Annotated in this window: 60 protein-coding genes and 1 pseudogene (2 of these 61 only partly in view); 7 read left to right on the top strand and 54 right to left on the bottom strand. The window is 50.8% G+C overall.

Annotated features, from left to right (window positions below):
* Positions 1 to 106 carry the start of a GGDEF domain-containing protein gene (locus BA6348_RS05290; RefSeq protein ID WP_122952571.1) on the bottom strand. It extends 770 nt beyond the left edge of the window, so 106 of the gene's 876 nt are visible here — the first part of the coding sequence; the start codon lies at positions 104 to 106; its stop codon lies beyond the left edge, outside the window.
* Between the two features lie 34 nt (positions 107 to 140).
* Positions 141 to 1,241: a glycosyl hydrolase family 8 gene (locus BA6348_RS05285; RefSeq protein ID WP_122952570.1), complete on the bottom strand. Its 1,101-nt coding sequence runs from the start codon at positions 1,239 to 1,241 to the stop codon at positions 141 to 143.
* Positions 1,242 to 1,885: 644 nt separating this feature from the next.
* Between BA6348_RS05285 and BA6348_RS05275 the strand changes: the two are divergent.
* The 5 genes and pseudogenes from BA6348_RS05275 to istB all read left to right on the top strand — a co-directional run bounded on the left by BA6348_RS05275 (position 1,886) and on the right by istB (position 4,840).
* Positions 1,886 to 2,724: pseudogene (locus tag BA6348_RS05275) on the top strand (Rpn family recombination-promoting nuclease/putative transposase).
* A gap of 180 nt (positions 2,725 to 2,904) precedes the next feature.
* Positions 2,905 to 3,111, top strand: a complete 207-nt coding sequence (locus BA6348_RS05270; protein ID WP_003842539.1) for a hypothetical protein — start codon at positions 2,905 to 2,907, stop codon at positions 3,109 to 3,111.
* A gap of 37 nt (positions 3,112 to 3,148) precedes the next feature.
* Entirely contained in the window at positions 3,149 to 3,289 is a 141-nt protein-coding gene (locus BA6348_RS05265) for a site-specific integrase (protein ID WP_311133329.1), read from the top strand.
* Between the two features lie 142 nt (positions 3,290 to 3,431).
* Positions 3,432 to 3,944 carry a transposase gene (locus BA6348_RS26505; RefSeq protein WP_007784949.1) on the top strand — a complete coding sequence of 171 codons (513 nt, stop codon included), beginning with the start codon at positions 3,432 to 3,434 and terminating at the stop codon, positions 3,942 to 3,944.
* A 71-nt stretch (positions 3,945 to 4,015) separates the two neighbouring features.
* Positions 4,016 to 4,840 (top strand): IS21-like element helper ATPase IstB, encoded by an 825-nt coding sequence (gene istB / locus BA6348_RS26500; RefSeq protein WP_242507450.1) that lies wholly within the window; start codon positions 4,016 to 4,018, stop codon positions 4,838 to 4,840.
* On the opposite strand, the gene BA6348_RS05255 is transcribed toward istB, so the two are convergent.
* The 4 genes from BA6348_RS05255 to BA6348_RS05240 all read right to left on the bottom strand — a co-directional run bounded on the left by BA6348_RS05255 (position 4,798) and on the right by BA6348_RS05240 (position 6,212).
* Positions 4,798 to 5,193 carry a JAB domain-containing protein gene (locus BA6348_RS05255; protein WP_007784953.1) on the bottom strand — a complete coding sequence of 132 codons (396 nt, stop codon included), beginning with the start codon at positions 5,191 to 5,193 and terminating at the stop codon, positions 4,798 to 4,800. The two genes, istB and BA6348_RS05255, sit on opposite strands and share 43 nt — an antisense overlap.
* On the bottom strand, positions 5,190 to 5,594 hold the full coding sequence (locus BA6348_RS05250; RefSeq protein ID WP_007784956.1) for a hypothetical protein: 405 nt from the start codon (positions 5,592 to 5,594) through the stop codon (positions 5,190 to 5,192). Before BA6348_RS05250 ends, BA6348_RS05255 begins: the two co-directional genes overlap by 4 nt.
* A gap of 1 nt (position 5,595) precedes the next feature.
* Positions 5,596 to 5,856, bottom strand: a complete 261-nt coding sequence (locus tag BA6348_RS05245; protein ID WP_007784958.1) for a hypothetical protein — start codon at positions 5,854 to 5,856, stop codon at positions 5,596 to 5,598.
* A 98-nt stretch (positions 5,857 to 5,954) separates the two neighbouring features.
* Entirely contained in the window at positions 5,955 to 6,212 is a 258-nt protein-coding gene (locus tag BA6348_RS05240; RefSeq protein ID WP_122952870.1) for a hypothetical protein, read from the bottom strand.
* Positions 6,213 to 6,374: 162 nt separating this feature from the next.
* Here BA6348_RS05240 and BA6348_RS05235 point away from each other — a divergent pair, with 162 nt between their 5' ends.
* Positions 6,375 to 6,716, top strand: a complete 342-nt coding sequence (locus BA6348_RS05235) for a helix-turn-helix domain-containing protein (RefSeq protein ID WP_122952869.1) — start codon at positions 6,375 to 6,377, stop codon at positions 6,714 to 6,716.
* 6 nt (positions 6,717 to 6,722) lie between these two features.
* Here BA6348_RS05235 and BA6348_RS05230 read toward each other — a convergent pair whose 3' ends face one another.
* The 6 genes from BA6348_RS05230 to BA6348_RS05205 all read right to left on the bottom strand — a co-directional run bounded on the left by BA6348_RS05230 (position 6,723) and on the right by BA6348_RS05205 (position 17,590).
* On the bottom strand, positions 6,723 to 7,598 hold the full coding sequence (locus BA6348_RS05230) for a tyrosine-type recombinase/integrase (RefSeq protein WP_122952868.1): 876 nt from the start codon (positions 7,596 to 7,598) through the stop codon (positions 6,723 to 6,725).
* A 125-nt stretch (positions 7,599 to 7,723) separates the two neighbouring features.
* Positions 7,724 to 8,209: a hypothetical protein gene (locus BA6348_RS05225; RefSeq protein WP_122952867.1), complete on the bottom strand. Its 486-nt coding sequence runs from the start codon at positions 8,207 to 8,209 to the stop codon at positions 7,724 to 7,726.
* Positions 8,210 to 8,406: 197 nt separating this feature from the next.
* Positions 8,407 to 9,309 (bottom strand): Rpn family recombination-promoting nuclease/putative transposase, encoded by a 903-nt coding sequence (locus tag BA6348_RS05220; RefSeq protein WP_122952866.1) that lies wholly within the window; start codon positions 9,307 to 9,309, stop codon positions 8,407 to 8,409.
* 774 nt (positions 9,310 to 10,083) lie between these two features.
* A complete protein-coding gene (locus tag BA6348_RS05215; RefSeq protein ID WP_122952865.1) occupies positions 10,084 to 12,654 on the bottom strand; it encodes an Ig-like domain-containing domain in 2,571 nt (856 codons plus the stop codon).
* A gap of 127 nt (positions 12,655 to 12,781) precedes the next feature.
* On the bottom strand, positions 12,782 to 15,922 hold the full coding sequence (locus tag BA6348_RS05210) for an S-layer homology domain-containing protein (RefSeq protein WP_122952872.1): 3,141 nt from the start codon (positions 15,920 to 15,922) through the stop codon (positions 12,782 to 12,784).
* 456 nt (positions 15,923 to 16,378) lie between these two features.
* Positions 16,379 to 17,590: a TolC family protein gene (locus BA6348_RS05205; RefSeq protein ID WP_005831828.1), complete on the bottom strand. Its 1,212-nt coding sequence runs from the start codon at positions 17,588 to 17,590 to the stop codon at positions 16,379 to 16,381.
* Between the two features lie 286 nt (positions 17,591 to 17,876).
* Here BA6348_RS05205 and BA6348_RS05200 point away from each other — a divergent pair, with 286 nt between their 5' ends.
* A complete protein-coding gene (locus tag BA6348_RS05200) occupies positions 17,877 to 18,536 on the top strand; it encodes a YigZ family protein (protein WP_122952864.1) in 660 nt (219 codons plus the stop codon).
* A 106-nt stretch (positions 18,537 to 18,642) separates the two neighbouring features.
* On the opposite strand, the gene BA6348_RS05195 is transcribed toward BA6348_RS05200, so the two are convergent.
* The 42 genes from BA6348_RS05195 to bioB form a co-directional block, all read right to left on the bottom strand.
* Positions 18,643 to 22,656 (bottom strand): S-layer homology domain-containing protein, encoded by a 4,014-nt coding sequence (locus tag BA6348_RS05195; protein WP_122952863.1) that lies wholly within the window; start codon positions 22,654 to 22,656, stop codon positions 18,643 to 18,645.
* 149 nt (positions 22,657 to 22,805) lie between these two features.
* Positions 22,806 to 23,906, bottom strand: a complete 1,101-nt coding sequence (locus BA6348_RS05190; protein WP_122952862.1) for a glycosyltransferase family 4 protein — start codon at positions 23,904 to 23,906, stop codon at positions 22,806 to 22,808.
* Positions 23,907 to 23,933: 27 nt separating this feature from the next.
* Positions 23,934 to 24,671 (bottom strand): WecB/TagA/CpsF family glycosyltransferase, encoded by a 738-nt coding sequence (locus tag BA6348_RS05185; RefSeq protein ID WP_174768820.1) that lies wholly within the window; start codon positions 24,669 to 24,671, stop codon positions 23,934 to 23,936.
* Positions 24,672 to 24,741: 70 nt separating this feature from the next.
* Complete coding sequence (gene fabZ, locus BA6348_RS05180; RefSeq protein ID WP_005831818.1) at positions 24,742 to 25,200, bottom strand: 3-hydroxyacyl-ACP dehydratase FabZ; 459 nt, start codon at positions 25,198 to 25,200, stop codon at positions 24,742 to 24,744.
* Positions 25,201 to 25,364: 164 nt separating this feature from the next.
* The gene (locus BA6348_RS05175; RefSeq protein WP_035985901.1) at positions 25,365 to 25,886 is read right to left on the bottom strand and encodes a CDP-alcohol phosphatidyltransferase family protein; all 522 of its coding nucleotides are present in this window, start codon (positions 25,884 to 25,886) and stop codon (positions 25,365 to 25,367) included.
* Positions 25,887 to 26,034: 148 nt separating this feature from the next.
* Positions 26,035 to 26,289 carry a DNA-directed RNA polymerase subunit beta gene (locus BA6348_RS05170; protein WP_005831814.1) on the bottom strand — a complete coding sequence of 85 codons (255 nt, stop codon included), beginning with the start codon at positions 26,287 to 26,289 and terminating at the stop codon, positions 26,035 to 26,037.
* Between the two features lie 33 nt (positions 26,290 to 26,322).
* Entirely contained in the window at positions 26,323 to 27,156 is an 834-nt protein-coding gene (locus tag BA6348_RS05165; RefSeq protein ID WP_007778467.1) for a flagellar hook-basal body protein, read from the bottom strand.
* Between the two features lie 15 nt (positions 27,157 to 27,171).
* The gene (locus BA6348_RS05160; protein WP_007778464.1) at positions 27,172 to 28,140 is read right to left on the bottom strand and encodes a flagellar hook-basal body protein; all 969 of its coding nucleotides are present in this window, start codon (positions 28,138 to 28,140) and stop codon (positions 27,172 to 27,174) included.
* A 6-nt stretch (positions 28,141 to 28,146) separates the two neighbouring features.
* Positions 28,147 to 29,163, bottom strand: coding sequence for a rod shape-determining protein (mreB, locus tag BA6348_RS05155; protein ID WP_005831808.1), 1,017 nt, complete (start codon positions 29,161 to 29,163; stop codon positions 28,147 to 28,149).
* Positions 29,164 to 29,240: 77 nt separating this feature from the next.
* Positions 29,241 to 29,528 carry a sporulation transcriptional regulator SpoIIID gene (gene spoIIID / locus BA6348_RS05150; protein WP_005831806.1) on the bottom strand — a complete coding sequence of 96 codons (288 nt, stop codon included), beginning with the start codon at positions 29,526 to 29,528 and terminating at the stop codon, positions 29,241 to 29,243.
* 182 nt (positions 29,529 to 29,710) lie between these two features.
* Positions 29,711 to 30,436, bottom strand: a complete 726-nt coding sequence (locus BA6348_RS05145; RefSeq protein ID WP_005831802.1) for a M23 family metallopeptidase — start codon at positions 30,434 to 30,436, stop codon at positions 29,711 to 29,713.
* Between the two features lie 91 nt (positions 30,437 to 30,527).
* Positions 30,528 to 31,544, bottom strand: a complete 1,017-nt coding sequence (gene spoIID, locus BA6348_RS05140) for a stage II sporulation protein D (RefSeq protein ID WP_025843651.1) — start codon at positions 31,542 to 31,544, stop codon at positions 30,528 to 30,530.
* Between the two features lie 152 nt (positions 31,545 to 31,696).
* Positions 31,697 to 33,022, bottom strand: a complete 1,326-nt coding sequence (gene murA, locus BA6348_RS05135) for a UDP-N-acetylglucosamine 1-carboxyvinyltransferase (RefSeq protein ID WP_007778456.1) — start codon at positions 33,020 to 33,022, stop codon at positions 31,697 to 31,699.
* A gap of 18 nt (positions 33,023 to 33,040) precedes the next feature.
* Positions 33,041 to 33,787, bottom strand: a complete 747-nt coding sequence (locus BA6348_RS05130) for a YwmB family TATA-box binding protein (RefSeq protein ID WP_122952861.1) — start codon at positions 33,785 to 33,787, stop codon at positions 33,041 to 33,043.
* 100 nt (positions 33,788 to 33,887) lie between these two features.
* Positions 33,888 to 34,118: a DUF1146 family protein gene (locus tag BA6348_RS05125; RefSeq protein ID WP_005831793.1), complete on the bottom strand. Its 231-nt coding sequence runs from the start codon at positions 34,116 to 34,118 to the stop codon at positions 33,888 to 33,890.
* Positions 34,119 to 34,223: 105 nt separating this feature from the next.
* Positions 34,224 to 35,750 (bottom strand): NADH-quinone oxidoreductase subunit NuoN, encoded by a 1,527-nt coding sequence (nuoN, locus tag BA6348_RS05120; protein ID WP_005831791.1) that lies wholly within the window; start codon positions 35,748 to 35,750, stop codon positions 34,224 to 34,226.
* A 3-nt stretch (positions 35,751 to 35,753) separates the two neighbouring features.
* Positions 35,754 to 37,295, bottom strand: coding sequence for a complex I subunit 4 family protein (locus BA6348_RS05115; RefSeq protein WP_122952860.1), 1,542 nt, complete (start codon positions 37,293 to 37,295; stop codon positions 35,754 to 35,756).
* Complete coding sequence (nuoL, locus tag BA6348_RS05110; RefSeq protein WP_005831785.1) at positions 37,279 to 39,201, bottom strand: NADH-quinone oxidoreductase subunit L; 1,923 nt, start codon at positions 39,199 to 39,201, stop codon at positions 37,279 to 37,281. The genes BA6348_RS05115 and nuoL overlap by 17 nt, the downstream gene beginning before the upstream one ends.
* A 26-nt stretch (positions 39,202 to 39,227) precedes the next feature.
* The gene (gene nuoK / locus BA6348_RS05105; protein ID WP_005831784.1) at positions 39,228 to 39,539 is read right to left on the bottom strand and encodes an NADH-quinone oxidoreductase subunit NuoK; all 312 of its coding nucleotides are present in this window, start codon (positions 39,537 to 39,539) and stop codon (positions 39,228 to 39,230) included.
* The gene (locus BA6348_RS05100) at positions 39,536 to 40,045 is read right to left on the bottom strand and encodes an NADH-quinone oxidoreductase subunit J (protein WP_007778448.1); all 510 of its coding nucleotides are present in this window, start codon (positions 40,043 to 40,045) and stop codon (positions 39,536 to 39,538) included. Before BA6348_RS05100 ends, nuoK begins: the two co-directional genes overlap by 4 nt.
* Before the next feature lies 1 nt (position 40,046).
* A complete protein-coding gene (nuoI, locus tag BA6348_RS05095; protein WP_005831780.1) occupies positions 40,047 to 40,460 on the bottom strand; it encodes an NADH-quinone oxidoreductase subunit NuoI in 414 nt (137 codons plus the stop codon).
* A 110-nt stretch (positions 40,461 to 40,570) separates the two neighbouring features.
* The gene (nuoH, locus tag BA6348_RS05090; protein ID WP_174435197.1) at positions 40,571 to 41,581 is read right to left on the bottom strand and encodes an NADH-quinone oxidoreductase subunit NuoH; all 1,011 of its coding nucleotides are present in this window, start codon (positions 41,579 to 41,581) and stop codon (positions 40,571 to 40,573) included.
* Positions 41,578 to 42,726 carry an NADH-quinone oxidoreductase subunit D gene (locus BA6348_RS05085; RefSeq protein ID WP_005831775.1) on the bottom strand — a complete coding sequence of 383 codons (1,149 nt, stop codon included), beginning with the start codon at positions 42,724 to 42,726 and terminating at the stop codon, positions 41,578 to 41,580. The genes nuoH and BA6348_RS05085 overlap by 4 nt, the downstream gene beginning before the upstream one ends.
* 3 nt (positions 42,727 to 42,729) lie before the next feature.
* On the bottom strand, positions 42,730 to 43,773 hold the full coding sequence (locus tag BA6348_RS05080) for an NADH-quinone oxidoreductase subunit C (RefSeq protein WP_005831773.1): 1,044 nt from the start codon (positions 43,771 to 43,773) through the stop codon (positions 42,730 to 42,732).
* Positions 43,770 to 44,288, bottom strand: a complete 519-nt coding sequence (locus BA6348_RS05075; protein ID WP_005831771.1) for a NuoB/complex I 20 kDa subunit family protein — start codon at positions 44,286 to 44,288, stop codon at positions 43,770 to 43,772. The genes BA6348_RS05080 and BA6348_RS05075 overlap by 4 nt, the downstream gene beginning before the upstream one ends.
* A complete protein-coding gene (locus BA6348_RS05070) occupies positions 44,279 to 44,650 on the bottom strand; it encodes an NADH-quinone oxidoreductase subunit A (protein WP_005831769.1) in 372 nt (123 codons plus the stop codon). Before BA6348_RS05070 ends, BA6348_RS05075 begins: the two co-directional genes overlap by 10 nt.
* Before the next feature lie 303 nt (positions 44,651 to 44,953).
* Complete coding sequence (locus tag BA6348_RS05065) at positions 44,954 to 45,694, bottom strand: DUF6042 family protein (RefSeq protein WP_005831767.1); 741 nt, start codon at positions 45,692 to 45,694, stop codon at positions 44,954 to 44,956.
* 216 nt (positions 45,695 to 45,910) lie between these two features.
* Entirely contained in the window at positions 45,911 to 46,309 is a 399-nt protein-coding gene (locus BA6348_RS05060; RefSeq protein WP_007786048.1) for a F0F1 ATP synthase subunit epsilon, read from the bottom strand.
* Between the two features lie 27 nt (positions 46,310 to 46,336).
* Positions 46,337 to 47,746, bottom strand: a complete 1,410-nt coding sequence (gene atpD / locus BA6348_RS05055) for a F0F1 ATP synthase subunit beta (RefSeq protein WP_005831762.1) — start codon at positions 47,744 to 47,746, stop codon at positions 46,337 to 46,339.
* A 49-nt stretch (positions 47,747 to 47,795) separates the two neighbouring features.
* Positions 47,796 to 48,659 (bottom strand): ATP synthase F1 subunit gamma, encoded by an 864-nt coding sequence (gene atpG, locus BA6348_RS05050; RefSeq protein ID WP_005831760.1) that lies wholly within the window; start codon positions 48,657 to 48,659, stop codon positions 47,796 to 47,798.
* Positions 48,660 to 48,733: 74 nt separating this feature from the next.
* Entirely contained in the window at positions 48,734 to 50,245 is a 1,512-nt protein-coding gene (atpA, locus tag BA6348_RS05045; RefSeq protein WP_005831758.1) for a F0F1 ATP synthase subunit alpha, read from the bottom strand.
* A 41-nt stretch (positions 50,246 to 50,286) separates the two neighbouring features.
* Positions 50,287 to 50,814 carry a F0F1 ATP synthase subunit delta gene (locus tag BA6348_RS05040; protein ID WP_005831756.1) on the bottom strand — a complete coding sequence of 176 codons (528 nt, stop codon included), beginning with the start codon at positions 50,812 to 50,814 and terminating at the stop codon, positions 50,287 to 50,289.
* Positions 50,811 to 51,314 (bottom strand): F0F1 ATP synthase subunit B, encoded by a 504-nt coding sequence (gene atpF / locus BA6348_RS05035; RefSeq protein WP_005831754.1) that lies wholly within the window; start codon positions 51,312 to 51,314, stop codon positions 50,811 to 50,813. Before atpF ends, BA6348_RS05040 begins: the two co-directional genes overlap by 4 nt.
* Before the next feature lie 187 nt (positions 51,315 to 51,501).
* Entirely contained in the window at positions 51,502 to 51,723 is a 222-nt protein-coding gene (gene atpE / locus BA6348_RS05030) for a F0F1 ATP synthase subunit C (RefSeq protein WP_005831752.1), read from the bottom strand.
* 57 nt (positions 51,724 to 51,780) lie between these two features.
* The gene (atpB, locus tag BA6348_RS05025; RefSeq protein ID WP_007786053.1) at positions 51,781 to 52,596 is read right to left on the bottom strand and encodes a F0F1 ATP synthase subunit A; all 816 of its coding nucleotides are present in this window, start codon (positions 52,594 to 52,596) and stop codon (positions 51,781 to 51,783) included.
* A gap of 67 nt (positions 52,597 to 52,663) precedes the next feature.
* Entirely contained in the window at positions 52,664 to 53,032 is a 369-nt protein-coding gene (locus BA6348_RS05020; protein ID WP_007786055.1) for an ATP synthase subunit I, read from the bottom strand.
* Positions 53,033 to 53,043: 11 nt separating this feature from the next.
* The gene (locus BA6348_RS05015; protein WP_005827760.1) at positions 53,044 to 53,253 is read right to left on the bottom strand and encodes an AtpZ/AtpI family protein; all 210 of its coding nucleotides are present in this window, start codon (positions 53,251 to 53,253) and stop codon (positions 53,044 to 53,046) included.
* Positions 53,254 to 53,390: 137 nt separating this feature from the next.
* Positions 53,391 to 54,581: an acetyl-CoA C-acetyltransferase gene (locus tag BA6348_RS05010; RefSeq protein ID WP_122952859.1), complete on the bottom strand. Its 1,191-nt coding sequence runs from the start codon at positions 54,579 to 54,581 to the stop codon at positions 53,391 to 53,393.
* 265 nt (positions 54,582 to 54,846) lie between these two features.
* On the bottom strand, positions 54,847 to 55,671 hold the full coding sequence (gene bioC, locus BA6348_RS05005; RefSeq protein ID WP_005827765.1) for a malonyl-ACP O-methyltransferase BioC: 825 nt from the start codon (positions 55,669 to 55,671) through the stop codon (positions 54,847 to 54,849).
* Entirely contained in the window at positions 55,637 to 56,377 is a 741-nt protein-coding gene (locus BA6348_RS05000) for an alpha/beta fold hydrolase (protein WP_025843654.1), read from the bottom strand. The genes bioC and BA6348_RS05000 overlap by 35 nt, the downstream gene beginning before the upstream one ends.
* On the bottom strand, positions 56,374 to 57,570 hold the full coding sequence (bioF, locus tag BA6348_RS04995; RefSeq protein WP_005827770.1) for an 8-amino-7-oxononanoate synthase: 1,197 nt from the start codon (positions 57,568 to 57,570) through the stop codon (positions 56,374 to 56,376). Before bioF ends, BA6348_RS05000 begins: the two co-directional genes overlap by 4 nt.
* Positions 57,571 to 57,587: 17 nt before the next feature.
* Positions 57,588 to 57,671, bottom strand: the end of a protein-coding gene (bioB, locus tag BA6348_RS04990) for a biotin synthase BioB (RefSeq protein WP_005827772.1). The gene runs 912 nt beyond the window's last position; the window shows 84 of its 996 coding nt (coding positions 913-996); the start codon falls outside the window, past its right edge; the stop codon is at positions 57,588 to 57,590.

Below are 57,671 nucleotides of genomic sequence, written 5' to 3'. Positions count from 1 at the left end.
GCTTCCAATAGACTTGCACGTAAACCAGCGCTTCCTGGAATGCCGTGAGCAGGAACAGGATGGCATACCCGATCTCCATCTTGCGCGTCGGAGATTTGTTGTTCATGATTCAGCTCCTTTCATAGATTTTTCCGCTCCCATCAGTCCAGGTAGCTTCGCATCGCCTCCTCTGCCAAAAGCGGAAACAGATTGTCGAAGATGTGCGTGTTGTCGTTAAAAACATATCCGCCAACATAACGGGCATCCTCGCTGCGCAGCTTGACCATCCGCTCATACAGCTCGCGGGCCCAGTCCGGGTCGTCCTGCTTCAGAGCAAGCAAAATAGCAAGCCCATAGACCGCCGGAGATTCGTAGGAGACGGCAGGCGTCCTGCTTAAACGGTCGTAGCGCCCAGGCAATTGCTTACGCTGCGCAAATTCCTTTTTCAAAAAGCCGACCAGCGCCTCCGACCTCTCCCCGATCTCCGCCCGATGCAGCGCGACGATCAGTTGGTCGATCAAATTGATCGAGTCATCATAGCTGTACACTTGTTTCTCTACGTGGAATATTTTAGGATAAAACAATCCGTCCTCTGGCATATTCCGCATAAGGTCCCGGTAGCGGTTGTACATATCCGCGTCGATCATCCCGTGATCGGCCATCCTTTTGAGGGCAGACATGTCGACGTAGGCGAGGCTGAGCGTGTGTGGAGACTCCTTTTTTGCGAAGTCATGGAAGTCAACGAGATATCCGTTTTGTATAGACAAGGCAAGCAAGGTTTCTGTTACAGCGTTTGCTGTCTTGTTGTACGCTTCTTTTTCCCATTTGTCAGCCGCCTGCCACAGCGCGTCCACGATCCGCAAATCATCCCCAAACGCGTTCGTCGTCACATGCGACTGACCATCTGCTGACAGCTTCCAGTACAAATACGTTTGCGGCGAGAGAAAGTACCGATGCAACACCTGATAGCTGCTGTCAAACAGCTTCTGATCGTCCCTCGCCAGCGCATACTGCATCCAGAGGCCAAGCGATTCCGCCAACGCCTCTCTCCCGGCCACGATGTCCGCCGTCTCCGCAGGAGCGTCCAGCAGATAAGTAGCCAGCGTCCCGTTCGGATTGGTCATGTGCTCGACAATAAACTTCTCCGTCGGCGACGGCACCTGCTTTTCCAACATGAAGAAATAAAGGCAGCCAGACACAGCCAGCATCGACACGCCTGCGAAAAGCAGCTTTGCTTTTTTGTTGAGATAATCACTTTGCAAGTGGGCATCATTCCTGTCGAGTGGAAAAACGAAGAATCAGATGGATAATTTTACATTTATTTACTAAGTCATTTATATACAAAAAAGTATAATACAAGCGGTGATTAGCGTCTATTTATATTGATTTGAAAAATATGTATGTGGGGGTGGGGGGAGGGTTTCGTGGGGCTTGTACAGGGCTTGTGCTTTGTTTTCGATACTGTTTTCGCTTGTTCTCGTTGCGGCTTTCACTTGCTCTCGTAGCAGCTTTCATGTATTCTCGCTACGGCTTTCCCTCTTCATTCCCGTTTTTGCTGGACACAACATAACTCGCTGCAAAACTCTACCTAAGCTCACTGAAAAATCCTGTCGTTCAAAGATCGGCGGTATCGCTTGCATACGAGCGAACAAGCGTGCGAACCTTTTTGCCTGAAACCCCCGCTGATTAATATAAAAACTGCAGCCAGTCTAGTCGGTTTCCCACTTTCCGGCCCTCGCTGTCCCCCATCCCTTTCCTCATCACCAAAAACCGATTCAAACCCAATTTCAGACATTTAATATTCCCTTAGATAGAACAGAAAGGAGGTTTGTGCAGGAGTGTCTGAACCGCGCTCCGGTGGTATAATGGTAATACAGACAAAGGACGGGGAAGGGAGAGTGATGGCGTGACCAAGCGGATGAATCCAATCGTCGATTTTGTGTTCAAACGAATCTTTGGCACCGAGGAAAACAAAGATCTGTTGCTATCGTTTCTCAATGCCACGCTGAAACCGGAGGAAGGTAAAGAGCTGAAGGAATCATCCTGGTTGATCCGCACATCAACGCCGATCAGGTCGGAGACAAGGCTTCCATCCTCGATGTGAGAGCGAAAACGAAGACGGGCGAACAGATCAACATCGAAGTGCAGCTTCACAACAAGTACGACATGGAGAAGCGCTCCCTGTACTATTGGGCAAAGATGTACGAGGGACAGCTGGCCGAAGGTGAACCGTACCGGAACCTCAAAAAAACGGTCACGATCAGCATCATAGACTTTGAGTACCTTCCGACAGAGAACTACCACAGTGTGTTTCGGCTGCGGGAGGATGAGAAAGGATTTGTGTTAACCGACGATCTGGAGATCCACTTTCTCGAATTGCCCAAGGTATCAGGAGTGCACCAGGAAACCAGCGATATGTTGGTCAAGTGGATGCTGTTTTTTAAAGCCGAGAGCAAAAAGAAACTGGAGGAATTGGCGATGAGCGAACCGACGATTCGCAAGGCGGTCAACGTCCTTGAATTTCTGAGCCAGGATGCCGAGGCTCGCAGGTTGTACGAGTTGCGGGAGAAGGCGCTGAAGGATGAGCTCAACATGATTAAGGGAGCAAAAGCGGAAGGCGAGCGGCAAAAGGCAATCAAAATGGCATTGAATATGTTAGCAGATGGGGAACCAATCGACAAAATTGCAAGGTACACGGAACTTTCTCCAGATGAAATTCAAAAACTAAAGCAGCAACTTCACTAGCCTTCCCCTCCATGTTCCGCAAGTAGCGTCTGTATCCAAAGCAGCGGCAGAAGGTGCCGCATCTGCCACCGCTGACGCTGTACGAGGCTCAAAAACGTTCCAGAACCGATCGGCCCTGTGTCCAAGCAAAGGATGCAGGGTCTTTTTGCGTTCAAAGAAAGGGAAAGGAGGTGTTCGCACATGCTGTTTCCAAACCTGCCAACCAAAACGGCGGGCGGCAAAGTGCTCTGGGACACCTTGGACAGGAGAAACGGGTGGAAGCTGCAGCGGAACAGGCTCACCGGACATTTTCGCATTCTCGACCCGGAGGACATCAGACAGGCGTGGGGAGATGACGAAGGCGAGATGTGTCGTGCGTTTCGCAAGTTCGCCGGATCAAACGCGTAGACCCGAAGGCTAACGATTAGCCCTAGGGTCTTTTTGCATGTCAGGAGGTGCTAAAAAGATGGACGTGATTCAGCAATTCACAGAGTATCTTGTGGAGAACGGGATCGCGCCGAAAACGATTGAATCCTACGTCGGGGATGTAAGAGCCTTCTCAGCGTACCTGGTGTATATCGCATAATAAAAGTACAGAAAATCGCAGCGTAAAAATGCAGAGCTAGCCTGCGTTTTACAAGGCGGAAAAATAAATAGGCACTTGCCAACATCACTCTATTAAGTCTACCTTGGTCTTTGTCCAGAAGAACCAGGGAGATGTGAGAGGAATGTTGAAAGTGCCACAGCAACAGTATATCAAATTTTTGTACGAGAATGAGGATTATTCAATCTCGGAGATTGCGAGAGCCATGGGAGTCAATTGGAGGACAGCCAAGAAATACGCCACAAAGGACGATTGGAATGAACCCGTTTGTCGGCGCAAGAGACGATATCCCGTTCTCGGTCCGTATCTTGACATCATTGATACTTGGTTAACGGAGGAGCAGGCGTTGCCCCGCAAACAGCGTTATACCGCGAAGCGAATCTTTGATCGTCTGCGTGATGAATACAGGTTTGAGGGCGGACGACGCACTGTTGAAGAATATGTAGCCAAACGCCGAAAAGAACTCAAGCTGGAACGTGCCGAAAGCTATGAACGACTCGAACACCCCGGCGGAGAGGCACAGGTTGATTTTGGTACAGCCTATGTTGGGCAACCAGGTCAACTCGTGGAGCGCAAAGTGCTGATTATGTCCTTCCCGTTGCGTTTGAGGTTTTCAGGCTTGAACCGGCCCGCTTGAACAAATATCGGGAACTCCGGTTTGAAACAACCACATAGCCACTACCGCAGTGCCGTGCGCTAGATCCCGTATTGCTCAAGGTGAAATGGGACGAGATCGAGGTTTTGTCGGGCGACGGAGAGTACCGACACCTGGGGACGTTGCCTCGCCCGTACACGGAAAAGGCAATCCCGATTGAGTGGACAGATGTGTTTGAGGGTTACCTGAGAAAGCCAAGGACGGTGATGTACTCCGATCTGGCGAGGTTCATGCCTGCTTCCGTCCGCAGATTCGTGCAAGTGGAGGATATCGATCTGAGGAAATCTCGTGTGGCTCTGATTCGTCGATTGTTAGATACACACCAGATGTCCGACATGGGTGCTGCACTCGATTTCGGAGCAGTCACCTTCCCAGCGCATTGCAGTCGTGAGCTCCTAACGGATCTGGCATTTCTCGAGCGGAAAGAGAACGTGATGATGCTGGGCAAAGTGGGAACAGGCAAGACCCACCTGGCAACGGCACCAGGCGTGGAGGCTTGCCGACGAGGGTACGAGGTACGATTCTTTCGGGTGCATGACCTTGTGGCCGCGTTACAGGACAAGTACCACTCCGGAACGCTTAGCCGTTTTCAGCGGGAGTTGCAGAAGGCTGAGTTTCTCATCCTCGACGAAATGGGGTTTGTGCCCTTTCACAAAGACGGAGCTGAACTACTGTTTAACGTCATCTCCGAATGCTATGAGCAAAGGAGTGTGATTGTCACCTCTAACCTTGAGTTTGGCCAGTGGAACACGGTGTTTGGAGATGCCAGACTGACAGCAGCGCTCGTGGACCGACTCGTTCACCACGCACACGTCCTGGCTTTCACCGGCGAGAGCTACCGGCTACGAAATGCGCTATCCGGAGTGAGATCGTCATAATCTTCAGCGTTGGCCGTGCCTATGCACAAATCCGCAGCGATTCTCTGTATTTTTGACTTGCGAAAAACAGCGGCGTTGGAGAGAATGGCGACCTTGAACACTTCTCTTGGATGGACAATGCTTGCGTCCAGGGAGCCGATCGAAACAGTGTGCAGCGCAGTCGGCTCGTTTTTGGTGTTCAGACAAAGCAAAAAGAACTGCTCCCGATCCGTTTCTTGCAGAAACGTCTGGAACAGTTCTACGACATCCCTTGCCATCCTAATGCGGCGCTGCGGGTACAGGAGGCTTGCTTCCCGTACCATTTTGACTCGGACGATGTTGACTCGTTTGGCGACTTCTCTGTTTTGACTCATTCTACATGCTCCTCCAACCAGTTTTGGATTTCGTTGTCGTCAGAGATTGCTTTTGCCGGGACGTAGAAGGCCATCCCGTACTCGTTGGTGTAGATCACGACCACCTTGTACCAGCACTCGCCGTTTCGTTCCACCTTCTCGACAAACTCCGGCAGGCTGCCGAGAAGTCCCCCGTCCTCTCTGCTTAGGCCGACCACGCTCAGATCCCGCAGGTTGTCTCCCTTCTCCAGCACAACCATGTAGCCGTATGTGTCCAACGTGAATGCTTCGTCCAGACCGTCGAAGTCGAACGCCTCTTTTAGTCCCAGAAACTCTTCCTCCAAGTACGACAGAAAGCTCGGAGAAAACACCTGCGCTGCCTGCAAGCAGTGTACATCTGCCAAGGTTTTGATCGTTCTCATGCTACACATCCCCTTTCTGTTGCATCTGATGAGCCAAAACTGCCTTTTTGATTTTTAGCTCAAGCCATTCTCTCCTCAGTCGCTGTTCGACTTCGTGAATGATTTTGAGAATCTCGGTGTAGGTGTCTTGATTCTGTGCCTCTCCAGTCCGGTAGAGATTGTCCAGCAGCAGCGTGACACAATGTTCGCATGTCTGGATGCCGAACACGACTCTGTCTTCTTCCCCTACCAACTGCTCGTACTGTTCCGCTGGTGTCTGCATGTGTGCCCTCCTCGTTTACTGGCTACAAAATGAGAAAAGGCATCCCACCGTCCCTGTTACGGGCGGCAGAATGCCTCAAAAATACTTTCTTTTGTCGATTAGGCTTGCACTTCTGGCGTTTCTGCATCTTTTCGTTTGGCTCTTTTCGGCAGCACCAGTCTGACGAGAAAACCGAGCAGCTTGAAGGGCAAGGCGACGACCCAGAACGCCACTTTGACGATGTTCCACAGAAGTTTGAACACCCCGAGCAGGAAGGAAAAGATGAGCTCCAGCCATCCCCTTACAATGAGCCAGGCAAAAGAGAGAAAGCCGAGTGCCAGTAGAATGATGATGCCGTAGAAAAGAATTGCGTCCATGTTTCTTGCCTCCGTTTTTGCTAGATTGGGTTACCACTACACACTATTGATTGGAAAACTTCATTAATTATTATCTTTTGGTGTTATCTTTCTGTCAATTCACATTTATAGCTTGTGTTCCCTTTTCTTTTCCTCCCGTAAGCTTGTCTTGAGGTGGTTTCCATGACCGAGTTGGTCAAGCGATTAGGCAATCGAATCCGCTTTCTCCGAAAAGAGAAGGGGATGAGCCAGGAGCAATTAGGCGAATTGTCCGGTTTACATACGAACTACGTGGGGCAAGTAGAGCGAGGGGAAAAGAACGTCACGGTGGAGAGCCTGGAGAAGATCTGCCGAGGTCTTAACGTTTCGATGGAAGATCTGTTCCGTCACATTGACCCTTCCCCACAACCAGACGAGCTACGTCAACTAGTTGATCTGCTGACGGAGCGCTCCAAGCACGATCGCGCTTTGGCCTTGAAACTTTTGAAGGCCGTGTTCGAGTGGGAGCACGAGAAGTACCAGTAGCCAACATTAGAGGAGGTTGACCGCCAGTTCTTTTTCCTGCTTGCTGGTGTTGATGTAAAAAGATGCGGTTGTTTGGATGTGGGCATGGCCTGCGAGTTTGGAAACCGTTGTCAGCGGGACTCCCTTCTTTAGCAATCGGGAGCAGAACGTGTGCCGGAACTTATGCGGGTACATCTTGAAGCCCAGTTGCTTCTCCAGTCCTTCCAGCATGGTGTTGACCGCGTCCTTGTGCAGTTTGGGCGCACGCTGGCTGAGTAGCAGGTAGGGACTGTCCTTGTACTTGTTCTCCTGCCGTTCTGTCCGGACATACTCCCGGATGAGTTCCGCTAGGTCAGGCCGAAGCGGAATCTCACGGTACTTCCCTCCCTTGCCTGTGACCCTGAGCGTGTTGGTGAGGTAGTCGATGTCTGCCAACTGAATTCCGCACAGCTCGCTCACCCGTACTCCCGTGTAGAGCAGCATCCAAACGATGAGGTGGTTACGCAGGCTGACCTTGCTCCTGTCCTGGACGAAAAAGAGCAGCTGGTTGACTTCCTGCTCGGTGAACACGTCCACTTCCCCTTCACTGCCAGTGGCCACCTTGACCCGATCCCGCTGCAGGGTGACGACCTGTTCCGTCAGGATGCCTTTTTCGATTAGGTAGAGGTTGTACGCCTGAAGTGAGTTGATCTTCTTGTTGATCGTCGCAACGGCGTACTTGTTTTCGACGAGATGGTTCTTGTAGCTGACTACGTAGAATCGTTTCAGGTCTGTCTCGCTTTCCACGCCCATCTGCCGCAGGTACTCGCAGAATCCTCTCACGTCCCCCACGTAGGACTCTATCGTTTTTGGCGCAATGCCGTTTTCCAGAAGGTACTGCTCAAATTGCGTGATTTCATCCACGTTTCTTTCCTCCCTTCCAAACAAAACGCAAAAAGGCCCTACATCCGCTCAAGGACGTAGGGCTGTGGGTTACATCACTTTTTTGTTTTTGCTTGCGTACAAAGCGTTCTGCGCGGGATTTCAGGCTACTCTTTGCAGCCGTACCCGTAGTGTTTCATGAGGTACAGCCTGACTGCCGTGTTGACCAGGTTGCTGATCCGGTCGATCTCTCCCGACTCGTACAGCTGCTGCACCTTGTCGTACACGCCGTTCTCCAGGTACGTCGTGACCCTTCTGTACCGTTTCTCAAACGGGGCTTGTCTCTTCGGAATCTTCATCGAAGTTAGCTGCTGTGACGGTGGAAGTACAGTGTCCGGTTTACCAACTTTGTCTGTTCCTTCCGCCTTGTTTGTTTGCCGTGGTTTTACTCTCAACGGCTTGGCCTGTTGACCTTCCAGCGGTTTCGGTGCATGGTTCCCCCTTTCCTGGATTTTTTGTTCCGCTGCCTTGAGAGGTACTACATTTCCTCTCTCTGTGGAAGCTCCCTGCTGTTGGTTTTCGGCTGCTTGTGCGGCTTTTTTCGCTTCCTGCTGGGCAAGTACTCTAGCAAGGATTGATTTCGTGTCGTTCATCTCGTCCACTCCTGCTCTGATGTTTTGGTTCCGTCAACGCCTACGTATACGTGTGCGTTGATGTTGACGTTTATGGAATTGTTTTGCAAGCAATGGAGCGGACGGAAGCCGGTTTTTCTGCCTCCTTTCGGACTGAGGACTCGTTTCATACAAAAGAGAAAACCCCTCGTCAGATCAGGACAAGGGGCAAGGTACGTTTAGTGAAGTTGCTTTTTCAGTTGTTCGATTTCTTCTGCCGACAATCCCGTTGCTTTTGCAATCACTTCCACAGACATGTCCATCGCTAACAAGTTTTTTGCTACTTCCAGTGCCTTTTGCCGCTCGCCTTCTGCCAATCCTTCTTCTCTCGCCCTTTGTTGACGTATCTCGGCTTCCCTTACAGCCGCCATCTCGTCCAGAATCGCCTTCCGACGAGACTCGTACTCGACCCATTTCTTCTCGTCACGGCTCAGGTCTTCCCATTCGTCAAACGCCCGTTTCATGACCGGATCTTGCATCGCTATCGCCTCCAATTCCTTGCGAATTTCTTCGTGATCGTCCGCCTCCAGAAGCAGCAGCCATCTTTCCAGCTCATTGTCATGCGGATTGACCGCACGCTGTTCCCACTTGTCCATCAGCTTCGGGATCTCCATGAAGTGAATCTCCATCACATCTGTCAGCGGAAACTGCTCCTGATCCTCGTACAGGTGGAATGTGGTGTGGAACCGCTCAGTTTCCCGCAGAAAGCGAAAATTGAGGATGTTGATCGCGATCGTCTTCGCCAGTTCCGTGTACGGCATTCCTTTTTGCATTTGGGCCGAGTAGATGCGTGACCAGTAGTACAGGGTACGCTTCTCCATGTCGAACTTGTTCGCGAACTGAATCTCGATGTTGACATGCTCCCCCTGCTCTGTCTTGGCGTGGATATCCAGCACGGATGCCTTATCCTCGATGTGTTCCCGATTGATTTCAGGATTGAGGATTTCCACCGAAGAGAGCCGCTTTTCCTTCGGCAATTGGAGCGCGGCATTCAGAAAGGCAAGGAGAATCGGTTCGTTTCCCTCTTTGCCAAACACCTGCTTGAACGCGAAGTCGATCTTCAAGTCCATTAGTTTGGTCACGTCATCACGCTCCCTTCTCCGTTCGTTGTCTGTACTACCATTATACCACTGGAATGCGTGTTCGACACTCCTGCTGGAACCTCCTTTCTATCCGAGATCAAGGGAATAATATATGTTTGATTTTACGGTCATTACGGCTGGGATGGCGTGAAGAAAAAAGTGAGGGGAAAGTGAAAACGTGGGCGGGGAAGAGGGCTTCTGACTGCAGTTTTTATAGTTTGCAGTGAGCTAAGATTGTCATGTATGCTTGTCATGGCTGGAAAGCTGCCGATGGGTATGTTCGGAGAAAGAAAATGCAGCGATCTTGCAGAAAGTTTTGCAGGGAGTTCGGGCAAAAAGAGCCTATCTCTTTCGAGGTAAACCCTTTCGACAAACTTCTGGTGTTGTTTGGTACCGATCTCTTAATAAATTTCAGTTTACGTACGAGTAGTATTTAGTTAAAATTAAAAATACCGAATCAAATATCTTGGGGATTCAATTGTTGCCAGCTAACCTCCATAGCTGGCATTTTTTGTATTTTTTTCCAATTTTTTATTAGTGCACTTTCAAAATGGGCTTAAACATAAACCAGAAAGGGGATAATGCTTTTTACGACAAACATTTTCTACATTCTTTGGGTAGTGACAGGCACCTTACCTTATTACTCATCCATTAAGCTACTTGTCCACTACCCATGGTTTACATTTAAAAGGGAAAGAGTCTGCCTCTATCGAGACAAACCCTTTCGATAATCTTCGGTTGGTGGAAAGCACCAATCCTATTTGACAGGAACTATTACTTTACAGTAATAGTTTTGCTGCCCTTAACAACGTTTGTGAGATTGCTGGTGTCTGTCACCAGGCTTGGGCTAGCGATTGTTCCAACCTTAACACTGAGAGCATTGTTCAGGTCGTAAGCTGCGTTATCAGAGAACGCAATTGCTGTCGTTGCGCCTGTATCAGTACCTGTCAAGATAATATCGCCAGCGGAGAGGTCTTGGTTACCATCAACGTCAACAAACGTGAATTTAACAACATTTGTTGCGCCAGCAGTCGTCCAAGTACCACCGTTTGGATCAGTGTAGGAACCAGCAGTTGCTGCCTTACCAATAGTAGCAAGTTTAACTGTCAGCACATATTTTCCTGCATCGGAACCAACGCCGTCAGCCAATGTGTAAGCTTTATTGGTACCTGTGAGCAAGGAACCATTCACAGTTACTGCAAAGTCTGCTTCTTTACCAGATGCAGCATTTACTTTCTCGCTAAATCCGAGAGAAACTGTTCCGTTGCTGTTCAGTGTAGCAGATGTCAACTCAGGCTTGATATCATCTTTAAGGTTTACACTGCCAACATAAGGATTCATTACATTGCCAGCTTTATCCTTAATTCCGTTGATATTAAATGCATAAGCCTTGTCTTCTGCAAACTTACCAGCCGGGATATTAATTGTAGCTGTTGTACCAGACAAGGTCACATAAGATCCAGACGGCAGTGGTGCTCCATCCAAACGATAGTTGTTAAGATCTTGAATGGTAGCTGGATCCAAACCAGAACCTGCTTCAGTGAATGCAACTGCAATCGTAGTTCCGGAAGTAGAGCTGGTTGCTGCTGTCGGTGTTACTGTGTTTACAACCGGAGCAGTTGGATCATTAGCAACTGGACCGCCAGCAGAAACATCTACAGTCAGATGTACTGATGCAGAAGCATTTTGAGATACAGACAAGTCGGTTGCAGCGGAAGCTGGCATTACAACAGTATAAGTTTTTGTGCCTGTAGCGACGCCTGCATTCAGTACCAAAATGAGTTCAGTAGCATCATTCGGGTTAACTGCTGTGCTAGCGATAGGAGTGCTTACAGGTGCACCTTGGTCATTTACAACAACGTAGGTGTTTGCAGCAGCAGATGCGGCAATTTTTTCGTTGAACTTAACGATGATTGCACCGTTAGTAGTTGTAACACCATTGTAAGATGTTTTGTTAGTGTAGGTCGCACTTACAACTTCTGGAGCAACTGTGTCTTTAGTCAATGTTACAGACTCAGTTTTTGCAGTGAACGCATTACCTGCAGCATCCTTAATAGCACTTGTAAAGGAGAGTACTCCAGTGAATGTACCGTTGCTATTGAATGGGATTGCAGTAAATGGTACCAAGAATGTTTTGTTGCTTGTATTTGGTTTAGGCTGGATGGTACCTTGAGTGATTCCAGTAGTAGCCAAGTCAGTATTCAACAATTTTACTGAAGTTGAGTTAACAGTTGCAGGATCCATAGACTTATCGAAAGTCACTTCGATCAAGCTATCACGAACTACACTTACGCCAGTTACTACTGGAGCAGTAACATCCGCTTGAACTGTAACACTTGTCACTACAGGGTTAGGAGTCAACAAGTTACCAGCAGCATCTTTAAAGTTCAAGAGTTTCAGCTCGTAGCTAGAACCTGCGTTCAAGTTGCTACCAGATGTAACTACTACTTCGTTTGCTTTAGTACCAGCGCTGAGGCTTGCTGCTACACCGTTAACAGTAACGGTTGCCTGAGAATAATCGATTGGCTCGCTGAAAGACAATGTTACTTTATTAGTTGTCGTTTTAGCTGTAGCTGTAGCAGAAACGAAGGTAGGTGCTTCCTTATCGGTGTAAGTAACTGTTTTTACTGTTTCCGCCAACTCATGTCCAGCAGAATCTTTTACACCATCAACAATCACTTGGAATACATCGCCATCAGCGATGGAACCCCAGTAAGTTGTTGTCAGAGCATTGGTAAGTGTCAGAGTAACTGTTTTACCATCTTCGCTCAATTCAGCTGTTGCTTTGTTGTTACCAGAAGTAGCCATTGCAACAGCAGATGCACCAGCAAGCTTGATAGAATAATTGGTTACGTCAAGTGCTGTGTCTTCATCAACAGCGTTGTTAAATTTAACTTGGATTTGTTTAGCGTTAATAGCACTTACCGACTCAACTTTCAAATCACCAGTAGGCACATCAACTGCATCGTTACGAGGATCGTAAGAAACACCATTAGAGCCATCCAGGTTTACTGTCACGTAAGAGCCTTCGAAATCAGCTTTGGTCAGGTCTCTCTTAGCTTTTGGCAGAGTGCCTGCAGCCAAGATTTCACTGAATTTAGCGCCTTTGCCGTCAAAGTCAACAAACACAAGGTTTTTAAAGTCGAGGTCTGGATTAGCAGCATTCAAGTCGACAACAAATTGTTTTTTAGCTGCAGCACTCAGATTGAACAAATCATCCAGCTTATAGAATTTGTCTACGCTACCGCCCATGTAAACACCTTGTGTTGGTGCAGCAAAGGCAGAAGCAGCCATGCTAGCGAATACTGTAGCAGAGAGCAGGGAAAGAGTTACTTTTTTATTCACGTACTACCCCTCCGTATGTTGAATAAGGAATTTTTATTTAGTGAGTATGTAGAAACAGCGGAAGGAGGTCCCTCCCTCCGCCGTTCATCTCACTTTAGTGCTGAACAGACACGCTGTCTATCAAAACTTATTTGAAGTTTACAGTTGTAGTATCTGTTTCGCCTTCTTGGCTAGTTACTGTAACTTTCAAGGAGGTTACATCAACAGAAGCAGAGAAAGCAAATTTGATTTTGTTTCCTTCTACTTTTCCATTGAAAGTTTCACCGTCGAGTGTAACTGTTGCAGATTTTACTTCGCTAGCGTCAACATCTTTGTTCAAATCAACAGTGAACAGATAGGATGTCGCAACACCGATAGAGAATTTACCATTTTCTACAGTTACAGAAGAAGGAACAGCATCCCAGTCGTCGTTGCCGCCACCGTTGTCATCGCCGAAAGATTGTTTCAGGAAGTCTTCAACAGCTTTTTCATCTACGCCTTCTTTTTCTACCCAGTCTACGCTACCTACGATCAGAACGTAGTCATAACGATCGCCGTCGATTTCGCTGCTGTCCAGCAGAACGATGTAGTCGCCTTCTTCTACGCCATCTTCAGCTTCGAAATCATCGTATACGTCGATGAAAGCAGTGGAAGATTTAGTCAGCAGTTTGCGAGTATCGCCTTTGCCAGCTTCGTAAGTGATGGTGTTGCCGTTAACATCATCTACACGAGCAACTGTCAGTTTCTCGATGCTAGCATTTTTCCACTCGGATTTATCCACCAGTTGTACGTTGTTTTTAAGATTGATTGCTTTGTTGTTAACAACTTCGATAACGTCATCAACAACTACTTCATCATCGGAGTTCAATTGGAATGCGATGAAGTCGCCGCGTTTGATACCACGATCTTGCAACTCTTCACGATCATCGTCCAATTTGTACTCTTTTGTTGTTACAGAGTCGCCATCTTTAGTAATAACTTTGATGGTGTCTTGTCTGTTGGAAGAACCGTATTCTGTAACTACACCGTAGTAAGTGTCGCCAGTCAGACCGTCGCCTTCTACTACGAAGATCGCTTCTACTTCGTCTTTATCTTCATCAACGGAGTAGTAAACTGTCAGATCGTCCTCGTCAGCGATATCTTTGAACTTAGCAATGCCTGGGTTTTTCAGTTCAGCGCGTTTGGAAGACGTATCCAATTTGCCAGTCATTTTGAAGATGGCAGTTTTGTCGGTTACTTCGTAGTCGCCAACAACATCGTCGGTTTCGTCTGCCAGTTTATCCCAAGCAGAACCGGACGATTTACGCAGTTTGGAATTCAGAATTTGAACTTTGTCAACTTCGCCTTTGGAATCCAAAGTTACTTCCAGCAGAGCGATGGACTCATCTTTGCTTGGTTGCAGGATGTCTTCCAGCTCATCAGCTTCCATGTTGTCGCGGCCGTAGTGTTTGCCTTCAGCGTTGTAAATGTCCTCTTTTTCCAGGGACAGAGCCAGTTTTTTACCTTTTTGAGTCAACACAGTGAAGTCGTAAGTGTCTTTCGCAGTGTTGTAAACAACACCTTTGGTAACGATTGCTTTTTGTTTACGATCGTCGATTGGATCTTTCGTTTCAATGTGACGAACGCGGCCGGAAGCATCCAGTACCAGTTTCACTGTTTCGGAATCCAGGTTGGATACCAAATCCCAGTTTTTGTCATCGAGATCTTTAACGTCTTTGTTTCCGTTATCGGAGTAAGTGGCACCTGGGTAGATACGGTAAGTTTTGCCGCCAACAGTCAGACGGAAGTCAGATGTGCTGCGGCTAACTACTTTGTCAACTTTACCTTCTACTACTGTGCGGTTAGCGAATACCAACAGTTTGTCTTCATCGCCATCAGCGTAGTATACAGAGTATACGTCGCCTTCTTTCAGGTCGCTCAGTTTCGCTGGTTTGCCATCCAGGAATACGAGGAAGTCTTTGCCTTCTTCTTTGTCTTCCAGCTTGTTGAACTTACCAGTGTCGAGGTTGGTGATTTTCTTTTTCTCAACATCGATTTTGCCGATCACTTCAGAACCGTATTTCGCTTTGGAGTTCAGGTTCATTTTGGTGTCGTCAATTACGTGCATGTAAGAAACTTCGTTATTGCTGTCCAGAACAACTTTTACACCAAAGCTGTCGTTAGCAGAGATGATCTCTTTCAGAGCGTCAACTGGATCGCTGTAACGTTTGAAGTTGTAAGTAATTTTGGAGTTTTTGTTGAAGCGGTAAGTTTTGCCGCTTGCATCCAGTTCCACTTTCAGATCTGCCAGATCGGAAGTGCTCAGGTTTTTACCGTCAGTAGTTTTACCTTTGAGGGTAAATTCGCTCAGACGATCCAATACTACTTCTTCGTCCTCGGAACCTTCCATCCAAACGATTACGTTTTCTCTGTCATCTTTGATCCACACTTGTACGCGTTGACCATCGAAGTCGTTAGGGTTGATACCGTCAGCAACTTTGTAAGTAGTGTTGCCCAGACCAGCTTCTTTACCGTTCAGGGTAATTTCGTTCGCTTTCAGTTTACCCAGGCCGATTGCCGGTACGTTAGTAACGAGTGGCAGATCGTCGGAATCATGATCTTTCTCATGAGCCCAATCCATGTCAACTACAGTTACTTTCAGGTATTTCGTCAGGAGAGTTTTGTTGGTAACTTCGTAACGAACGTCAGTTCCGAACTCAACTTGCTCCATCAGGTCTACGCGAAGAGCGTTGTCCAGCATTTTGAAGATGTCGCCACGAGTTGCTGCATTGTTAGGAGTAGTGATGCTCTTAGCAATGTTCAGCTCGGAAGCTTTGGAGATCATGCTGTTTGGCCATACGCCACGAACTGCTGGCTCATAACCCAGTGCACGAACGATCATAGTTACCGCTTCAGCGTAAGTAACTTGGTTTTGTGGTTTGAAGGATTTGTCCGGGAAACCTTTTACGATTTCTTCGCCGGAAGCTACGTTTACGAAACCAGCAAACCAATCGGTAGATTTAACGTCAGTATAAGTAGTGTTGAACTGTGCCAGTTTCGCACCTTGCTCCAGTCCGCGAGCGCGAACGATCAGAGTAGCGAACTCTGCACGAGTGATTGTTTTGTCTACACCGTATTCGCCGTTGCCATAACCTGCTACCAGGCCAAGAGCTTCGAGGCGCTTAACGGTTTTTTCCATTGCAGCGTCCATTTTAGGAGCTGTTGTAGTTGCATCTTCTGCTGCGAAAGCCATTGGAGCAACAGAAAGTGCGAGTGCACTAGCCAATACACTGTTAACGACCTTTTTCATAACCTTGTGTTCTCCTCCTCTAGTATAAACAAATTGTTCTTGGGGAATATTTGTTGTTAATCTATCTTTCTTTTTAAAGCCCGAATCCTGCAAGCGCGTGTCACCTCCTTTCGCAGGCCAGCTTCGCTTTTTTGTGTTAAAAATATCTAGTATATTCAGTATTGTGTAAAATGCAACAATCAATAGTGTAACACAAGTGCTAGAATTCGTGAATCTTTTTTACACAATTCCCCGTATTTCGTGTGACATCCTATTAAACGCCTGAGCCAATCAAAAGTTGCGGCGCCTTCGAAAAAAATTTAAAGATTTTTTCGTGGGTTCGTATTCACCTGTCGATTATGTACGAAGTGACATCCGCCACACTTCGTATTATAGGGTACGCAGGGCGGACTGTCACCATTGAACCTTTTTCCAGTTCTGTTCAAAACCTTACAAATCTTTCTTGGTCACACAAGCCTAGTTGCCGAGTGCTGTTTCAAAGTTTACGACAGCCAGGTTGTAGTTGAGAATCGCTTTTTGGTACTGGTTCTCGCGGTCGGAAAGCTCTTCTTCTGCCTGGATCACTTCAAGTGTAGTCGCCAGGCCGTTTTCAAAGCGCAGATTTGTCAGACGGTAGCTCTCGGCAGCAGAGTTTTTCGCTGTTTTCTGGAACTCAATCGCCTCTCTTGCCGCATTCAGATTCAAATAAGCTTGGGCAACTTCCTTGGAGATGGTGCGTTTTTGTTCCTCGATCGCCATTTTCGACTTATCTACGTTATTGCGGGCTTGGCGGCCTTGGAGGGTCGACAATGCCGAATACTCCTCGATCAATTTGACGTTCAGTTCTGCCAAATTCAGTTCTTCCTGTACTTTTGTCATCTCGACACGTTTGGAAAGAGCCTGAGCTTGTGCCTGCTCCAAAGTCAAGGAAATCGGCGCAACCTGTTTGTTGCTGGAGACGATCTTCCACTTTTTGTTCAGGTCAACGCCAAGAAAATCATTCAAATCCATGCGCGCTACTTCTACCGCATTTGCTGCGGATGTCAAAGCAGCCTTTGCCCCTGCTACGCCCATTTCTGCCTGCAGGACGTCTGTTTTTGCTTTTGTTCCCACATCAAATGCCGCTTTGGCCACTTTCAGTTGCGTTTCTGCACGCGTCAGGCTTTGTTTTTTCAATTCATAGTCGTCCTGCGCAAAAATGAGGTTGTAGTAGACATTTTGCGCACCCAATCTGATTTTGGATTCTGTAGCTTTCACCATCAGTGCATTCAGTTTTTTGTTGATCTCTGCTTGTGCATTCCCTACGTACTTGGCCTTTGCGGCGTTCAATTGTTCTTTTGTTCCTTCCAGGGAATCGATCATATCTTTGGACATGTCAGCAGAGGTAATATAGGAAAGCGATTCGTTCAAATCCGCATTTTTCGCGTCAATACGTGCATTCTGGAGCGTATTGTTGGTTTGCAACGCTTGTTCAATCGCTTTTTCCAGCGTCAGCTCTTCCAGTGCAGCAGTCTCGGATGTCGTTGTATTGCCTGTTTCCGCTGCTACGGTTTGTGCTGGCTGCGCCGGTTTCGCCGCCTCTGTTCCTGTATTGGCAGATGCCGTCAAGGTTCCTGCTCCAATTGCGGTTGTGAGTACAGCCGCCAAACTGATGCTCATCCACTTTTTGCTCGAATATGGAAAATTCACGTGATTCCACTCCTTTTGCTTGTATTGATTGTAAAACTTTTCACTACTTGAAATATTACAGTTTGTCCCAAGATCACTATATCACAGAGTAATGTTTCGCACACGAAAAATTAGTGCCCTACCAGCATTTTCATAAGGGATTACACGCACTTTAACATGTATAGATCATCCCTTTCTGATTTAGTCCTTCTTTGCCTCATAGATTACTACGATTCTGTGTCAAAAACATTTCAGGATTCGCCAACATCATTTTTGCATGCTATCCTTTTCTTGAGGTGATTGTTCGATGCTTACAGAATACAAAACCGTCGCTGGCTATGGAGAGGACTACATCGTCATCGAGCGCTCCCGCTTCATCGGCTATGCGCAGCGGGTTACGACGGAAGAAGAAGCGGTTGCTTTTATCGCCATGATTAAAAAGAAGCACTGGGATGCCACCCACAATTGCTCCGCTTTTGTCATCGGCGAAAACGACCAGATTCAACGCTCAAGTGATGATGGCGAGCCTAGTGGTACGGCAGGCAAGCCGATCCTGGAGTGCATCAAGAAAAACGGCGTAAAGGACACCGTCGTAGTGGTTACCCGTTACTTCGGGGGAATCAAGCTGGGAGCTGGCGGACTTGTCCGGGCTTATACAGCGGGAACGGTTGCAGCCTTGAAAGCCGCGAAAATCGTTGTGCATACGCTGCACCAGGCAATCTCGGTGACAGTGGACTATACGTGGTGGGGCAAGGTGGAGAACGAGCTGCGTATCGGTGAATATCGGGTGAGCGGGACTGATTTTACGGACAAGGTTACCGCGCATGTGCTGATTCCCGAGGGGGGGCAGGATGCGTTTGTGGAGCGGTTTACCGATTTGACGAATGGACAGGCGCAGATTGTCCTGGGTGAGAAGGAGTATGTCGAGGTGCCTGTGGAAGCGGTGGGGGATGAATCGGGGGAGTAAAGTTGCTTGCTTGAGCGGGTGGCTTTTGTGAAATGTGCACGAAAAAAGCTGAAGAGGCGAATCGCCTCTTCAGCTTTTCTTCTATAATATATAGCGCAATTCTGTATTACTGTTTAGGCAGTTTTTTGAGTTGGACCATGATGCGATAAGTAATAACTGCCATCTCCGCTCTAGTCAAATCCCCTCTAGGATTGAATCGGTATGTCGGCTTCTTTGCTGTAGCATCATTTGGTTCTCCATTCATGATTTTTGCTTTTGTAACCGCCAATACAGATGGTACAGCGTAGTATCCTGTTAAGTGAGCATCTGTAAACATTTTTCCCAAAGCGACTTTTGATGTATCAGGGTTGCCTGTTTTCAAGTTCAAAGCTCTCGCAATAATAATCGCGGCTTCCTCACGTGTCAATGAGTCGTCCGGAAAGAAGCGTTCCGCATCCTTGCCTCTAACAATACCGGCACGAGCTGCCGTCTCAATGTACTCATAGCTCCAGTTCCATGGATTGTTGTCATTTCGATCCACATCGCTGAATGTCGGAGAAGAAGGACGGGAATTAGCTTCGTCTCTATACGGACCAGCGTTTATTGGCAAATCCAACGCTTTTACAATCATCGTAGCAAATTCCCCACGAGTGATTTTCATATCTGCCCCAAACCAGTTGTAATCTGATGCTACCATGATCCCTTTCGAGTATAATGTCTCAATTGCATCACGGGCAAACTCGTGGTTCACTACATCGGGGAAGCTGTTTTTAATTTTAAGAACCATGTAATAACCGAAACCACGGAAAGGAACCGTTATCGTTTTCTTTCCGGTATTTACAACACCACCTATGTTGACCCAGCCTTCTCCATTATTGTACATAATCGCTAAAGTAGTGTTGGCAGCATTGACAATGGAAGAATCATACTTAATGGATAGTGTACCTTGTTTGCTTGGTACCAAATTATCCCTATATCGCTTATGCCATAATTTGAGGTCTACTTCTTTTCCTCGTATGAGAACGTCATCTTCTTGGTAATAAGGATCGGTTCCCCCTGGTGCTCCCTGTACTCCAGCGTCAATATAATAAAGTGGACTCGCATAGTTGAAATTGGAGTCAGGTTTAAGAATATCCTCCATTTCCTCTATGTCATCGCTATCCGGTTCAATATCAGGGTCAACTTGTCCTGTAGAACGATCAGCAATCCCAAAATAAAGCGGCACATCAATATTGATGTCATCACGCGGGTGATTCACCTCACCGCCAACTCGAGCATCTGACGGCGAAAGCAATACCGTTCCAGTTGGAAATTTGAGCTCCAATGCCTTTTCAAATACGCTGAAGCTGACCTTTTTCCCTAAAATATCGCGATAAACTGCTCCACTGACAGAAGAGCCCGCGTTGTAAATCTTGATCTCATCCTTAAACTGGTTCCCATTCACGACAACCGTATACTTGACGGTATTCAGTCCAGGCTTTAGAGAGACCGTGCTTTCGAACATGTAGTACCCATTGGTTGGAATTGGCCTGCCCAATTTATCGTTGAACTCAAATTCCGGGTCAGTTGTATTTTTGGCTACAACCTCTTCTTTACCGAACAAGATTTTTTCTGCATTCTCAGCAAAAATCCGCACCTTGGCACTGTTTGCGTTAACAGTGACGTAATCCTCGCCTTCACGCTTCATTGGATCCAATACAATCCACGAATGTGTAGTCTGTTTGATTGTATATTTTTGACGAGTAATCAAGTCACCCTTTGCTGCCGAAATCTCGAATGTGGTGCTTCCGCCTTCCTGTAATACCAGCGGGAAGAGCGGCAAACGTTTGGTTGCTTCTTCCTTATCCATTTTTCCGAAAATATTGAGCAAGCTTACATAATCGAAATCATCCATCTCAGCCTTAAAAGAATCATCTGAGGAGTTGCCCGTCGATTCGAAATTACTTCTTGTAAACAACGAATCAAGCTTCGTATTCGATGAATCCGCGGTTCCTTGAACCGCAGCTTTCAGGCTTTGGAGATAATCAGGATCAATTTTTTGGAACTCCCATGTACCCGACTTATCTTTAAATACAGCAATAACTTTCCCGTCTTTTTTAACGGTTACTTCATCGGCTGCTTCAACATCAAAGCTGAAGCCGCTGAGGTACAAAGCACTGGTGTTATAATCAGTTTCTGTCGACTTTTTAGACAGTACAACTGTTTCGCTATTCTGCTCAATTTCAAACTTGACATCTTTGATTTTTGGCACAACTTCGTTGATATAACTAATGTTGTACTTAAAGGTCAATTTGGGTTGATTCTCCAGAGTAATTTCCAGAACGCGTATTCCAGAGCTTGAATCTTTCTCTAAAACTTTTCCCAAATCGTCGGACTTGATGGTAAAACGTGTAGCATCGGAAGGATGAGGTGTTATCGTGACAGGATCGCTTCCAATTTTCACCTTCACATTGCCTTGTGTAACTGGTGCATAGTTACGGACTTGCCCAATCAGATCTTGTCCATTTAAGGGGTCACTAAGATCAGTAATAGTCAAACCCTTTTCCACATAAACCGTCTTTCCTGACGAAGAGACATAGCTTAATTGGACATGCGGCACGACTTCCGGGCGAATCTTGAAGGTTCTTTCTATCTTGTTGTTATCATAAGTGAGCCTTACATCCGTTTCTTTGGAAGGTGCCTTCTTGATTGTTATTCGAAAGATACTCGTATCTTTATCATCTTGTTTAACTTCATATTGACCAGCCAATGCGTCATCGTCATCAGTTCTCGTAGTGTCATAGAGGTACGAAATCTTGAACTTAGTCGTATCTGAAATGTTCTTCGTTTTCAACTCTATTGTATAAGGCGAAGAACGAACAATGTTGACGTTATTCAAGTCGACCTGCACGTTTCCTTCAGATGAAAGCACCATGCTCTCAATACGCGGGCTATCTTGATCCATGTACTGAATCGGGTATTTATGGTTGGCAATTTCCACATTTTTTGGCGTCCTCGTTACAACGCCACTCTCATCCACTGTGACTTGGTTGTACGGATACCAAAATGCCAGGCTATATTTCTTTCCATCCTCGAAGGAGTTCGTTGTACCTGGCACTTTAACAGAAAATGAATAGCGCAAGTACTCGCCTAACGTATCTTTGTACTGGATTGAAGGACTCGTCACTTCAGGATTAAATTTTGTATCTCCGTTACTGTCGTAAATTCGAATCTCACCTGCATCCGTAATCGTTTTCGGATCACTCGCCCCAAACGGTTCAATCGTACTATCTTTGTGAATCAGCAAATCACCGCTAACAATGAATTCAGCATTCATGTTCTCATCTACCACGGTCTCTAATCCTGCTGAGTCAAGAGGTGTCTTCTCAATTTTGACATTATAGAAGTGATCGTTTGCTCCCTGTTTCGAGTATTCATCCGTGTAAATCACTTGACGCTCTACTAAATTAATTTCTTTGTTCTCAGCCAATGCTGTGATTCGCAAATTGTTGTAACCCTTCGCCAACACCATGTCGATGGCAAATGAACCACCATCATTTACTCTTCTGGTCGTATACGATTTATTCGTTGTAAGGTTGTCGACACGAACATTTGTCGCATTTAAGGCGCGACCCGTAATAGCTGAAGGTCTGGAAGAATAAACAATAGTCGGAACTGTTACATCGGTTGATAATGGAACATTCCCTACTTTGAGGTCGCTGAAAACAGGTGTGTCATTGTAAATTACATAAAAAGTAAACTTCACTTCTTCTCCGGCATTGGTTAGCTCATAGAAACCAATTTCATTCATTCCCGGTTTTAAACCCACGTTGAAAAATGTAAATGTCGAGGTCCCTTCAACAATGGTAGGTTGATCGCTTAACTTTTCGAGTAATCCGTTATTTTTTCTGCTGAGACGCAAATTCCTTGGATCCTTCAATCCCACATACGTACCACTGATTGTTAATCTTGGTTCGTAATGAATATAGGGATCACTTTGCGTACCTTTTGAGAAACCGATTAGTGTAATCCCTGCTCCTCCGACACTACCGCTGGCAGCACTAGACTGTAAGGAGCCTGGTATTATTCCTGTTAGAACAACCGCAACCACAACCAGTGTAATAAACACTGATCTCAGCTTTGCCTTCACAACTTGCAACAATTCCGCTCACCTCTCCTATGTTAATGTACTCAGATTACTCCTATTCCTCCTTTTCTTTATCGGCTAATTTCTTTCGACAGTTAAGAGCTTCCCCCTAAAAATTGGCGAAAAAAAAGCCACTGCATCTCAAAATGCAGTGGCTTCCCACGTTAATTCGTCCGCCGCTCTTGCTCGGCTTGTTTAATCCTCAACCGTCTATACGCATTAATCAGCGGGCGGTGGCGGCGGCTGACGAGGCCGACGATTTCGGTGCCCAGGTGGATGGCGATCAGGAGTACGACCATGACGATGATGGTCGTCCACTTCGTCGTTTTGGTGAGCAGGATCGCCATTGTGCCGAAAAAGATGCTGATCGAGTAGATCGTAAGGACCGTGGCACGATGGGACAGGCCCATGTTTAGCAGACAGTGGTGCAGGTGTCCCTTGTCCGGGCTGGAGATCGGCTTTTTGTTCACGATGCGGCGCACGATTGCGAAGAACGTGTCCCAAAGCGGAACGCCGAGCACGACGATCGGGATGATGAAGGAAACGAAGAGCGCTTCCTTGAAGCCCATGATCGACAGCGCAGCCAGGTTGAAGCCTAAGAAAAGCGAACCGGTGTCGCCCATGAACAGGCGGGCCGGGTGAAAGTTGAAGTACAGAAAGCCCAGGATCGCTCCTAAAAGCACGAAGCAGTAAGTCGCAACCTTGTAATCGCCCATCAGCAGGGCCATGACGCCCATCGTTCCTGCCGCGATAGCGGAGACGCCTGCGGACAAGCCGTCCAGGCCGTCGATCAGGTTGACGGCGTTGGTCACGCCGACGATCCAGAACATCGTGATCGGAATGGCCAGCCAGAAAAGCCAGCCGCTGCTAAAGTCAATGCTACCGGAGTACGGGAGATTGACGACGCCGATCTTGAGTCCGAACGGGATGACGACGATCGCCGTGGCGATCAGTTGGCCGAGCAGCTTCCATTTCGGCGAGAGCTGGTACTTGTCATCCAGCATGCCCACAGCCATCACGATGGTGCTGCCGATGAAAATTCCAAGCATTTCCGACATGCTGGCGTAAGGAACGAACAGGAAGAAAGCCACCAGATAGCCCAGGTAAATAGCAAGTCCCCCCATGCGGGGCATAATCCGCGTATGTACCTTGCGCTGGTTGGGAGCATCTACTGCCCCGACCTTTTCAGCCAGTTTTTTTACATATGGTGTCGCAATAAACGATACGATCAGCGAAGTCAGAAATCCGAGGATTAATGTAGACATCGACTGTTCTCCTCTCTACGGATGCATCTAGGAACGGCTACTCCATTTTTCTTTTAATACGGTCAAAACAAACCGGGGAATAGCCAGTTGACGCTTCCAGCGAGACGGCTGAGAAGCTAGTCGGTAAAACCATTCCAAATGCAATTTTTGCCAAATTTCCGGCGCTCGTTTTACTTTTCCGGAGATGACATCGAAGCTGCCGCCTACCCCCATCATCAAGGAGGCGTTCAGGCGATCGCGATACTTCACCATCCATTCGTCCTGTCTGGGCGCGCCCAGTGCGACGAACAGCAGCTCCGGCCTGGCTTCGGCAATCTCCTGCACGATGCCCTCCTCGTCTTCTGCCCGGAAAAATCCGTCCCGGTATCCGACGATGCGCGCATTCGGGTAGCGAGCAGCCAGCTTTTCCGCGGCCAAACGGATGACATCCGGCTTGGCACCGAGCAGGTAGACTCCCCACTGGTGCTTGTTTGCTTCCGCCATCAACGCTTCCAGCAGCTCCACGCCTGTAACGCGCTCACGGATCGGCTGATTCGTCCATTTGGCAGCGTAGACGATGCCGATTCCATCGGGAACGACATAGGCTTGTTCCACGATCGATTGAAAAGCGCGATCCGCCCTCGCCAGCATGACGATTTCCGGATTGGCTGTTACGACATGGGTCTTTTGGCCGTTTTTAATGCGTTCTGCTATATATGTGACTGTCTCGCGAAAGCCGCGAGTCGAAAATGGCACACCTAAGATGTTTGCGACCTGTTTGGTCAATGTTTTCACCTTCATTATATAAGTTGCCCACTAGCCATTTTACCCGAAAAGAAAAGCACATTCAAGGATATCATGAATGTGCTTTATTTCCTGCCGTCAAGGCAAACATCAGTCCGCCCTCTGCGACTACTTTCCCATTAACGATGGCCTTCCCGTGCCCTTTGCCGATCGAACCGCGCACGCGCGTCAGCTCAACTTCCAGCGTTAGCGTGTCGCCAGGCTTCACCTGATCCTTGAAACGAAACTCGTCAATGCCGGCAAACAGCCCGATTTTTCCTTGATGCTCCTCCATGCTGAGGATGGCGACAGCTCCGACTTGCGCCAACGCTTCCACAATCAGGACGCCAGGCATGACCGGATAGCCAGGAAAATGCCCCTGGAAAAACGGCTCGTTCACTGTCACATTCTTGATCCCGACTGCGCGTTTTCCTTGCTCCAGCTCTTCAATTTTGTCCACCAGCAAAAACGGATAGCGGTGCGGAATGATTTCCTGGATTTGCATAATATCAAGCGGTGCTTTAAATTCCATGTCTGATCGCTCCATTTCCATACTTTATCTGGGCTTGTCCGTGCATGAAGACCAGTTGGCAAACTGAGAATAAACGTAACTCCCGCCTCCGACAAGTCGGCATAGCGGGGTTAAAATAGAAGGGGCACTTCCTCCCCAAACGGGAAGTGCTCTTTTTCCATCCCTTACGTGCGGTTCAACAGCCGAAACTTCCCTAAATAGATCGCGCTCGTAATGAACGAGAACGCGATCACCGTCCACAATATCGCTTCGCTGTAATGATATCTATACATGACAAGCGGTATGACCAAATACAAAAGAACTGTTGTCAACTTGCCATATGCATTTGCTGGTACCGTTTTTTTGCCCCGGAAGTGGTAAATAGCTCCTGTTATTATCATGGCCAGATCACGCATAAAGAAAAACAGGGCGGCCCACACGCTGATCCGCTCTGTCAAAAACAATGAGGCGATCACCGCCAACATCATTAACTTGTCTGCCAGAGGGTCCAACATGATTCCGATTGTGGTCACAAGCTTATGTTTCCGCGCGATGTACCCATCTGCGATGTCCGTGACTCCCGCCAAAATCAAAATGCCCAAAGCGATTTCGACGTGAAAAGGAATCCCGGAGAAAAAGACATACAGGTACAAAGGGATGAGCACGATGCGAAAGATCGTAAGCAAATTGGGAAGATTCACGGACATCCCTCCGTAGCAAGAATCGTCGCTTCCTTTTTCAACCACTCGATCTATTATACTCTGTGGACAATCTGCGCAACAAGTCCCTCTAAAAAACAGGCAGCCCCAACCATCCGGTTCGGGCTTGTCCAGCTTGCTCTTCTCTTTTCGTTGCTTACGTATCTGCAAAAAGCAAGTCCCACATATGCTTGTATGTCCCGAGATCAAATACTTCCGCTGTCGGCTTGTGTCCCACTACTCCGTAGCCAATTACCAAACCGATGACGAGAGAGAAAAACAACAGGAGTGGGACCAGCACAATCTTGGCGACCGTCACTCGCCAGTTTCTGCCGCTCCGTTCCCGCTCTTTTGGCTTTTTCCTAACCTCTTCGGTATCACGCGGGAACCTTCTACCCTTCCCTTGTTCCATGCTCCTCTCCTCCGTCGTCACTGATTGAATGAATTATCTGCTGCGCAGCGAATTGGCAATTCCCATCATCTGATCGCTGATGCCGATGGCCCGCGAATTCAGTTGATAAGCGCGTTGAATGTTCACCAGTTGCGACATTTCCTCTGTCATCGTCACGTTGGAGCCTTCCAGTGCCCCCTGGCGCAGTGAAGCAATGCCTTCCTCAATGGCGTTGGCATACTTGGTCATCGGGTTTTCCCCGGAAGCAAGCTCGGCGTCGAACAAGTTTTGTCCCACCTGCTGCAATTGATCCGGATTGTCCACTTTCCAGACGCCGATCGTGCCATAGGAGACTCCATTGGCAGAAAGCTCGCCCTCTGGCGTAATTTGAATGTCTTGCACCGGCTCAGGCAAAACGATGTTCACACCGTTATTGTCCGTGAGAATGTGGCCGGATGTCGTGTGCAGCACATAGCCGCCCTCGTCATCATCGTATTGTACCTTGAAAGAGCCGTCGCGCGTAAGGCGACTTTCTTCCTGAATTACCGCTCCGGTTGCATCCTTGATTTTGTGCGTGACCAGAAAATAGCCCGGCCCTTCAATCAGCACATTCGTCGGCACATCCGTCAGCTTGACGCTGCCCTGACCGAGATCGAGCTTGGTCAAGCCGAGGCGGGCGCCACTGCCCACACGCAAGCCTGCAGGCGTATTGCGGTTTTGATTGTCCACTGCCGGCTGCTCGGTCATCGAATCGGCGAGAAGCTCGGAAAACGATGCCACTCTGCGCTTGTAGCCAATGGTATCAATATTCGCCAGGTTGTTGGCGGTATTGTCCAACGCCTGCTGAATGCCGCGCATGGCCGATGTCGAGATGTTAAGCGACTGCATCCTTCCTACCTCCTATTATCCATTTACCCGTCCGATTTCATTAGCGGCCTTGTCCAGCGTGCCATCAATTGTCGTAATCACCCGCTGATTCGCCTCATACGCGCGCAGCACGCTCATCATGCTTGTCATGGTTTGCGCCGGGTCTACGTTGGAGCGCTCTCTCCAGCCCTGCTGCGTGCCGTATCGCCCTGCAACAGCAGGCGTATCGTACTCTCCGGCTGCCAGTGCAGCCTGATCTTCTGCTTCCACGATGTCGATTGCTTGTACCTCTGCGTCGCCTTCATAGCGGAAGACGTTTGTTCCCTCGCGAACGAGCTTCTGCGGATCAGTCACGACGCTCAAGCCCAGTCGCGGATGGGCGGCAAGCGTCTGGTACTCCTCGCTCGCCGTATCCCGGTAGAGCAGCTCGCCAGCCTGATTGATTTTCAGGTCCTGGCCGACATTGATGCCGGTGTCCGGATCGTTCAGCCGAATCGCCTGATTTTGATTGTCGAGCACATAGTATCCGTCCGGCGTCACCAGGTATCCATCCGCATTTACGCTCCAGTTGCCGTTCCTCGTGTAGCGGATATCCTCTTGCTGAGCCGGCTGCGTCAAGTCCTCAATCCGTGCCACGCTGTAAAACAGCCGGCGTTCATTGCCGTCCTGATCGGGCTGCAGGTTGTCCAACAGAGCGACATCGTACGGATTGCGCGTCTCCTCGATGTCCCCTTGTGTAAAATTCGGGATGGCTTCCGACATGTACACGCCGGAGTTCAACCGTCCGATTACCGCAGGCTGTCCCGGCATATTCGGAATGCCAGGAAATTCAGGCCCTTCGGAATCGCGCATGCGCGAGAGTAGCTGTTCCGGAAACGCTCGCATCACACCCACGTCCTGTTTGTAACCAGGCGTATTGATGTTAGCCAGATTATTCGCCAGCGATTCTTGCCTGTTTTGCAAGGCCAGCATGCCAGATGCAGACGTATACAAGCCTCTTATCACGTCATCTTACCCCCTGAATAATCGCCTATTCGAGTGAGCCGGTACTTTGTCCAAATAGTCCAGCATCATTCCGGTTCCTTTGGCTACACACATCATCGGCTCTTCCGCTACCAGCACAGGAACCTTCAGCTCCTCTGCCAAAATCTCGTCGATACCGTGCAAAAGTGCGCCGCCGCCGGTCAGGAAAACACCCTTATCAATTATATCGGCAGAAAGCTCCGGAGGTGTTCGTTCCAAAACAGATTTGGAGGCTTGTACAATCGCGCTCACCGACTCGGCCAGGGCTTCTTGGACTTCGCCCGATTGAATGGTAATTGTTTGCGGCAAGCCGCTTACCATGTCTCGACCACGAATGTCCATTTCGTCCTGGCGCCCGCCGGATACGGTTCCGATCTGAACCTTGATATCTTCAGCCGTACGCTCTCCAATCAGCAGTTTGTATTTATTTTTTATGTACCGCATAATGGCCACATCGAATGTGTCTCCAGCTATTTTGATGGAGGAAGACGTGACAATATCGCCCATAGACAGTACCGCAACATCGGTCGTACCCCCACCGATATCCACTACCATATTGCCCGACGGCTGAAAAATATCCATCCCTGCCCCTACTGCGGCAACTTTCGGTTCTTCTTCGATAAATACCTGTCTTGCGCCGCCACTGCGCTCTGCTGCTTCGCGAATCGCTTTTTGCTCGACAGACGTAATGTTCGTCGGGCAGCAGATCAGAATGCGTGGGCGCGCAAACATGCTTTTCCCGCCGATTTTGTTCAAAAAGTGCTTCAGCATCGCTTCCGTAATCTCGAAATCCGCAATGACCCCTTCGCGCAAAGGTCGGATCGCTACGATATTACCTGGGGTGCGGCCCACCATGCGATGCGCTTCGTGCCCCACGGCCAATACTTTTCTTGTATTATTATCTATTGCCACGACAGATGGTTCGTCTAGGACTATCCCCTTGCCTTTTACATACACCAAGACATTGGCCGTCCCCAAGTCGATCCCGATATCTTTGCCAAACATGAAAGGTCCTCCCTGTTACCAGTTACATTTCTACCTAATATCATAGGCTCTTCTACGTGAGAGGACAAGGAAATTCTTTATTGGACACTTTCCTCCTGTTCCACGCGGACTTTTTTACTGCGCCGCTTGTACTTGATCTTGGTCGCTTCGCCTCCCCGAAGATGTCTGATGGCTTTGTGATATTCCAAAATTTCCTTAACCTGGTTAGCCAGCTCCGGATTTATTTCAGGCAGCCTTTCCGTCAAGTCCTTGTGCACTGTGCTTTTGGAAACACCGAACTCTTTGGCGATCATCCGAACCGTATTTCGCGTCTCTACTATATATCGGCCAATCTTGATGGTCCGCTCTTTGATGTAGTCGTGCACATTACTCGCCTCCTTGTATCTACATTGTCTGATACAATATATGGGTGCGTAGGGACACATATTCTACGTTTCCAAGCCTGACAAGCCAGCACGGCCGCATCTTTTTTCCACAGTTTGTACCAACAGCAAAAAAACACCCGCAAGACGCTTGATTTTGCAGGTGTTTTCCATGATTTCGCCTGTTATTGATTTTTTGCTTCCGCCTGCAGCAAATATTGCTGAGGGTTGACCGGCTTGCCGTCCACATGTACTTCAAAGTGGAGGTGGACGCCGAAGTCTTTTTCATACTCGTTGCGGCCGGCCGATCCGATGACCTGGCCCTGTGTCACTTCATCGCCCGGTTTGACTGTGATGTTTTCCAGGCTTTGATAAACGGTGACCATTTTGTCAGCGTGCTCTACCTCAACGGTTTTGCCGACGAGCGGATCATTCTCCACCTTGGTCACTTTTCCGGCGAGCGCAGCGACAACATCAAAGCTCTTGCCGTCGGTTGCCTTCAAATCAATACCCGTGTGCGGGTAGAAGGAATTGCCGTACTTGACGAGCGCTTTTTGCTGCTCGTCTTTGGACGCCTGCTCATCGTAGTAGCCCATTCCCAGCTCATACTGAACGTTTTTGCCTACAGGCCATGCCAACGGTTGAACGCCACTTGTTACAGGTACCGCTTCTTCGCTTTGCTCTGGTGTCTCAGGAGCCGCTGGAGTTGTCACTGCCACGTTATCCCCGACATTCGTCATTTTGGAGACCGTGTCCATGACGCTGCCCTGATACCACATCACAAAAGCGAGAATGATTGCTGCGGTTCCGATGTAGATTGCGGGGAACGCCCACTTCTTGCCCAAAACTTTTTTCCAAGAGCTTGCCTTCTTGAATGGAATCGGTTGATTTTGATTTTTTTGATCTTCCATTTTATTCATCACCTCATCCCTCAGTATCGCCAGAATTTTGGCGTATAAACCTGAGGGAGTAGGGAAAAGTAAAAATTTGCGTTCTTTTTTGCTAGGCGCGCAAAATTTGCGAGTATTCCTGCAGGCTGATTCCTTGATAGAAGTGCTTCACGATCTGCTCGGCGGTTTTTCCGCTCTTGGCCATGCCGTTTGCTCCCCACTGGCTCATGCCGACACCGTGGCCGTATCCTTTGGTCGTAATAAACACCTGATTCCCCCTGAGTTCCAACGAAAAGGACGACGAATTTAAATTCAGCTTTTCGCGAAATTCCCGCCCGCTGAACTCCTTGCCGCCAATGCTGATCTTGCCAACCCGATTGCCTGTCGTTCGCGACTCGATTCGATACCAGGCCCCACTTGAAGACGCCTCCTGCGCAAGCTTCACGCCCAGCTCTTTTTCCAGCTCTGCCGTCGACTTGACCACCGTTTCTTCATAACGGGGAGACTCGATATCCCACGGGCTGGCAACGCTTTTCAAATAAGGGATCGGCCTTTCCCAGTACTCATCCGAGTTTTCGGTGAAACCGTTGCTGGTGGAAAAAAACGTCGCATCAATCGGCTCTCCCTGGTACGTCAGCACGACACCCGCAGTTGCCTGAACGGCTTGCTCGATGCGCTTGCTTTTCCATTCGTATTGGTCCCCCCAGCGCTCGCGGCGCTGCGCTTCATCCATATAGACCTGATGCTGGACGGTATCCAGCACCTGTCCGCCTGCCGGCACGTCGTCGAACTTCCCTTGCTTCAACCTGCGCACGATATACGTTCGCGCAGCCATCGCCTGGGCTTTCAGCGCCTCCAGTTCAAATTCGGCAGGCATCTCGGCGGCTACCACTCCGGCAATGTACGTCTCCAGCGGCAGTGTCTCCACAACCTTTTTTTCTGTCCGGTAGACCTTGATGGAAAGCGACGGGGCAGTTCCGGCCATTGCGGGTTTGTCCTGCCCTTGGACGGCTGCGGCTGGCTGGGCGGCCGAATCGTGCGAGGGAGCAAACAGATAGACCAGCGCGGCCGGCATCAGGACGAGCAAGATCGGCAAAGTGATAAACCCTATGAGCAAGTAGCGTTTCATCAAGTGATCCTCCCCGTTAAGTGCTAGACACTTTCAGTCTATGTACTGCCGCAGACCGATAGAACGAGAGAGTAAGAGAGTCGCGAGAAAAGAAAAAAGACCCCCTGCTTTCGCAGAGAATCTTCGTTTTTGTCATATAGCTGACACATTGGTTACGCAAAATTAGGAGAGAAGCTTACCTTGATCGTATCCGGTACTACCGCTTCGCGCTTTTTCTCCTCTGGGCCTACGCGCTCTACATCTGCCCCAAGCGCCAGCAGTTTTTCCGTAAAGTTCACGTACCCACGGTCGATATGATGGAGAGCCGTAACCTCTGTCTCCCCCTCTGACACCAAGCCAGCCAGCACCAATGCGGCACCTGCGCGCAAATCAGTCGCTGCTACCTTGCTTCCGGTCAGCTTGGAGCCGCCTTCCACAATCGCACTGCGTCCTTCGATTTTGATATTGGCATTCATGCGGCGGAACTCTTCCACGTGCATGAAACGATTTTCAAAAACGGTTTCAGTCACGATGCTCGTTCCTTCTGAAACAAGCAAAAGCGCCATCATTTGCGACTGCATGTCAGTCGGGAAGCCTGGATACGGCAGCGTCTTGAGATCGACAGCCTTGAGCGGACCAGTCCGGCGAACGCGAATGCCGTTCTCCTGCTCGTCTACCTCTACGCCCATTTCCCGCAGCTTGGCAGTGACGGATTTCAGGTGATCGCAAATCGCGCCTTCCACAAAGACATCGCCACCCGTAATCGCTGCGGCTACCATGAACGTTCCCGCCTCGATCCGGTCAGGGATGACGCAATGCGTGCAGCCCTTCAGCTTTTCCACGCCTTCAATGCGAATAGAGCCAGTTCCCGCACCGCGGATTTTTGCGCCCATTCTGTTCAGGAAGTTGGCCAGGTCGACAATCTCCGGCTCCTCTGCCGCGTTTTCAATCACGGTCGTCCCTTCGGCCAAAGCAGCCGCCATCATGATATTTTCCGTTGCGCCGACGCTTGCGATATCGAGGTAGATTTTTGCCCCTTTCAATCGCCCGTCTGCTTTCGCTTCAATAAACCCTTGTCCGATCTCGATTTTGGCTCCCATAGCCTCAAACCCTTTTAGGTGTTGGTCGATCGGGCGGGTACCAATGGCACAACCACCTGGAAGAGCGACACGAGCCTGTCCTTTTCTTGCCAAAAGCGGCCCCATCACCAGGAAGGATGCACGCATTTTGCGGACCAGTTCATAGGATGCTTCCACGCTGGTGAGCTCGGAAGCATGGATTGTCAGCACTTCATGATCATATGTAAGGGAGATTCCCATCGATTTCAAGAGGTCGCATATCGTCCTGACATCGTCGAGAGCAGGTACATCCGAGATCACGCATGTTCCTTCTTCTGCCAGGATAGATGCTGCAATAATAGGGAGTACGGCATTTTTGGCGCCAGATACTTTCACATTACCGGCCAATGCCTTACCACCACGGACAATAATTTTATCCAATGTGTACCCCTCCGCGTGCTAATATTCCACTGTGATGATTGGCGTACCTACAGTGACCCATGTGCCAGCATTGCCACTGTCACGGTGTGTCGCCACTTGCAGATTCATCTTTTGCCCGTTTAACGCGATGAATGGCTCCCACAAAGGGGTATGTCCGGAAATACTGACAACCGTCTCATCTTGTAAACGTTCCAATTCTGTTGCCTGGAGGGTAGCAAAAATCGACATAATTTTACCCCCCTGTTGGTCAACACTCATCTTAACATTGTACAATCCGCGAATACAAGTGCTAATTTGCGGAATAAAGTCGGCATTTTTCAGGGCTTTCGCGAAGGTTTCTTGTATCTGCTCAATATATAGTAGGGATTCACGGCTTCCGGATAATTGCAGCACTAGATATGTGTCAAACGAACCATTTTTAGGAACGCCTGTCACCTCGTAGCGCACCGAAACGCCGTTTTGCTTGTATGTAGTCCGATACATAAGAACGTTGCTGTTCTGCGATTCCCCGTCAAGGGAAAGAGGGATCTCCAGCTTTTTTGCCCATGTCCGTGCCAACTCTTTGACTTCTTCCGGACGCAGCACTTCTCCCATTGCCACACGCGCGCGTACCTGGATGGATACGCCCGTTGCTCCTGAATCTTCGAGCGTTTGCATTAGCTTGCTCGCAACAGGTTTTGCTTCCGACGCCTGCGCAGGCATCCAGTACACAACACAAACTGCCAGCAATAGAGCAAGTACAAGCAGGCCAGACCATTTCCCCATTTAAATCCTCTCCCCATGTTTCATGGCTATCTCTTTGTACTTCTCATTTTGCACATGAAACTGGGTAGATATACCAGCAAACGCAATGAAGTTTGGTCAATCAGGAAAACAGGTTGCCGAAAGTCATGGACCAGCCCAAATAATCCAGGAAAAAGCGCGATACTTCGTAGCCGATCACGATCGACAAAAGAATTTGCAGCAGCTTGGCTTGCGCCCCCTGCGGATGCTTGACGATCTTTTCAAAGCGAAATGATTGCAGAGCCCACCAGGCGAGTGCAATGAATACAATCGACATGACGATGCTCAATACGCCGTACACTTCTTGCGGCATGGTTGTTCCTCCTCTTGCAAATCAGTAACCAAAAAAAGAAAAAGGGACAGCCCGAAAGCGAGCTATCCCTTCTATTGTACATGATGTAGCGTTCCGTTACGAGTATCACTGAAAGTTGGGAGGAAGCATGTTCCCAAAGTCAAACGACGGATTGAAATGAATCTGTACGTAATCGGTAACCAGACCCGGGAAGGCCCCGAAAAACACCGTCAAAAGAGCCAGGACGAAAACGAGAGTCCAGATGCCTTTTGGCACGGCGAGCGGCGCTTCGCTCGTCCCCGGACGCATGTACATCTGTCTGATAATCCCGAAGTAATAATAATAGGAAATGACGCTTGTGACGATCATGATCGCTGCCAGCCAGTAGTTTTCCTGGGCCAGAGCGCCCATGAACAGATAGAATTTCCCGAAGAATCCTGCGGTGACAGGAATGCCCGCCAGCGACAGCAGGAAAATGCTCATCGCAATCGCCATAATCGGCGAGCGGTGATACAAGCCTGCGAAGCCTTTGATCTCCTCTGTCCCTTGCTCGCGGGTGACAACCATGATGACCGCGAAGGCCCCGAAGCTGACGAGCAAATAGCCGAACAGGTAGAAAATCACTTCGCCGAAAAACAGCGTCGTCGGTGGCACGAACGGCACCAGCAAGTAACCCGCTTGCGCGATACCCGAGTAAGCCATCATGCGCTTGACGTTTGTTTGCCGCAGCGCCATCGTGTTACCGATAATCATCGAGGCTGCCGCCATCAGGCCGAGGTACAGGCTCCCTTCCTGGAAAAAGAAGCGGTTTGCCCCGTCGTTGACGTTAAAGAACGAGATCAGCAGGACGCGGAACAACAGCGAGAAGCCTGCCGCTTTTGATACGACCGCCAAAAACGCCGTGACTGGAGTCGGAGCGCCCTGGTACACATCCGGCGCCCACATGTGGTTGGGAGCCGCGGATATTTTAAAGGCAAGACCGACCGCCAAAAAGGCAAAGGCCATGTACACGAGGAACTGATAGCCGGCCATTCCGGCCTCTGCCAAGCGGAACGAGATTTCGTAAATATGCGTCGTTCCCGTCAGTCCGTACACGTACGACATCCCGAACAAGGTAACCGCTGTGGCGATTCCGCCCGAGACGACGTATTTGAAAGCCGACTCGTTCGACTGCAGCGACTTTTTCCGCAGGCCGACGAGCACATAGGACGACAGGGACAAAAGCTCAAGACCTACGAACAGCGTAATCAGATCGGCAGAGGACGCCATGACCATGGCCCCCAAAAGACCTGTCAGCATCAAATAATAGTACTCTCCCGTATGGGTAACCTCTCCCTTTTTCAAATACGAGAGAGAGATCAGGATCGCAAATGCCGTCCCGCCCAGGAAAAGCAGCTTGAACGCGTTGCCGTAGTCGTCAATGCGGATCATGTCCGCCATGTAGCTGTAGGGCTTGTCGAGCACATTGACGTTGACGAAGACAAAGACTGTCGCCAGCACTACCCCCACCAGGGACAGCCAGCCGATCACCTGCCTGCCAAGGCGCTTGCCCGCAAACAGGTCCAGGAGCGACAGAATCGTCGCAAATCCGAGAATGATAAATTCGGGCAGAAGGTAGCTCCAGTCATATGAGAAAATATCTTTTACGTCCATGGATTACCCTCCTATTCCCGTTACGATCGGTACGATCGTTTTCAGGGCCTGCTGCATCGGATTGCCCAAAATAGCCGGGTACACCCCGATGAGTATAATGAAGCCGAGCAGCACGACCATCGGAATCACTTCCATTGGCTGTGCGTCCGCAAGACCCGTAAAACGGCTTGGCGTAGGGCCAAATGTCGTCCGCAGGATCGCCCGTAGCAAATAAACGGCTGTGAGCACGATTCCGAGCGCCCCGACCGCGGCCAACACCGGCATCCGGCCGAACAGCCCGAGGAAAGCGAAAAACTCACTGATAAACCCGGACATGCCTGGCAGTCCCAGCGACGCCATCCCGCCAGCCAGGAAAATCCCGCTGACAAACGGCATGGATTTGGCCAGGCCGCCGAGCTCGTCGATCATCGAAGTCTGCGTCCGGTCCCAAATGACGCCGATCAGGAAGAACAGCAGCGCCGAAATAAAGCCGTGGGAAACGACCTGGAACATCGCTCCCTGAAAGCCGATCGAGTTCATCGCCGCAAAGCCAAGCAGTACGATCCCCATGTGGCTGATACTGGAATAGGCCAGAACCATCTTCAAATCTTTTTGCACAAAAGCGAGAACTGCTCCGTACAAAACGTTGATGATTCCCAAAACCGCCAGCCACGTCGAGAACTGATAGGCTTGCTCCGGGAAAAATCCGATGCCCATCCGCAAAAGTCCATAAGCCCCCATCTTCAGTAAAATGCCGGAGTGGATCATGACGATGGAAGGGGGAGCCTGTACGTGCACCTTCAGCATCCACGTATGGAACGGGAATACCGGCAGCTTGATGGCAAAGGCTACAAACAGCGCCAGGAACAGCCCGAGCCGGATCGCTGGCGTCAGCGCGGCAGTGACCGGATGCTCCGGTGTCGTCAGGATCGCGGAAATCTGATCGATATTCAGCGTCCGCATCACGACGAAAATCATGATGAAAGCCAGGAGCATGATGCCAGAGCCGATTCCGTTGTACAAAAGGAACTTGTTCGCCGCATGCTCCCGCTCGCCATAGCCCCAGATGCCGACGAGGAAGTACATCGGCACCAGCGTCAGCTCGAAGAAGATGAAGAACAAAAACAGGTTATCGGCGGCAAACACACCCAGCATCCCGATCAGCAGCAGGTGGAACAGGATGAAAAATTCCTTCAGCCGCTTTTTGATCTGCCAGGAAGCGACCGCTGCCATCGTGCCGATAATCGCTGTCAGCAAAATCAGCGGCATCGAGATGCCATCCACGCCCAGCTCGTAGTTGATTTCAAACGCAAAAACCGTCCCCGTCTGCGCAAGTCCGATCGGGATGGAAATCCAGTCGTGGCGCTCGACAAACTGAAGATTGGACGTATCGTAATTGAAAGCTCCAAACATCCAGAAGGCCAAAATCAGCGGCAGCAAGGTTCCCAGTACCCCCACCTGCTTGATTGCCCCGAATCGGCGGCTCGGGATGAAGGCGATGATAAGAATCGCCAGGAGCGGCGAAAACACCAGCGACGACAAAAGGATATTAGCGCCCGAATCCAAAGAGTCCACCTCCCTCGACCGTCAAACTGATGGCGATAATCAACAGCAGCAGACCGAACAGGACCATCGCCCCGTAAGACTGGATCTGACCGCTTTGCACTCGCGCATGCAGGGAGCCGATCCCTTGTGCAATCTTGGCTGTCAGCCCAACCAGGCCATCCACCACGTACTTGTCAAACCCGTTCAGGAAAATGCCCAGCCAGCCGAGCGGCCGCACAACGACATAGTGATACAGCTCATCCACATAGTATTTTCGGTAAGAGAGTCGATAGAGCCACGGCAGCGTTTCGGGAATGCTGTCCGGGGAAATCGACTTTTTGCCGTACATGAAGTAGGCCAAAATGACTCCGAGCACCGAGATGAGCAGCGCCACGATTTGCAGCCAGGACGCCGCATGCTCTGTTCCCTCTCCAAAAATGCCTGTGATCGCCGTTCCCGTGCTCGTAGACAGGAGCCAGTCAGACAGCAGCGGAGCGTATGGCGTGTTCACAAAACCAGCCACAACCGCAAGCAGCGCCAAAATTAGCAGCGGACCAGTCATGACGCCTGGAGACTCGTGCGCTTCGTGCTTGCCTCTGGCCTTTCCGGCGAACGTGAGGAAAAACAATCGGAACATATAGAATGCGGTAAAGAAAGCTGCAACGAGCGCAATGACCAAAAGATCGTAGCGATGCGCCCCATACACAGCGCCCAATATCGCTTCCTTCGACCAGAATCCGGCGAACGGAAAAATCCCCGCGATTGCCAGACATCCGATCAAAAAGGTCAACGCCGTAACCGGCATTTTTTTCCACAAACCACCCATCTCGAAAACGTCCTGCGTATGTACAGCGTGGATTACGCTGCCCGCTCCGAGAAAGAGCAACGCTTTGAAAAAGGCGTGTGTCATCAGGTGGAACGATCCAGCCACATAACCGGCAGCTCCGGCGACGCCGAGCGCCATCATCATGTAGCCCAACTGGCTGACTGTCGAATACGCCAGCACGCGCTTGATGTCCCGCTGTGTCAAACCGATGGAAGCGGCAAAAATCGCCGTGATGCCGCCCACATAAGCCACCACCGTCAGCGCTGTTTCTGAGGCGATAAACAGTGGATAAGTAGCCGCCACCAGATACACGCCGGCAGCAACCATCGTCGCCGCGTGAATCAGGGCAGACACTGGCGTAGGACCTTCCATCGCGTCAGGCAGCCACGTATGCAGCGGGAACTGGCCTGATTTGCCCATCGCCCCGATAAAAATCAGAATCGCGGCAACGGTAATCATCCACGGCTCCAGCCGTCCGAGCGCCACACTCTCAAAAATCGCCCCGTACTCAAAGCTTCCTGTCCACCAGAACAACAGACAGATCCCGATGAACAGTCCCAGGTCGCCGATCCGCGTGACAATAAACGCTTTTTTGGCCGCAGCCTTCGCTTCCGGCTTGAAGTAGTAGTAGCCGACGAGCAGGAAGGAGCAGACACCGACCAGCTCCCAGAAAATGTACACTTGCAGCAGGTTCGGCGAAATCACCAGACCAAGCATGGAAAACGTGAACAGCGCCAGGTACTGGTAAAACACCGGAAAACGCTCGTCGCCGTGCATGTAGCCTTTGGAATAAATCTGAACCAGCAGGCTGACCAAGGTCACGATGACCAGCATCATTGCATTGAGCGGCGTTACCTCGAAGCCCATGTTGATGACAATGTCACCGACGTGCAGCCACTCTACCACGTAATTGTAGTCTGCTCCCCCATCCCGGAATCTCTGCCAGAAGGCGAGCACTGCGATCCCGAAAGAAACAGCCGTCAGCCCGATGCCGACGATGGCCGCTCCTTCTTTCAACTGGCGACCAAATGAAACGATCACGATGAAAGCAAGAAGCGGAAACAGAGGGATCAGCCAGGCGTAGTGCAAAAAAGTATCCATCTTTGTCCTCCTTATCAGGTCTCCATCTATCGTTTCATTTGGTCCATTTCATCCACGTTGACCGTTTCTCTGTTGCGGTAGAGCGCGATCAGGATCGCCAGACCCACTGCGACCTCGGCTGCCGCCACCGTCATGGTGAACAGCGTGAAAATTTGTCCGGCTACAGCGGGATACAAGCCGTATTTGGAGAAGGCGATCAGGTTGATATTGACCGCATTCAGCATCAGCTCGATCGAGAGCAGCACGACAACCGCGTTGCGCTTTGTCAGCGCTCCGTACAATCCGACGCAAAACAGAATCAGCGCGACCATTAAATAGGAGGTGATGCTTACCGTCATTCGTTATCCCCCTCCTTTTTCGCCATGATGATCGCACCGACCAATGCGACCAGCAGCAGTACGGACAACAGCTCGAACGGAATGACGTACTTGGTGAATACTTCAAGCCCGATTTCTTTGGCGTTGCTCACAGGCGATGCGGTTGGCGGCGGCGGTGCCGGCCACGGCGTGTTTTGCACACCCCAGAACAACAGACCGAACAAGCCGACGACAAAGAGCAGGATAAAGCGATTTTTCCACGTCCGTCCGGTTCCTTCATCCTGGGCATCGTGCTTAGTCAGCATGATACCGAACAGCATCAGGATGGAAATAGCTCCAGAGTAGACCAGCACCTGTGCTACCCCTACGAACTCCGCACCGAGCAAAACGAACAGTCCGGCGATGCTGATAAACGTAATCCCGAGCGAGATCACCATGTGTACGACACGCGTAAAACTAATCATGAAAACTGCGCCGCCAATCGTCAGGAGAGACAGGATAAAAAAGGCCACAAATTCGCCAGTCATGCTAGTTCTCCTCCCTGACGTTCGTATTGTTGTCATCCAGCCATTTCAGGTTTTTGTACAATTCGTCTCTGCTGTAGGCAGCCAGCTCGAAGTTGTTGGTCATCACAATCGCCTCGGTCGGGCACACCTCTGTACAGAGGTCGCACAGGATGCACAATTCGAAATTGATATCGTACGTATCAATAATTTTCCCCTTTTTCTCCGGGTCCGGATGGGGCTTCCCTGTCAGTTGGATGCACTCTGTCGGACAAATGCGCGCGCACTGGTTGCACACGATACATTTTTCCGGGGAAAAGTGCTGGACGCCGCGAAAACGTGGCGGCATGGGAAAGGGCACATCCGGGTAAAAATGGGTTATTTTTTTCTCCGTAAGCTTCTTAAATGTATATCCCAGGCCTTTGGCCAGTCCAAGCATGTATGTCACCCCTCAGATATTGAGAACTTGGCTTTCGCCTTGCCGATGGCGAAGCCTGCGCGTATAAACGTGGGACACCTAGCAGTTGCCTCGCTGCCGCGTAGAGCAGATTAGAACATGCCGTTCTGGTAGGAAACGACTACGGCCGTGAGCAAAATGTTGAACAAGGCCACGGGCAGCAGAACTTTCCAGGCAAACGACATCAACTGATCGACCCGCAAGCGCGGCATTGTGGCCCGAAGCCAGAACTGAAGGAAGATATACAGCGAGAACTTGACGACAAACCAGACGATGCCCGGGATAAAGTCCAAAGCCGGAACAATGGGCAGCCAGCCGCCCAAAAACAAAATCGTAATCAACGTACCCATCCCGAACATGTAGACGTATTCCGCCAGCATGAACATGGCAAAGCGGAAGCCGGAATATTCGACGTGGTACCCTGCCACCAGCTCCGACTCGGCCTCCGGCAAGTCAAACGGCGTGCGGTTCAGCTCGGCCTGGGCCGCCACGATAAAGACGGCGAAGCCGATAAACTGCGGAACGATATTCCAGACATCCCGCTGCGCCTCGACAATTTCCCTGAGATTCATGCTGCCCGTCAACAGAACGACACCCACCACGGACATGACTAGCGGCACTTCATAGCTAATCATCTGCGCAGCAGAGCGGAGACCCCCGATCAGCGAGTACTTGTTGTTCGAAGCCCAGCCAGCCGTAATCACGCCCAGCACGGTAATTCCCGACAGGGCGATATAGTACAGAAGGCCGATTCCCAAGTCGGCAAACTGGATGCTTTCCGTAAACGGCATGACGGCCAAAACCGCGAAGGCAGGCGCATAGGCGAGAATGGGCGCCAGTGTAAACAGCGCTTTGTCCGCATGCTTCGGACGCGTATCTTCTTTCAGGAGAAGCTTGGTCACGTCAGCGACGGTTTGCAAAAGCCCGAGCGGACCTACACGATTGGGTCCGATGCGCAGTTGCATCCAGCCGATGACTTTGCGCTCGAAGTAAATGGCGTACGTTACGAAACCAAGCAGGACAGCCAGCAGGAGCACCGCCGCCACGATAAACCAGAGCGTGTTTCCCCATGAGGGGGCTTGCTGCAGAAGCGCATTCATCAACAGTCAACCTCCCCGAGCACGATGTCGATGCTGCCCAGGATCGCGATCATGTTGGCAAGGCTTTCTCCCTGCAACAGTTTGGGCAGAATTTGCAGATTGGTAAAGGACGGACGGCGGAATTTCAATCTCCATGGCTTATCCTTGCCCTGGCTGGCAATGTAGCAGCCGATCTCTCCCCGCGGGGATTCGATGCGCACATAAGTCTCGCCTGCTGGCGGCCGGATGACGCGCGGCACTTTGCCGATCACTTCGCCCTCGCTCGGGAATTGCTCCAGAGCCTGCTCCAAAATGCGCAGCGACTGTTCGATTTCCGCCATCCGCACCTGGTAGCGAGCCATGCAATCTCCTTCTGTTGCGGTCGGGATATCGAAATCGAAGCGGTCGTAGATGCAGTAAGGCTCATCCTTGCGCAAGTCCCACTTGACTCCGGTGGCGCGGAGCATGACTCCGGACAACGAGTAGTCGAGCGCCGTCTTGGTGTCGAATGTGCCGATGCCTTTGATCCTGCTGATAAAAATTTCATTTCCCGACACCAGTTGATGGTAGTTGTTTAGTTCTTTCTTCATGTATTGGACGAATTCCTTCGCCTTGTCGATCCAGCCTGGAGGCGCATCCCATTTGACGCCGCCAATCCGCATGTAGTTGAAGGTCATCCGCGCCCCGCACAGCTCGTTGAACAGGTCGAGAATCATTTCGCGATCGCGGAACGCATACAGAAACGGGCCCATCGCGCCGATGTCAAGCAGGTATGTTCCCCACCAGACCAGGTGGCTGGCAACCCGGTTCAGCTCCATGGCAATCAGCCGCAAAAACTGGGCACGCTCTGGTATTTCCAGTCCCATCATCGTTTCCACTGCGTGACAAAGGACGTAGTTGTTGGTCATGGCGGACACGTAGTCCATCCGGTCTGTGTAAGGGATGATTTGCGTGTAGTTCAGGTTTTCCGCCAGCTTTTCTGTGCCTCGGTGGAGGTAGCCCATCACCGGAATCGCTTCCTTGATGGTTTCCCCGTCGATTTTGACGACCAGACGGAAAACGCCGTGTGTACTCGGATGCTGTGGCCCGACGTTCAAGAGCATCTCTTCCGTGCGAATGCCCGTTTCAGAAGAGGTATCGACATTTGTTGTGAGGATGTTTTGGTTCATCTGTTAAACCTCCTCGTCGTATTGCACATAGTCTTTTCGCAGCGGATAGCCTACCCAATCATCCGGCAGCAAAATTCGACGCAAATCGTTATGTCCCGGGAAATGAATCCCCAACAAGTCAAAAGTCTCTCTCTCGTTCCAATTTGCGCCATGCCATATATCCATGACAGACGGGACAGATGGCTGTTCCCGGTTTGTTTTGACTTTTACAGCCAAACTTTGTCGGTTTTTGTAGGAGTAGAAGTGGTAGTAAACCTCCATCCGGTCCTCATAGTCGACACCGTGCAAATCAGATAAGTAATCGAATGCCAGCGGCTCGTCTTCCTTCAGAAACCGGGCGATTTCATGCCAGCGCTCTACCGGGATCACCAGCGTCGGGACTTCCTTGCCCAGCTCGTTAATGTAGGCGGCCTCCAGTACTTCCTTGCCAAACACTTCTGTAATACGCTGCACGTACTTGTCGAGATACGGCTGATTTTTGGAAGGAGCTTTTGGCGCTTCCTCCGCAGCCGGAGCATCTCCCTGCGCAGCTTTCGCCTTTGCTGCTGCTGCGGCTGCGGCCTTGGCTTTTGCAGCGGCTGCTGCTTTTGCCTTGGCGTCGTCATCCCCGCCTTCTGCTGCTTGCCCGCCTGCTTCCCTGGCGGCCTTCGCCTTCGCTGCTGCCGCGGCTGCGGCCTTGGCTTTTGCGGCAGCAGCCGCTTTTGCTTTCGCATCCGCGTCGGCACCGTCTGCTGTCGGAGCAGCATCACCTTGCTGGGCAGCCTCTTTGGCTTCTTTCGCAGCTTTTGCCTTCGCCAAAGCTTCAGCAGCGGCAGCTTTTTTCGCAGCGGCTTTTTCCTCTGGCGTCATTTCCGAGACGGGCTTTGCGGCCTCTGCTTGCGGTTCTGCTGCTTGGGCTTGCGCGGGAGCTTCCTCGGCTTCCGGTTCCGGCTGTGGAGCCTGCCCTTCCTGTTCTCTTAATTTTCGCAAAGCTTCAGCCTTGGCACGGGCTTCAGCGGCGGCCTTCGCTTTTTCCTCCGGCGTTGGCTTGCGTTTTTCGTCGCTCATTGACTGGTCACCCGCTTCCCAGTCTTCGCTTCGTAGCGAATTTTTTCCTGGAGCTTGTTGATTCCGTAAATCAGGGCCGCTGGGTTAGGCGGACAGCCCGGAATATATACGTCGACAGGAACGATCTGATCGACACCTTTGACCACGCTGTACGAGCGTACGTAAGGGCCTCCCGCCGTCGCACAGGACCCCATGGCGATCACCCATTTCGGCTCAGGCATCTGATCGTACAAACGGCGCAGCAGCGGAGCCATTTTTTTCGTGACGGTTCCAGCGACGATCATGACATCGGATTGTCTTGGCGATGCCCGGAAGATCACGCCGAACCGGTCCAGGTCGTAACGCGCTCCACCTGTTCCCATCATTTCGATGGCGCAACAGGCCAGACCAAAAGTCAGCGGCCAGAGCGAGTTGCTGCGGACCCAGCCTTTTACCGTTTCCAATGTCGTAAACATGACGTTGCGATCGAGTTCTTCTTGCAATTCAGGCGCAATGCTTGTCAGATCTAGTTCCATTCCAGCACCTTCTTTCTCCACGCGTAAATCAACCCTACTACCAGCAAGGATATAAAGATGACCATCTCGACCAGGGCGAACAGCCCCAGCTCTTTGTAAGCGACGGCCCACGGGTACAGAAAGAGCGTTTCTACATCAAAAATGACAAACATGAGGGCGAAAATGTAATACTTCACGTTGAAGCGTACCCAACTGTCACCAACAGGAATGTTACCGCTTTCATATGTGGTTTGCTTCTCCCGTGTCGGTTTCTTTGGACGCAGTAGTGGACCAACGAAACTGACCGTAGCAACGGGCAACAACACACCCAGAATCAAAAAGATCGCGACAATAACATAATTGTTGGTATAGATCTCATTCACCCACGTTCCCTCCGCTCGTAAGAAAGATTTGAATCTGTCTTGCGCTGCCCTCCGGAAGAAGTAATCACTTCATCAAAGGGGTACTGCTCGCAGCATCGCAGATGAAGGTATGAACGTTGTCGCAGCCCGATACTGCTAGAAAAAAATACCTTTATCATTATATCAAATTGCCAATTAGGTGTCTAACGAAAGCCTTCCTGTAGTGCCATATAAAGGGAAAAACTCAGAGAAATCTCCCTAAGTTTTTCCAGCATCATATAATAGCCAAACGAATATGCCCGTCTGGCTCTCTTATTCCGTTGATTATTGAACGTTGCTTGAAAACTGCTGACCGAGGAAGTCCTCGTAAATGCGCTCCCATACGATAGTGAAGTTCAGCTTCTCATCGTCTGGCAGCTCCAGCATGTTCTCAATCGCTTCTTCCATGTACGGAGTCAGCTTAATCAATACTTCAGCAAGCATTTGATCGTTTGTGTTCAGCATTTCTTTCATTTCTGCCTTGGAGATGCTGAACGTGTTTTCTTCGCGTTCATGCAGCATCATGACCAGGCGGCTGAAAATAGGGTGCACCAGCGCTTCCAGCTTCACATGCGCCAAAGCCAGCGATTCCACCTCGCTCAGCTTGAACAGTTGGGATGCATCTGGGAACGGATGGATCGGTATATCCCACGCATCCTCGTTGTCTATGACCAGACCCCATTTGACGAAAAGCTGGATCGCTTCCGCACGGGATGTCGGATAATCGTAGTCGGAGCGTTTCAGGAACGATTTGAAGCGGTTCAGCAAGTTGACATAGCCCTCGTAGTCCGCTTCTGATTTAAAAGCTTCCTTCACAGGCTCGGAAAACGTGCCTTTCAATGCTTCGATTTCATCGAGTCCTTTTTCCATCTCCGCTTTTGTTTCGTACTCTGTGACGACAAAACACAGGGACTGGAACAGGACATTCATTTCATGAGACAGCACGCTCGACCAGCCGTTGGCCGTAAAGCCGCTAGGAATCACTACGCCATCCTGATTGTGGCGAATATCGCGAATGGTTTGCATCAGTTACACTCTCCTTTAATTCCAAAAGCCAGTGCCGCACCTTATGCTGTCGCAACAAAACCACGTCCGGCGGCAGGGCATTAGGTCTATTATACACAGAAACGATAGGCAATTACCAACTGGAAATATCATGCCCCGCAAGCATGTATAACCATACATGCCGTGCAACCGAAAAATCCCCGCAGCCACATGGGCGCGGGGATATCAAGCTTACGCTTACTTCTTTACGTCGAGACGTGCCATCGCACGCTGTAGCGCACGCTCTGCGCGCTGGACGTCGAGTTCGGCATATTTCTCAGCCAAACGCTTTTCGGCACGAGCTTTCGCTGCCTTCGCGCGTTCAACATCGATGTCTCCCGGCAATTCAGCCGTTTCAGCAAGGATGGTTACTTTATCGCCGCGCACTTCCATGAAGCCGCCGCTTACAGCCATCTTTACTTCGTTATCGCCTTCTGTCTTGATCCGAACCGGCGCTATTTTCAGCGGGCTTACCAGCGGCATGTGGTTCGGCAAAATACCGAGATCCCCTTGAACGCCGCGAGCAATGACCATTTCAGCCTGACCGCTGTAGACAACCCGTTCAGGAGTTACGACTTCAACTGTCATCTTACTCACTTACTCGTCTCCCCTTTCCAGGGTGTCTTACGCCATTTTCTTCGCTTTTTCTACCGCTTCTTCAATGGTTCCTACATACAGGAACGCGCCCTCTGGCAGATGGTCGTGCTTGCCTTCGAGGATTTCCTTGAAGCTGCGAACGGTTTCTTTCAATGGTACGTATTGGCCTGGGTTACCAGTAAATTGCTCGGCAACGTGGAAGGACTGGGACAGGAAGCGTTGAATGCGGCGTGCGCGGCCAACGACTTGCTTGTCTTCGTCGCTCAGTTCGTCCATACCAAGGATCGCGATGATATCTTGCAGTTCTTTGTAGCGTTGCAGAATTTTTTGCACGCCACGAGCCACATCGTAGTGTTCTTGACCAACTACTTCAGGAGTCAGAGCACGGGAAGTGGATGCGAGTGGGTCAACCGCAGGGAAGATACCTAACTCAGCGATGGAACGCTCCAGGTTAGTAGTCGCGTCCAAGTGAGCAAACGTAGTCGCAGGAGCCGGGTCAGTATAGTCATCCGCTGGTACGTAGATCGCTTGAATGGACGTTACAGAACCTTTTTTGGTGGAGGTAATGCGCTCTTGCAACTGACCCATTTCGGTAGCAAGTGTTGGCTGGTAACCTACCGCAGATGGCATACGGCCCAAGAGAGCGGAAACCTCGGAACCCGCTTGAGTAAAGCGGAAGATGTTGTCGATAAACAGAAGAACGTCGCGGCCTTCTTCATCACGGAAGTACTCCGCCATGGTCAGACCAGTCAACGCTACGCGCAGACGCGCACCAGGCGGTTCGTTCATCTGACCGAATACCATCGCGGTTTTCGGCAGAACGCCTGCGTCTTTCATCTCGTGGTACAGGTCGTTACCTTCACGGGTACGCTCCCCTACACCAGCGAATACGGAAATACCACCGTGCTCTTGCGCGATGTTGTTAATCAGCTCTTGAATGGTAACGGTTTTACCTACACCCGCACCACCAAACAGACCGATCTTACCACCCTTGATGTACGGAGCCAAGAGGTCAATTACTTTGATCCCTGTTTCCAGGATTTCAACAGTAGTTGCTTGGTCTACGAACTCAGGAGCTTTGCGGTGAATTGGGTCGCGACGATCTACTTGGCCGAGGTCTTGCAGGTCAATCGGCTCTCCCAATACGTTGAATACGCGTCCAAGGGTTACCGCACCCACTGGAACGGAGATAGGCGCACCTGTGTCAACGGCTTCCATACCGCGAACCAAACCGTCGGTAGAAGACATCGCAACAGTACGAACCAGGTTGTCACCCAGGTGAGTCGCAACCTCAACTGTCAAGTCGATGTCGCGCTCGCCAGCGCTTTGTGCTTTATGTTGAATCTTGATCGCATTGTAAATGGCAGGCAGGTGTCCACGGTCGAACTCGACGTCAACAACTGGACCCATTACCTGAACCACGCGTCCATTCGCCATCTTACTTCTTCCCTCCTGTAAAGCTAAATTGGGAGCTATTCGCTGCCACTTACGCTTGTGCGTTTGCACCTGCAACGATCTCGGAAATCTCTTGCGTAATCGCTGCCTGACGGGCACGGTTGTAGATCAACGTGTAACGGTTAATCATATCTGTTGCGTTGTCTGTCGCGTTGCCCATTGCAGTCATACGGGAACCTTCTTCGGAAGCCTTCGCTTCCAGAAGCGCACTGTACACCAGTGTTTCCGCGTATTTTGGCAACAGATCAGCCAGAACTTCTTCCGAGGACGGCTCATACTCGTAATTGATTGTGCGCACATCGTTGCTCTCGGGAGCTTCCAGTGGCAGCAATTGTTTTACGGTAGGTATTTGCGAAATTGCACTTTGGAACTTGTTGTAGCACAGGTACAGCTCGTCGATTTGCTCGTTCGCGAACATCTGGACGGCCGCACCGGCAATTTTCTTGATATCAGCAAAGGCCGGGCTGGCTGGCAGACCCGTTACTTCTTCCAAAAGCGGATAGTTCCGTTTGCTGAAGAAGTCGCGCCCTTTGCGTCCGATTACAAAAATGCCGTACTCGTCCTTGGACTTGTGTTTTTCGCTGATGGTGGTAACCACTTTGCGAAGCATGTTGGCGTTGTATCCGCCAGCAAGTCCACGGTCCGAAGTGATGACAATGTAACCAGTCTTTTTCACCGGACGTTTTTGCAGCATCGGATGCTTGGAACCAGATGTTCCGCTCGCAATGCTCGCAATCACTTCCTGGATCTTGTCAGCGTAAGGACGTGCTGCCTCAGCCTTCTCCTGGTTGCGGCGGAGCTTCGCAGCCGCCACCATTTTCATCGCTTTCGTGATTTGGCGCGTATTTTTGGTACTTTTAATACTGCGTCGAATCTCACGTATTCCTTTTGCCACTCGTTTTCACCACCTTGAGAACGCATGCCCGGGCTATTGGCCCGGCATGCATCTGATGTCTATCAGGTTAACGATTAGCGAGTTACCGAAAAGCCTTTTTTGAACTCTTCGATCGCTGCGTTCAGTTCTTTTTCATCTGGGAGGTCTTTCGTAGTGCGGATGTGCTCCAACAGATGTGGTTTGTTGGAATCCAGGAAAGACAGCAGCTCTTTCTCAAAGCGGCGTACATCTGCTACTGGAATGTCATCCAGGTAGCCGCGAGTCGCGCTGTAGATGGAAGCAACTTGCTTCTCAACTGGCATTGGATCGAACTGGCCTTGCTTCATGATTTCCATCAAGCGCTCACCGCGGGTCAGACGAGCCTGGGTAGCTTTGTCCAGATCGGAACCGAACTGAGCAAACGCTGCAAGCTCACGGTATTGAGCCAACTCAAGCTTGAGCGGACCTGCTACCTTTTTCATCGCCTTGATTTGCGCGGAACCACCTACACGGGATACGGAAAGACCGGTGTTAACCGCTGGACGTTGACCTGCGTTGAACAAGTCTGTCTCCAGGAAGATCTGACCGTCCGTGATGGAGATCACGTTGGTTGGAATGTACGCGGAAATGTCACCCGCTTGGGTTTCGATGAACGGCAGAGCAGTAATGGAACCTGCGCCCAGGTCATCAGACAGTTTCGCAGCGCGCTCCAGCAAGCGGGAGTGCAAGTAGAATACGTCACCAGGATACGCTTCGCGGCCTGGAGGACGACGGAGCAACAGGGACATTTCGCGGTATGCAGCAGCCTGTTTGGACAGGTCATCGTATACGCACAGAACGTGTCCGCCTTTGTACATGAAGTACTCAGCCATAGTAACACCAGCATAAGGAGCCAGATACAGCATTGGCGCTGGGTCGGAAGCTGTAGCGGAAACGACGATGGTGTAATCCAGAGCGCCTGCTTTACGCAGGGTTTCTACGATGTTCGCAACGGTCGATTGCTTTTGACCGATCGCTACGTAGATACAAATCATGTCTTTGCCTTTTTGGTTGATGATCGTGTCGAGCGCCACTGCTGTTTTACCAGTTTGGCGGTCACCAATAATCAACTCACGCTGTCCGCGGCCAATCGGGATCATCGCGTCAATCGCTTTGATACCTGTTTGCAGCGGCTCGTGTACGGATTTACGCGCCATTACGCCAGGAGCTGGGCTCTCGATCGGGCGGTAGCCGTCGTTTGCGATAGGGCCTTGACCATCGATTGGTTGACCCAGCGGGTTTACTACGCGGCCGAGCAGCGCTTCCCCTACTGGAACTTCCATAACGCGGCCGGTACGTTTTACGGTATCGCCTTCCTTAATGTCGCGGAAAGGTCCCATAATAACGACACCCACGTTGTCTTCTTCCAAGTTGAGTACCATACCCATTACGCCATTTTGGAACTCGAGGAGCTCCCCTTGCATGGCCTTTTCCAAACCGTGAACGCGGGCAATACCGTCACCTACCTGGATGACTGTGCCTACATCTACAACTTCGATTTCAGATTTAAAATTAGCGATCCGCTCTTTGATGAGGGAGCTAATTTCCTCTGGTCTGATTGCACTCACTTAATTCACCCCATTCATCCAACTTCTTAAAAGACCGAGCTTTACGCTTTTTGCGCAAAGGTTTCCAGCTTCGTTTTCAGGCTGCCATCGTACAGACGGTCGCCGATTTTGATAATAATGCCGCCGAGAATCGAAGGGTCTACGACCGTTGTCATCCGCAGCTTTTTATTTACCGTTTGTCCGAACTTGTCAGCGAGCTCCGCCTGTTCTTGTTCAGAAAGCGGCTTTGCGCTTGTGACGACAGCATCTGCATAGCCACGCGCTTCGTTTGCCAATTGTACAAAGGAGCTGTAGATGTCCGACAGTTGAACTTCCCGTCCGTTGTCAATCAGGACGTTCAGGAAGTTGAAGCTCTCTTCCCCTACATGGCTTTTGAACAGCTCTTCAACCAGTTTGCCCTTTGCATCTGCCGCGATGTGCGGGTGCTGTATGATCTTTTTCAGATCTTCGTTGCCCTCCACAGCCTGCACGATCGCACCAAGGTCAGCTTCCACCTGATCGATCTTGCCACGCTCGCTCGCTACTTCAAAGAGAGCGCGAGCATAACGTTTTCCTACTGCGCTACTCATAGGCGATCTCCTACTTGAGCGAGGAATTTGTCAACAGTAGACTTTTGCGCTGCTTCGTCCAGTTCTTTTTCGATAATCTTGGAAGCCAAGAGAACGGAAAGACCTGTCATTTGCTCGCGCAGTTCGAGTTTTGCTTTTTCTACTTCACGTGCCAGCTCAGCGCTTGCGTCCGCTTTCATACGCTCGGATGCAGCTTGAGCTTCTGCCACGATTTTGCTTGCTTCATCAGACGCTTGCTTGGTAGCGCGGTCGATGATGGCTTTGGATTCAGCGCGAGCTTCGTCCAGTACGCGGCGTTGCTCTGCCAAGAGAGCCTCTGCCTCCGCACGGTTGCGCTCAGCCGATGAAATTTGATTTTCGATATGCTGACGACGTTTTTCCATGATGCCAACGATCGGGCCCATGGCAAGTTTACGAACCAGCAAGAGCAACAACAAGAACACAATTGCTTGGGTTAAAAGCGTTCCCCACTCCAGGGACACCGCTCCAAAGTCGAGCATTCGTTTCACTCCTTCCTGCGAAAAGAAAGATGTATCATCACGGTATGAACCGCTCTTTGCCAAAAAACTGGCTTCACGTTTGCGGCGAAGCTTCAAACTTCTTGTCGAATGAAAGCATAGGCCTCCACTCGCTCAAAAATAGAGGCGGGTATCAAGCGCCCGCCTATTGTTACCAATTGCTCGCTGACTACATACGACCGAAGAGAATGAAACCGATCGCTACAGCGATGATCGGAACCGCCTCTACCAGACCGAGACCCAGGAACATGAGACCCATGAGGTTACCACGTGCTTCTGGTTGACGAGCTACACCTTCAATTGTACGGGAGATTACCAGGGAGTTACCGATTGCTGCGCCAAGAGCAGCGAGACCAAATACGATACCAATTGCAAGAGCCAAACCTTCCATTGTTTAAAAACCTCCTTAGTGTTGTGAAAAGCGAATATAAAATCGGGGAAATGCTGATTAGTGATCTTCATTCACTTGCTGAGACAGGTAAACCATCGCCAGCGTAGTGAAAATGAATGCCTGTACGGAGCCGACAAACACGGAGTAGCCCAGCCACAGGAACAGCGGAATGCTTCCGAAGATCCCTACACCCAAGAGGAAGGCGATCAAAACCTCACCCGCAAAGATGTTACCGAATAGACGCAAAGGCAGCGTCAGCGGCTTGATGATGAACTCCTCCAGAATGTGAATCGGATTCAGGAATGTATGTTTCAACCATCCACCGAAGCTCTTCTTGATGCCCAAGTAGTGAGCGTACAGCAACACGATGAACGCGAGAGCGAAAGTTACGCTCGGAGTTGCGGTTGGCGATTTCCACCAGCCGATGACAACACCGTGTGAATGCGGATCGGTTGAGTTCAGCTCTTCCTCAAGCTTAGCCAACTTTTGCTGCTTCGCCTCTTCGCTCGTAGAAGCCGTCAACATGTCTTTAACCTTTTCGCTTACTTGATGGTCAGGACTGTTGTGGTGAGCTGTATTTACGTTAAATACGAGACCCAGTTGGTTTCCCAGGAAGATGTAGAGGAACAAAGTCAGCGCCAGCGAGACAAAACCCGCAGCCTTTTTCGGTGAGATATAGCTTTTTGTAATACCGGTTACGAAGTCTACAATCCATTCCATCACGTTTTGCGCGCCGCTTGGAGTAGCGGAGGTCAGGTTGCGAGTCATCCCGATACAGAGCAAAAGCACCACCAGAGAGGTTACCAAAATCATGAGAATAGTGGAGATGTCAAATACCATGCCCAACCATTCAAATCGCAGAGAATAATGCATGTATTTCACCCCTTTCTTCCGCGCGAGTATATTGCTTAGCGTGCATGTGTAAAAAGAATTCTACTATCTATTTAAAGGAGCGATACACAAAAAGGAAGCTGAGAATCTGAAAGAGGAACAAGCCGATCAACACTCCGGCCAGTCCGAACAAATGAGGGAAGCGCATAGTTAAAAAGACAGCAAAGCCTGCCACGACCAATCGTTGCAGCATACCTGTCCCTTTGGGCCGCACGCCTGGATCAACAGCCATCTGGCCAATTCGCCAAGTTTTGCTGAAGAGGACCGTGCCATTCACTAGACTGCCAGCCATCCCGAGCAGGAGGCTTTGCAAAAAGAAACGATAGGATGGCAACAGCGCCCAGAGTATCGCGGCGATTGCCATACAGAAAAAGGCATAGCGAAACGTGTATCGCATTGCCGAAGAAAACGTTTGCATGTCCCATCTCCCTAGAGGTAACCGCGAATGATGCGGTAGACGCTGTACACGCCTATTCCTAATCCCGCGAGCAGTCCAACCATCAAAAACAACGGATTGGTAGCGAAAAGGCCATCCAGGTATTTTCCCAGAAAGACTCCCGCAACCACGCAAACGGCCATATCGACACCAATCAGAGTGACCAACGTGATGGCTCGCCAAGGATTATCAATTTTCGACACGGAACAACATTCTCCTTTCATGCATAAGGAGAGGGCTGGTGTCAAGTGCCCCTTTGCCCTCATCCATATTAACGAAGAATTATTCCCTTTGTCAACGTTCGTCTTGTTCTGTACACAAAGCGTTCACAATTGAAAATCTACATTTTTTCAACAATCGTCGAAACCCCTTGTCCGCCGCCGATACACAAGGTTGCTAAACCATATTTTGCCCCTTCGCGCTTTTGCAATTCGTGAACAAGTGTCACTAAAATTCTCGCCCCGCTTGCGCCAATTGGATGACCTAGCGCGATCGCTCCCCCGTTAACGTTCAGCTTTTCGCGGTCGATGCCGAGCGCTTTGCCCACAGACAGCGACTGGACGGCAAAAGCTTCGTTCGCTTCGATCAGATCCATGTCGGACAATGACAGTCCTGCCTTCTCCAAAACGCGCTTGGTCGCGGGAACAGGCCCGTAGCCCATGATGCTCGGATCGACCCCTGCGCTGGCGTTGGCCACGATGCGCGCGAGCGGCTTGACGCCCAGTTCTTCCGCTTTTTCCCTGGTCATAATCAACAGGGCCGCCGCGCCGTCATTAATGCCGGATGCGTTGCCCGCTGTCACGGTTCCGTCCTTTTTAAAGGCTGGCTTCAGCTTGGCGAGCATCTCTGCTGTCACGCCGGCACGCGGAAACTCGTCGACGGAAAACAGAACCGGATCGCCTTTGCGCTGCGGAATCGGAACGGTCACGATCTCGTCCTGAAAACGGCCGCTTTCCAGAGCCTTCTGGGCTTTTTGCTGGCTCCACGCCGCAAACTCGTCCTGTTCTTCCCGTCCGATCTCGTATTTGGCGCACAGATTTTCAGCCGTGATTCCCATGTGGTAGTCGTTGAATGCGCACCAAAGACCATCGCGGATCATCGTGTCGACCACCTTCTGGTCACCCATGCGGTACCCGGAGCGCGCTCCCTCCAGCAAGTAAGGGGCCTGACTCATGTTTTCCATGCCTCCTGCCAGCACGACCTCGGCGTCTTCACTCAAAATCGCCTGCACAGCCAAATGAACGGCTTTCAGTCCTGAGCCGCATACTTTGTTAATCGTCAAGGATGGCACCTCGTGCGCCAAGCCTGCTTGAATGGCAGCCTGACGAGCAGGGTTTTGTCCCAGACCTGCGGACAGCACGTTCCCCATAATCACTTCATCGACTGCATCCTTGGACACACCTGCGCGCTCCAAAGCTGCTTCGAGGACGATTCCGCCCAGCTTTGTCGCGCTGATTCCAGCAAGCGTGCCCTGAAAGCTGCCGATAGCCGTGCGCACTGCGCTTGCGATAACGATTTCCTTTTGACCCATCTTCCATACACTCCTCGAATGAACAGGATAGCCAACCTTCTTAAAATTCCATATTTTTGTACGGATTCCTGCTAAGAAATCGTTTTCACGTTAGAAAAAGCATCTCGCCTCCGGAAACGCTGCAAAAAGCGGAAGACGTTTTTTCTATACGCGTACGGGCGTGCTCGTGATCGTGCTACTCAAGCGCACGATCACGCTTTGGCAATCTGGGCGGCTACCCGTTTGGTGGCGATTGGACTGCCTTGGCAGTGCCGATGCGGCCCGCTTACGGACGCGGCTGGCGAACCCCGCTGATGTAGAGCAGATCGTAGGTAACCCGCACGCCATGCTCTCCGCCGTACGTCCTCTCGTAATAGTCCATCATCGCCAGCAGCAGCCTCCTTCGGCCCAGTCCCGCACTCTTGTCCTCACTCGCATTGGCGCCTACTGCCTTGACCGCGTGCAAAAAGTCCGAAACGCCCGGATAGGCCAGCACCACCTTTTGCGTCGTTGCCCGCAGGGAACTCATTCCCGCCGCCTCCAGCATGGACAGCCACTGCTCCGCCGATAGAAACGACAGACCGTGCCGTACCCCTTTTTCGCCCAGACTGGCGTGGGCATGGGCAAACGAATCGTGCAGTTCGCAAAAGGTGTCCGGCCCGAAGGTGGAAAAATAGAGCGGAGCGTTTGGCGCAAGCAAGCGGCACAAGCCACGGATGGTCTGCTCGGGACGAAAAAACCACTGGAAGCAGGCTCCTGATACAATCAAGTCTTTGCACGCCGCCGGCTGCGTCCAGACCCATTCCTCAGCATCGGCCTGGTAAAAGCTTCCTGTCAGGCCGAGACGGGCAAGACTGGCCTGTGCCTGCGCGATCATCCCTGCTGCGAGGTCAATCGCCTCGTAATCGGCATGGGGGTACTGGCTCCGAATCAGACGGGTCAGCCCCCCTGTGCCGCAGCCGACCTCGAGGATGCTGGCGACCGCGTCCCGGGGAATAGCCGTCTGAACCATTGCGCTCAGTCGATTCGCCATCTCCTTTTGCACGATGGCGTACTGCTCATAGGAGGCTGCCTTGTTACTGAACCGATGCTTGACCGTGTTTCTGTGCAATCTGCTTCACCATCCTCGTTACCGCTGTCCCGACCACGTCCGGGTAAAAAATGTGGGGCGCGTGGCCGCAGTCTTGCAGCCGCACAAACTCAGCAGCCGGCAGCGCGCCTGCCAGCTCCTCGCCCGCTGCCAGCGGACAGATGAGGTCGTCTGTTCCGTGAATGACGACGGCAGGACAGAAGAGTGACGCCGCTTTATGCCGACAGTCCTCGCTTGCCAGGTAGTCGAGACCCGCGAGCAGCGCTTGCTGGCTCCACTGCGCCCCGGCTGTTCCCGTATCCACCCGGTTTTGCCCGCGTTCTTTTGCCGTCAGCATCTGCTCCGCGAACTGGGCCATGATCCGCTCGCGGTCTTTTGGCAAAAGGCGTTTCATCCGTTGCAGCACGGCTGCGCCCCAGCCACGGTCACGCTCTGCCGACTCGCGGACAAAGCGCATTGTCGCACCGACGAGAACCAGTCCTGCTACGGGCCGCGAAGCAGCCAGCCTGAGCGCCAGCAGCCCGCCCATGGACCATCCGACGACAACCAGCTCTTTTCCGGCGACAGAGCGAGCTGTCTGTTCTACTGCCTCGTAAAACTCTTCCGGACGGGACACGCGCGAAAAGTCCGGTGCCAGGTGCAACGCACAAGGAAGCTGTCGACGGACTTGCTCCCAGCACGAATCCGGCATCCCCCAGCCCGTCAGCCAAAGTATCGCAGGTGTCACAGCGCCTCCCTCCCGTCCAGCTCATCACGAATGGCAGCCAGCTCCTGGACGGCCCACGCTAGCTCATCCGGCGTATGCGTCGCCATCACGGTAAAGCGGATGCGCGCCGTCCCGTCCGGAACGGTGGGCGGACGGATGGCGACAGCGGCAATCCCGCGCTCCAGAAGCTTCTGGCTGAATTGCAGCGCCCGCTCGTTTTCTCCTATCGCCAGCGGGATAATTTGCGTGTCCTCATCTGCTACGGCAAAGCCGCTCGCGCGCAGTTTCTGGCGGAACCAACTCGCGTTTTGCCGGAGAGCTTGCCTTCTCCACGTGTCCGTTTCGATCTGCGTCAAAGCTGCAAGCGTCGAGCCGATGACGGCAGGCGGCAGAGCGGTGGAGTAAATGAGCGAGCGGGCCTTCGAGCGCAGATGGCGAATCACGGGCTGATCGGCACAGACGTAGGCGCCGTACACCCCAAAAGCTTTGCTGAACGTGCCCATGAGCACATCTACCTGATCGGCCATCCCCAGCTCGTGGCACAAGCCCTGGCCCTGTTCCCCGCGCACTCCCCCTGCATGCGCCTCGTCGACCATGAGCAGGGCGCCGTAGCGCTCGCGCAGCTCGGCCAAAGCAAGCAGCGGAGCCTTGTCGCCATCCATGGAAAACACGCTGTCCGTCACGATCCATTTTCGTCTCGCTCCCTGATGCTTTTGCAGCAAAAACTCCAGATGCTCCAGATCGTTGTGCCGATACCGGACGTGCTCGGCACGGCTCAGGATGATGCCGTCGACGATGCTGGCGTGGTTCAGCCGATCGCTAAAAACGACATCGCCCCGGCCTGCCAGTGCCGCGATCACTCCCGTATTCGCCTGATAGCCGTTGGCAAACACGAGCGCTCCTTCGCGCTGCTTCCACTCGGCCAGGCGCCGCTCCAGTTCGTCGTACAGCGGGTAGTTGCCGAGCACGAGGCGGGAAGCAGTGCCGCCTGCGCCCCATTTTCTCGCAGCCTTTTCGCCCGCTTCCACGATTCGCTCTTCATGAGCAAGCCCCAGATAGTTGTTGGCGGACAAATTCAGCAGCTTTTTCCCGCAAACCCGAATCCATGCGCCGCCTGCTTCGGCTATCGGTTCAACCGTCTGCCACGTTCTGTCCAGCGACTGCTCCCGCATCCGGCTCCACTCCGCCTCCAGCCATTCGTACTTGCGTTTCATGTGCCACACCTCTTTACCTACAGCGCACATAGCTCGATCTCGAAGCCAAGGTCTTCGATCATTTTGTGATCGCTGGAAATCTCCTGGCCCGGCGTCGTCAA

It is taken from the genome of Brevibacillus agri (assembly GCF_004117055.1).
In the GTDB taxonomy this organism is placed as follows: Bacteria; Bacillota; Bacilli; order Brevibacillales; family Brevibacillaceae; genus Brevibacillus; species Brevibacillus agri.
This window is presented reverse-complemented; position numbering and strand designations above follow the sequence as displayed.

Coding starts and splice junctions, on each gene's coding strand:
- BA6348_RS05270 (WP_003842539.1), top strand. CDS start 2,905: ATGCTGTTTCCAAACCTGCCAACCAAAACGGCGGGCGGCAAAGTGCTC.
- BA6348_RS05265 (WP_311133329.1), top strand. CDS start 3,149: ATGTCAGGAGGTGCTAAAAAGATGGACGTGATTCAGCAATTCACAGAG.
- BA6348_RS26505 (WP_007784949.1), top strand. CDS start 3,432: ATGTTGAAAGTGCCACAGCAACAGTATATCAAATTTTTGTACGAGAAT.
- BA6348_RS05255 (WP_007784953.1), bottom strand. CDS start 5,193: ATGAGTCAAAACAGAGAAGTCGCCAAACGAGTCAACATCGTCCGAGTC.
- BA6348_RS05250 (WP_007784956.1), bottom strand. CDS start 5,594: ATGAGAACGATCAAAACCTTGGCAGATGTACACTGCTTGCAGGCAGCG.
- BA6348_RS05245 (WP_007784958.1), bottom strand. CDS start 5,856: ATGCAGACACCAGCGGAACAGTACGAGCAGTTGGTAGGGGAAGAAGAC.
- BA6348_RS05240 (WP_122952870.1), bottom strand. CDS start 6,212: ATGGACGCAATTCTTTTCTACGGCATCATCATTCTACTGGCACTCGGC.
- BA6348_RS05235 (WP_122952869.1), top strand. CDS start 6,375: ATGACCGAGTTGGTCAAGCGATTAGGCAATCGAATCCGCTTTCTCCGA.
- BA6348_RS05225 (WP_122952867.1), bottom strand. CDS start 8,209: ATGAACGACACGAAATCAATCCTTGCTAGAGTACTTGCCCAGCAGGAA.
- BA6348_RS05210 (WP_122952872.1), bottom strand. CDS start 15,922: ATGAAAAAGGTCGTTAACAGTGTATTGGCTAGTGCACTCGCACTTTCT.
- BA6348_RS05200 (WP_122952864.1), top strand. CDS start 17,877: ATGCTTACAGAATACAAAACCGTCGCTGGCTATGGAGAGGACTACATC.
- BA6348_RS05190 (WP_122952862.1), bottom strand. CDS start 23,906: ATGTCTACATTAATCCTCGGATTTCTGACTTCGCTGATCGTATCGTTT.
- fabZ (WP_005831818.1), bottom strand. CDS start 25,200: ATGGAATTTAAAGCACCGCTTGATATTATGCAAATCCAGGAAATCATT.
- BA6348_RS05175 (WP_035985901.1), bottom strand. CDS start 25,886: ATGTCCGTGAATCTTCCCAATTTGCTTACGATCTTTCGCATCGTGCTC.
- BA6348_RS05170 (WP_005831814.1), bottom strand. CDS start 26,289: ATGGAACAAGGGAAGGGTAGAAGGTTCCCGCGTGATACCGAAGAGGTT.
- BA6348_RS05165 (WP_007778467.1), bottom strand. CDS start 27,156: ATGCAGTCGCTTAACATCTCGACATCGGCCATGCGCGGCATTCAGCAG.
- mreB (WP_005831808.1), bottom strand. CDS start 29,163: ATGTTTGGCAAAGATATCGGGATCGACTTGGGGACGGCCAATGTCTTG.
- BA6348_RS05145 (WP_005831802.1), bottom strand. CDS start 30,436: ATGGAAGATCAAAAAAATCAAAATCAACCGATTCCATTCAAGAAGGCA.
- spoIID (WP_025843651.1), bottom strand. CDS start 31,544: ATGAAACGCTACTTGCTCATAGGGTTTATCACTTTGCCGATCTTGCTC.
- BA6348_RS05130 (WP_122952861.1), bottom strand. CDS start 33,787: ATGGGGAAATGGTCTGGCCTGCTTGTACTTGCTCTATTGCTGGCAGTT.
- BA6348_RS05125 (WP_005831793.1), bottom strand. CDS start 34,118: ATGCCGCAAGAAGTGTACGGCGTATTGAGCATCGTCATGTCGATTGTA.
- nuoN (WP_005831791.1), bottom strand. CDS start 35,750: ATGGACGTAAAAGATATTTTCTCATATGACTGGAGCTACCTTCTGCCC.
- nuoL (WP_005831785.1), bottom strand. CDS start 39,201: ATGGATACTTTTTTGCACTACGCCTGGCTGATCCCTCTGTTTCCGCTT.
- nuoK (WP_005831784.1), bottom strand. CDS start 39,539: ATGACGGTAAGCATCACCTCCTATTTAATGGTCGCGCTGATTCTGTTT.
- BA6348_RS05100 (WP_007778448.1), bottom strand. CDS start 40,045: ATGACTGGCGAATTTGTGGCCTTTTTTATCCTGTCTCTCCTGACGATT.
- nuoI (WP_005831780.1), bottom strand. CDS start 40,460: ATGCTTGGACTGGCCAAAGGCCTGGGATATACATTTAAGAAGCTTACG.
- BA6348_RS05085 (WP_005831775.1), bottom strand. CDS start 42,726: ATGAACCAAAACATCCTCACAACAAATGTCGATACCTCTTCTGAAACG.
- BA6348_RS05080 (WP_005831773.1), bottom strand. CDS start 43,773: ATGAGCGACGAAAAACGCAAGCCAACGCCGGAGGAAAAAGCGAAGGCC.
- BA6348_RS05075 (WP_005831771.1), bottom strand. CDS start 44,288: ATGGAACTAGATCTGACAAGCATTGCGCCTGAATTGCAAGAAGAACTC.
- BA6348_RS05065 (WP_005831767.1), bottom strand. CDS start 45,694: ATGCAAACCATTCGCGATATTCGCCACAATCAGGATGGCGTAGTGATT.
- atpD (WP_005831762.1), bottom strand. CDS start 47,746: ATGGCGAATGGACGCGTGGTTCAGGTAATGGGTCCAGTTGTTGACGTC.
- BA6348_RS05040 (WP_005831756.1), bottom strand. CDS start 50,814: ATGAGTAGCGCAGTAGGAAAACGTTATGCTCGCGCTCTCTTTGAAGTA.
- atpF (WP_005831754.1), bottom strand. CDS start 51,314: ATGCTCGACTTTGGAGCGGTGTCCCTGGAGTGGGGAACGCTTTTAACC.
- atpE (WP_005831752.1), bottom strand. CDS start 51,723: ATGGAAGGTTTGGCTCTTGCAATTGGTATCGTATTTGGTCTCGCTGCT.
- atpB (WP_007786053.1), bottom strand. CDS start 52,596: ATGCATTATTCTCTGCGATTTGAATGGTTGGGCATGGTATTTGACATC.
- BA6348_RS05020 (WP_007786055.1), bottom strand. CDS start 53,032: ATGCAAACGTTTTCTTCGGCAATGCGATACACGTTTCGCTATGCCTTT.
- BA6348_RS05010 (WP_122952859.1), bottom strand. CDS start 54,581: ATGGGTCAAAAGGAAATCGTTATCGCAAGCGCAGTGCGCACGGCTATC.
- bioF (WP_005827770.1), bottom strand. CDS start 57,570: ATGAAACGCAAGTACGAATGGCTGGAGGCGGAGTGGAGCCGGATGCGG.